Origin of the sequence: Nocardioides guangzhouensis (genome assembly GCF_004519545.1) — a bacterium.
GTDB lineage: Bacteria > Actinomycetota > Actinomycetes > Propionibacteriales > Nocardioidaceae > Nocardioides > Nocardioides guangzhouensis.
Window position 1 is genome coordinate 1 of sequence record NZ_SDKM01000037.1, and the last position, 46331, is coordinate 46331.

Genomic DNA, 46331 nt, shown 5'->3' on the forward strand with positions numbered 1-46331 from the left:
GAGGTGCCCGGTCTGGATGGTCGAGGTGCCCCGTCTTGTCGGCCGGACTGCCGAGACGTCACACGAGCTGGTCGCCGGGGCAACAGTCGCCCCGGCAACCGGATCGTATGACGTTGCGCGGGACGTCATACGTCCTGGTCGTCCAGGCGTCCGAGCGGTCACAACGGATGACGTTGTCGTGATCGACGTACGCCGGCGCGTGCGACGTGGGACGCTGCGGCGATGGACCCCAGACCTCGGGTGGCGCTGTTGATCGACGCGGATAACGCTCCGGCGTCAAAGCTCGACCTCATCTTGAGTGAACTGTCGACTTTCGGCGAGACCAACGTCCGACGCGCCTACGGCAACTGGACGTCTGGCCACCTCAAGCAATGGTCCGAGCAACTTCACGAGCACGCGATCAAGCCGATGCAGCAGTACGACTACTCGAAGGGCAAGAACGCGAGCGACATGGCGATGGTGGTGGACGCGATGGCGCTCCTCTACACCGATCACCCGGATGCCTTCGCGATTGCGTCGAGCGATGCCGACTTCACACCACTGGTCATGCACCTCCGTGAGAAGGGTGCGGCCGTTTACGGGTTCGGGGAGCAGAAGACACCAGCACCGTTTGTGAGTGCCTGCTCGCGGTTCCTCTATCTCGATCAACTGGACGAGCCGGATGACCCATCGGCCGGAGTGCCCGCTGGCTCCCTGCAAGCGTCGACTGCGGAGCTCAAGGGCGACACCACGTTGGTGAGATTGCTGCGAGGGGCGGTCCAGGCGTCAGCCGACGAGAGTGGTTGGGCGCGGGTCAGTGCCGTCGGCCAACACATTGCAAACCAGTCGTCGTTCGACGCGCGCAATCGCGGGTATGCGAGTCTCAGCCGCCTCATCAAGGCGACGGACTTGTTCGAGCTGAAGGATGAGGCCACGACCGGCGTCGCAGTCCGGGACAAGCGGTGGGGGAAGCCGAAGAAGAGCTGACGCGATGCCGTAAGGCCGCAATTGCAGCCGCACGACAGAGAAATCGGCTGCGAACCTGTCATCCGGCTGCAATTGCGCGGTTGTGACGCTGGCCGGCGAAGACCGCTGTGTCATGCGGCTGCAATTGCAGCCTTGTGACAGTCGGCCGTCAGGCCTCCAGCAACGACTCGAGGTACTCCACCAACGTGGCGACCCCGAAGCCGGTGCCGCCGGTCGGCGTGTAGCCGTGCTCCTTGCCCGGGTTGAAGCCGGGGCCGGCGATGTCGATGTGGCCCCACGGGATGCCGTCGACGAACTCGCGGAGGAACGCGGCGGCGAAGAGGCCGCCGCCCCAGCGGACCCAGTCGTGCTGGGAGATGTCGGCGACCTTGGAGCTCTTGATCCGCTCGTTCATCTCCTCCGGGATCGGCATCGGCCAGACCGACTCGCCGGCGTCGGCGGCGGCCGCGACGAGGGCGTCGCGGATCTCGTCGGTGCCCATGATCGCGGCGACCCGCTCGCCGAGCGCGACCACCATGTGGCCGGTCAGGGTGGCGATGTCGAGGATGACGTCGGGCTTCTCCTCGGCGGCCATCACGAGCGCGTCGGCCATGATCAGCCGACCCTCGGCGTCCGTGTTGGTCATCTCGACGGTGGTGCCGCCGCGGATCGTGAGTACGTCGCCCGGGCGCATGGCCGCGCCGGAGATCATGTTCTCCGCCAGAGGGGCGTACGCCGTGAGCTTGATCGGGAGCCCGAGCTGCGCGACGAGGAAGAGCGTCTGCACGGCCGCCGCGGCGCCGGCCATGTCCTCCTTCATGTGCAGCATCGAGGCGGGCGGCTTGATGGTGTAGCCGCCGGAGTCGTAGGTGATGCCCTTGCCGATGACGGCGACGTGCTTCGTCGCGCCCTCGGGCGACCAGGTCAGCTTCACCATCCGGGGCGGCGTCGCCGAGCTGCCGCCGACCGCGAGGATGCCGCCACAGCCGTCGTCAGCGAGCTGCTTCTCGTCCCACACCTGCACGTCGATCTTCGGGGCGACCCGGCCCTTGGTGACCTCCTTGTGCTGCGCCACGATCGCGTCCGCCATCGACGGCGGGTTGAGGTCGTTGGCCGGCAGGTTCACCCACTGCCGGGCGCGGTTGACCGCGGTCGCGAGCTGCTGCGCACGCTCGAACGCCGCGGTGGCCTCGCCCTGCCGGGCGATGCCGCTGAGCACCACCACGTCGCCGGGCTGCTTGCTCTCCGGACGGGTGTCCTTCTTGTAGGTGTCGAAGGTGTAGGCGCCCAGCACCAGCCCCTCCGTGACCGCGCGCACCAGCTCGGGGGAGTCGGCGGGCAGCGCCACCGCGAGCGACGCCGCGTTCGTGACGGTCCTCGCGACGACCCCGGCCGCGCGGCGTACGGCGGTCGCGTCGACCTTCGCTGCGTCGCCCAGGCCGACCAGCACGAGCAGCGGCGAGGCGATGGTGCCGGAGGTCGGGATCTTCGCGGTCTCGCCGGCCTTGCCGGTGAAGCCGAGGGTCTGCAGCAGCGGCCGGAGCCTGCGGCCGTAGGCCACCGCCACGTCCTGCGCCGCCTCCACCACAGCCGGCCCCTTCGAGGAGGTCGTGACACCGACGACGACGGCGTCGGCACGGGTCTTGGCAGGGCTGGCGCTGCGGAGGGTGTACGTGGTCACGCAGCGCACTCTAGACGGTAGGTTCACGCTCATGACCGATGCACAGCTGCTCACCTCACCGCTGCACGACCGGCACGTCGCCCTGGGTGCGAAGTTCGCCGAGTTCGGGGGCTGGTCGATGCCGCTGGAGTACGCCACCGGGGTGGTCAAGGAGCACACCGCGGTCCGCGAGTCCGTCGGCATCTTCGACGTCAGCCACCTCGGCAAGGCGATGGTCACCGGGCCGGGCGCGGCGGCGTACGTCAACGCCACGCTGAGCAACGACCTCGGCCGGATCCGGCCGGGCAAGGCGCAGTACACCCTGTGCTGCGACGACGCGACCGGCGGGATCGTCGACGACCTGATCGCCTACCTCCAGGACGACGAGCACGTCCTGCTGGTGCCCAACGCCGCCAACACCGCCGAGGTCGTACGCCGGCTCCGCGCCGAGGCACCCGAGGGTGTCGAGATCACCGACCACCACACGACGTACGCCGTCCTGGCGGTGCAGGGCACCAAGTCGGACGAGGTGCTCGACAGGGTCGGCCTGCCGACCGGCCACGAGTACATGTCGTTCGAGGAGGCCCAGTTCGGCGGCACCGGCGTGGTGGTCTGCCGCACCGGCTACACGGGCGAGCGGGGCTACGAGCTGATCGCCCGCAACGACGTCGCCGGCGAGCTGTGGGACGCGCTGGTCGCGGCCGGCGAGGAGTTCGGCCTGCTCGCGTGCGGACTCGGCGCCCGCGACACCCTGCGCACCGAGATGGGCTACCCGCTGCACGGGCAGGACATCTCCCTCGACGTCACCCCCAACCAGGGCCGGGTCGGCTGGGCGGTCGGCTGGAAGAAGGACCGGTTCTGGGGTCGCGAGGTGTTGCTCGCCGAGCGCGAGCAGGGGCCGGAGCGGCTGCTGCGCGGGCTGCTGGCCACCGGCCGTGGCATCCCGCGTCCGGGCATGAGCGTGACCCTGGCTGCCGACGTACCTCTGTGCGACGTCACCTCCGGCACCTTCTCGCCGACGCTGAAGAAGGGCATCGGCCTGGCGCTGCTGCCGTCCTTCGTCGAGGAGGGCGCCGAGGTCGGCGTCGACGTCCGCGGCCGGCGCGAGATCTTCACGGTCGTGAAGCCGCCGTTCGTGGACACCTCGGTCCGCGAGTCCTGACCCCGCGCGCGGCGACCGATGGTTGAGGAGGGCGTTCTGCGCCCGTCTCGAAACCAGCCCTGCAAGCCCGGGCACCTCGGCCATCAAGACCGGGCACCTCGGCCATCAAGACCGGGCACCTCGGCGGGGACGGGTCAGGGGAGCAGGAGGGCGGGGACCAGCAGCATGGTGGTGAAGGCGACCTCGACGCCGGCGCCGTAGGTGTCGCCGGTGAGGCCGCCGAACCGGGCGGCGCAGCGACGGGCGAGGAGCAGGGCCGCTGCGACGGCGACGGCGGCCGCGATCGGCACTGCCAGCGCGACCGCCGGCCACTCGCCGCTGCCGGCGAACCAGAAGTACCCGGTGCTGCGGGGCAGCGGGCCCTGGTACTGCATGTCGGTCAGCAGGGCGGCCAGGGCAAGCCCGACCACCACGGCGACGAGCGCCGAGCCGGCGGCCGCAACGGTCGGTACGACGCCCGCGAACGACACCCCGAGCCCGTCGCGGCGCGCGGGAGGGAACGCCGCGGTGCACAGCAGCGGCAGCACGCCGCGGCTCACCAGGAGCGCGGCGAGGAGAACCCCGGGCCCGGTGCCGGTCGCGACCAGCACCGCCAGCGACGCGACCTGGACCAGCAGCACCAGCGCCAGCGTCACGACGCCGAACGGCCCGACGTCCGAGCGGCGCATCACCGCGAGCGCGTGGTCACCCGTGCGACCGGACCCGAGCCCGTCGGCGGTGTCGGCCAGGCCGTCGAGGTGGAGGCCGCGGGTCAGCAGCGCGAGCGCGGCCACGGCCAGCGCGGCCAGCAGCAGCGGTGGCACGTCGAGGAGCAGCAGCAGGACGAGGGGTACGGCGAGCAGCAGCCCGGCCAGGGGTGCGAGCAGCATCGCGCGCGCCGCCGTACGGCGGTCGACGGACGTGGGAGCCGGCACCCGCAGCGCGGTCAGGGTCCCGAGGCAGAGGCGGAGGGCGTCGCTCACAGGCGGACAGTACGGCCGGCGATGCACCACAGCACGTCGCCACACGCGTCGGCCGCGCGGAGGTTGAGCACGCCCATCTCGTCGCGGAACCGACGGCCGGACGCCGTCGCCGGCACCACGCCCTGCCCGACCTCGTTGGTGACCAGCACGACGTCCCGCGGGGTCACGGCGACCGCCGCCACGAGCGCGTCCACCTCGTCGTGGACCGCGTCCTCGGCCGTCTCCGCCCAGGTGTCGTCGTCCCAGCCGCCGTGCCGGTCGATCACCCGGGTCAGCCACAGCGTCAGGCAGTCCACCAGCAGCGGGCCGCCGTCCTCGGTGAGCAGCGCGGCCAGGTCGAGGGTCTCGACCGTCGACCAGGTTGCGGGCCGCCGGGCCCGGTGCGCGACCACGCGCGTGGTCCACTCGGGGTCGTGGTCGGCGGGGTAGGCGGTCGCCACGTAGGTCACCCCGGCGGTGTCGGCGAGCAGCGCCTCGGCCGCCCGGGACTTGCCGGACCGGGCGCCGCCGATCACCAGCGTCCTCATCGAGGCTCCGCGACGGCGTCGGGGGAGGCGTGCGGGACGAATGCCGGCGACGCGTCGAACGCCGCCCGCCGTGACACCCGGCGCAGGGCGCGCAGCAACGGCGCCCCGGCCAGCAGCAGGAGCAGGAACGTGAAGATCCCGCGCGACACGTCCCAGATCGCGGAGGTGATCACGTAGTAGCGGGCGTAGTTCGCCAGGTTCACCGCGGCCGCCGCACCGGGCTCGAAGCTCTGCCCGTCGCCGTAGAGCCCGAACGGCCAGAACCACAGGTTCATCAGCGCGCCGTAGACCAGGCCGAGAACGAAACCGACGCCGGCGAGCATGAGGATCTCGGAGCGCCCGCGCACCCGCGGCAGCGAGCCGGACAGGAACCCGATCCAGCCCGCGGCCATCATCTGGAACGGCAGCCACGGCCCGACCCCGCCGGTGAGCAGGGCCCCGACGAACAGCGTCAGGCAGCCCTGGACGAAGCCGAACCCACGGCCGAACACCCGACCGCCGAGCATGATCACCGCGAACGACGGCTCGAGCCCGGCGACCCCGGGGGACAGGGCGCGCAGCGCGCCGCCGACCGAGGCGAGCATGCCGAGCAGTGCGATCGCCTTCGCGTCGATGCCGCCGGCGTTCAGCTCGGCCAGCACGATCACCGCGAGCAGCGGGAGCACCAGCACGAACACCCACGGCGCGTCGGAGCCGTGCGCCCCGGCCTCGCTGCCACCGGAGGGGTCGAGCACGAACGGCCACCCGAACGCCGCCAGCGTCACCACCGACGCGATGACCAGGGCCAGGGTGGCGCCGGTGTGGAAGCGCACCGCGCGGACGTCGCTCATGCTCTGGCCTCCGCCAGGGCGCCGGCGACGTCGGCCGCGGTGAGCCACGCCTGCGGCGCCATGATCTTGGCGACCTGCGGCGCGAACGCGGGGGAGGAGACCACCACGTCCGGGGCGGCGCCGTCCGCGACCACCTCGCCGTCGGCCAGCACCACCACCCGGGTGGCGACCTCGGCGACCAGCTCCACGTCGTGGGTCGCGAGCACCACCCCGTGCCCGGTGCCGGCGAGGTCGCGCAGCACCTCGACCAGCCGGCGCTTCGCGAGGTAGTCCAGCCCCCGGGTCGGCTCGTCGAGCAGCACCAGCCGGGGCGCCGCGACGAGCACGATCGCCAGCGCCAGCGAGAGCTTCTGCCCCTCGGACAGGTCCCGCGGGTGGTGGTCGCCGTCGATCCCCGGCGAGAGCCGGTCGAGCAGGGCGCGGGTGCTGCCGCCGGGCACCTTGGCGTCACGGTCAGCGGTGGCGCACTCGGCCCGCACGGAGGCGGCGTACAGCAGGTCGGAGGGGACCTGCGGCACCAGCCCGACCTCTCCCGCGGTGACCTTGCCGGACGACGGCTTGTGCAGCCCGACCAGCGACCGGAGCAGGGTCGACTTGCCGGCGCCGTTGCGTCCCATCACCGCCACGATCTCGCCGGAGCGCACGCCGAGCGTGATCCCGTTCAGCACCGGCCGCCGGGGGTAGCCGGCGACCAGGTCCTTCGTCGCGGCGACCTCGCCGTTGACGGCGTGCGCCCGGTGCTCGGGCGGCCGTACGGCGGTCAGCCGCCCGCGCAGGTCGACCGAGCGGCGGCGGGCGTCGCGGACGGTGAGCGGCAGCGGCGACCAGCCGGCGGCGAGGCCGAGCTCGACCACCGGCGGCGCGATCGGCGTCGTGGCGAGCACGTCGGCCGGGGCGCCGTCCTCGACCGGCAGCGCGCCGCCCGGCACGTGCACGATGCGGTCCACGAACTGCACCACCCGCTCGAGCCGGTGCTCGGCGAGGACCACGGTGAGCCCGAGGTCGTGCACCAGCCGCTGCAGTGTGGCCAGCACCTCCTCGGCGGCGAGCGGGTCGAGCGCCGAGGTCGGCTCGTCCAGCACCAGGACCCGCGGATGCGTGGTCAGCACCGCGCCGATCGCGACCCGCTGCTGCTGCCCGCCGGAGAGCTGGGCGAGCGGCTGGTGGCGCAGGCCGGCCAGGCCGAGCAGGTCGAGGGTCTCCTCGACCCGCTTGCGCATGACGTCGGGGGCGATGCCCAGCGACTCCATGCCGTAGGCCAGCTCGTCCTCCACGTTGTCGGTGACGAACCCGGCCATCGGGTCCTGCCCGACGAACCCGACCACGTCGGCGAGGTCGCGCGGGCGGTGGGTGGCGGTGTCGCGGCCGTCGACGACGACGCGGCCGGCCAGGGTGCCGCCGGAGAAGTGCGGCACCAGCCCGTTGAGCGCCCGCAGCAGTGTCGACTTGCCGCTGCCGGTGCGGCCCATGACCAGCACCATCTCGCCCTCGGGGATCCGCAGGTCGACGTCGGAGAGCACGGCGGTGGCGGCGCCGGCGTAGGTCACGCTGACCCGGTCCAGCTCGATCACACGGCCACCTCCTCGGGGACGGGTCCGGGCAGCCCCTCGTGGGTGGGCAGCGGCAACGGCGGCGCGAGCACCGCCGGCAGCAGCGCGACCAGGATGCCGAGGCAGGCCAGCGGCGGCACCGGCGGTACGTCGAGCGGCGAGGCCAGCACCAGCGTCGTGGCGTCGACCCGGACCTGCCAGAACGTCATCACCGCGGCGGTGGCTCCCGAGGCGACCACCAGCCACTCGGGCAGCGCCCACGGGTCGGGGCGGTAGCGGGTGCGGCCGGTGCGTCGCCCGCCGAGCACCAGCGCGACCGCGACCAGGCCGAGCCCGACCACCAGCGCGGGCAGCCCGATCCAGCTGCCGGCCTCGCCGCCGAGCAGGCCGTAGAGGCCGAGGCACACACCGAGCATCCCGGCGACCACGAGGGCGGAGGTGACCCGGCGGGCGCGAGGGTCCGCGACCGTCGTACGGCCGTAGCCGCGGGAGTCCATCGCCGCCGCGAGGTCGACCGAGCGCTCGAGGGCACCCTCGACGATCGGCATCGCCAGCCGCCCGAAGCGGCGGAACCGGCCGATGTCGCCGCCGCGCAGCCGGGCCGCCTCACGCACCCGCTTCGCGTCGACGACCAGCTGCGGCGCGAAGGTCAGCGCGATCACGCAGGCGATGCCGATCTCGTAGAGCGCCGCCGGCACGTACCGCAGCAGCTGTCGGGCGCTGCCCAGCGCGTTCGCCGCGCCGATGCAGCAGAAGATCGTGGCCAGCTGGAGCGACACGTAGAACGCGCTCAGCAGCGCCTCGAGCGTGACCTCGCCGCCGATCTTGATCCCGGCCGCCTCCGGCAGCGCGATCTCCGGGAGCGTGAACAGCACGGTCAGCCCCTGCGCGTGCCCGGAGAACAGCACCTGGAAGACCAGGTGCACCGCGATCACGATCAGCGACAGCCGGAAGAACAGGCCGTACGACGCGGCCCACGGCGAGGTGGACTTGCGGGCACTAACCACGAACCAGGTGACGGCGATGATCAGCGCCAGCGGCACCGGGTTGAGGGTGCGGCTGGCCGCGGCGGCCAGCCCGAGCGCCCACAGCCACCACGCCCCCGGGTGCAGGGCCCGGGGGTGGGTGATCAGGTGCTGGGGGCGCATCGGGCCGGTCCGTCCGCCGGTCAGCTGGCCCGGGCGCGACGCTGGAGGACGAAGCCGCCGGCGCCGATCGCGAGCACGAGGACCGCGAGGCCGATCAGCAACGGCGTGTTGCTGTCGTCGTCCTCGTCGGAGGTGGAGGCGGCGGAGGTGTCGGAGGAGCCGTCGGCGGCCGGGCTCTCGTCACCGATCCCGGTGAACGCGACCGGCGCGCCGTCGGCCGGGGTGCCCTGGTCGGCCTTCTCGTCCGCGCAGCCGGTGGCCGGGTAGCCGCTGATGCCGCACAGCAGCGGTCCGAACGACGACTTCTGGGTCCGGACGTCCGGGGCGACCGCCTGGAGGGTCTGCAGCCCGTTGGCCTTGGCCGGCACGACCGCGCACAGCGCCTCGGGCTCCGGCGGGGTGCTGCCGGTCGGGGCGTCCTGCTCGACCCCGTAGTCGATCAGCACCGCGACCCGCTTCTCGTCGGCGGCCGCGGTCTTGTCGCCGCAGACGGCGTCGAAGGTGACCTCGGTGAGGTCGGCGCGGGGGAGGTTGGGCTTGTCGTAGTTCGCCGGGGCGGCCCAACGGTAGCCCTCGATGTCGCCGTCCTTCGGGGTGGCGCCGGCGGGACCGGTCTGCTGGGCGACGAAGGCGCCGTCCTTGACCGTGAAGTACGCCCAGTAGCGGTAGACGTCGGCGGCCTGGGCGGTCGACGAGGTGCCGACCGTGACGAAGCCCGCCAGCAGCAGGCTGAGCAGGGGGAGCAGCGCCGTACGAACGGCGCGTCGGGAGGGGTGACGCGATGGCATGGGGCGGATGCCCTTCTGTTGTGCGGTACACAGACGGGGACCGGACCGTAGATGCGTCAGCCCGGCTCCGTTCCGCAGACCTCGACGGTGGTGTGGAGCCGCATTCCCCTCCGGTGTTCCGGCTCACCCCTGGTCGGGGCCTACGGTTGCGGGTCAGCGCCGGCTTCGGACCGGCTTCCCCGGAGTGGGATGTGGTGGTACGTCGCGAAATCTGCCACCGCGTCTTCGGTTTCGTCAAAGGCCCGCGACGTTAGTCTCGACACATGGCAAAGCTTCCCGACGAGCCTCCGACCTTCCGTCCGTCGAGCGCGGTCCCGCGCGCGTGGCGGTGGCGGCTGCAGGACGCCTCCGGCGAGGAGGTCGCGATCACCGGCGAGCTGGCCGGGCAGAGCTTCTCCAGCCAGGCGGACGCGGAGTCGTGGGTGGGGGAGTTCTACACCGACCTGGCCGAGCAGGGCGTGGACACGGTGACCCTGGTCGAGGCCGACCGGGTGGTCTACGGGCCGATGAGCCTGCACCCCTGACCCGGCTGCGGGATCAGGCCGGGTGCGGGATCAGGCCGGGTGCGGGATCAGGCCGGGTGCGGCCCTTGGCTCAATCTGTTGTAAGTGAGTAAACTTTGGGGGCATGACGACGAGGTCAGCACGTCGACCGCCCGACTTCTTCCTGATCGGCGCGCCCAAGGCCGGCACCAGCGCCCTGCACGCGGCGCTGGCCCAGCACCCGGGTCTGTTCCTGTCCCCGGTCAAGGAGCCGAAGTACTACATGTGCGGCGACAGCCCGCCGCCGGCGTACAAGGGACCGGGTGACGCGCACTCCAACCAGGAGTGGATCTGGCAGCGCGAGCGCTACCTCGACCTCTTCGCCGACGCGCCGCAGAGCGCGCTGCGCGGCGAGAGCACGCCGTTCTACCTCTACAACCGCGACGCCCGCCGCCGGATCGCTGCCGACGCCCCGCACGCCCGGCTGATCGCGGTCCTGCGCGACCCGGTCGACCGCGCGTACTCGAACTGGATGCACCTCTGGATGGACGGCCTCGAACCGCGCGCCGACATCGTCGAGGCGGTACGTCGCGAGCCCGAACGCATCGACAACGGCTGGGCGCCCTTCTGGCACTACCAGGGTCTCGGGATGTACGGCCGCCAGGTGGCCGACCTCCTCGACCACGTGCCGCGCGAGCAGGTGCTGCTGCTGCGCTACCGCGAGCTGGTCTCGGACCCGTCGGCGACGCTGGACCGGGTCTTCGGGTTCCTGGGTGTCGACTCGGCGCAGGTGAGCACGATCCCGTCCGACAACTCGCGCTCGTTCGTCCAGGACGGTCCGCGGACCCGCACCATCGGCCCGGTGATCCGGGCCGGCGCCGCCGTCGGGCAGTTCCTCCCGCCGGAGGTCTGGCGTCGGGTCAGCAAGCCGCTGGTCGCCCAGCTGCACCGCAACGGCGACTCCCACCGGCCCAAGCTCACCCCCGAGCAGCGCACGGCGCTGGTCGAGCCGCACCTACCCGACATCGAGCTGCTCGAGCGGGTCACCGGGGAGTCGTTCGAGGACTGGAAGGGCTACCGCGACGGCGGCTCCTTCGAGAGCCGGCGGTCCGCCGCCCGGGCCTGAGGCCCCGGCCGGGGTCATCCGCTGACGCTGGTGACCAGGTCGTGCGCGCCGTCGGGCCTGGCGACCTCGAAGTAGAAGCGCGTGCGGCCGTCGTCGAGTCGGACCGCGGTCGCGTAGCGAAGCGCCCCGTCCGAGTGCGGCGACCGGGCCACCGGCCCGGCCGGGTCCGCCACCAGCAGGCCGGTCCCGTTGCCCCGGGCCAGTCCCGTGACCTCGTGCCAGTTGTCCTCGGCGCGGGCGCGACCGTCGTACAGGACGATCAGCGGGCTGAGGTCGAGCACCGCGGTGACCCGGGCACCCCGGGCGTCCCACGCGCCTTCGCGGGGGAGCAGGGCGGTGCCCCGGCGGGTCCAGGCCAGGCCGTCGGCGGAGGTGGAGTACGCCGTCCGCATGCGGTCCTCGTGGCCGACCTCGGTGAGCGGGTGCTCGGTGGTCCACAGGTGCCACTGGCCGTCCTCGACCACGATCACCGGGTCCTTGACCGCCACCTCGTCGTCCCCGGCGACGACCACCGTGCGAGTGCCGTCAGGCAGGCCCTCGGGGGTGTCCGCGTCCAGCGCCTCGATCCACCAGTGCTTCGACCCGGGGGTCGCGCAGCTGAGGTAGAGCCGCCAGCCGCCGTCGGGCCGGCGCAGCACCACCGGACGCTCGAACGACTCGGCGCCGAAGTCGTCCCGCCAGACCTCGGTGACGGTCTCGAAGCGGACGCCGTCGGCGCTGCGTGCGACCACGGTCGAGACGCCGCGGCCCTCGGCGATCGGGCGGCGGACCCGGTAGGCCAGCCAGACGTCGCCGTCGACGAGCACGGCGCTCGCGGCGCCGGCCCAGTTCCCGGGCCCGGGGGCCGGGGCGGGCACCACCACCTCGGCGCGGTCGAGGTCGGGGAGCGGGAGGGTGGCGATCGTCATGGGCTCAAGTCTACAGAACGACTCGACTTTCGAGCGTGAGCAGCGCGTCGAGGGTGGCCCGGCCGTGCTCGGCGTCCGCCTCCGGGGTGCCGCCGCGGGGGAAGCCCGGCCGGTCGGGAGCGGGCTGCTCGCCTGGCAGGACCACGCGGTGGCCGGCCCGGGGATGGACGACGTACGTCGTGTCCAGGCCGGCGGCCCGGCGCCGGGCGACGATCCGCTCGGCGAAGTCGGTCGCCTGCCAGACCCGGTCGTCGCCGCCGGCGGCCACCAGCACCCGGGCCGCGATCCGCTCGACCGGGATCTCGTACGCCGCCGGGTCGGGGCAGGCGGCCAGGCTCGCCTCGTGGACCGACCGGGCGTCGGGGAAGTCGCCGCCCGCGGTCTGGTCGACGTACGCCATGCCCGGGAGCGGCTCGCCGTGCCAGGTCCACTTGGCGTCGCGCACGGGGTGGTCGGCGTCGGAGAGGTCGGCAGTCTCCCAGACGTACGCCGTCGGGGCCAGCGCCGCGACCACGTCGACGCGGCGATCGCGGACGGCCAGCAGCAGCGCCGCCTCGGCGCCGAAGGACGTGCCGAGCACCCCGATCCGGGGGGCGATCGAGGCCAACCGGTCCAGACAGGAGAGGAGCGCGTCCAGCGGCACCCGGCGCGGGGTCGGTGGCAGTCCGGGGGCGCCGAACCACGGCACCGCCCAGGCAGCGATCCCGTGCCGGGAGAGGGCCCGCGCCCGCTCGTGCTCCACCCGGCCGGAGGATCCGGAGAGCACCAGAAGGGCCATGCCCGGTGTCCGGTCGGACGGGATCTGCGGGCCGTCGTCCGGAATGTCGGCGTTTCGCACTGCGTCATGCAACCACGGCCCTACCTTCGGACTCGTGAGCACCACAGTGGTATCGGGTCCACGGGTCCGCGTCACGGCGGCTGTGCTGGTCGTGGCGTGGATGGTCGTCGCCGTCGTCGAGGTCTCCCGACTTCCCACGTTCGGCTCGTTCACACTGCTCGATCTCGTCGTCCGCGGCGCCCTGTGGGCCGGCGTCGGGTTCGCGACGATCAACGTCGCCTGGCGCGAGGGCTGGCGCCGTGGCGCACCGACGGCGGGCCTGGTCGTGCTGGCCGTGCTCGTCGGCTACAACTGGTCGGTGCTGGCCCCGCGGGCCTACTTCGAGACGCACAAGCCGCTCTACGACCAGGCAATGGGTGTCTCGATCGGTCGGGCCTACTACGGCAGCTCGCTGGGGTGGTACCGCCCGCTGACCACCAACGGCAAGGCGTCCCGCACGCCCACCGGCATGTTCTTCCCGCAGTGGATCGGCACCCCGGACGACGCCGGCGGCTACCTGTGGTCGCCGCTGGAGTCACCCAGGGGCGTGGACCTGTACGGCGCGCGCTGCCTCCACCCGGTCGACCTCGGGGACGGCTGGTGGATGTGCGGGATGGACTGAGCCGGGCCGTGTCCGCATCGGCACGGCGGCCCGGTCCGGGCTGGCCCGCGACGTAGGCTGCACAGCGTGCAGGCCTACCTCGATCTCCTCCAGCGGGTCCTCGACGACGGCGTCGAGAAGGGCGACCGCACCGGCACCGGGACCCGGTCCGTGTTCGGTCACCAGATGCGCTTCGACCTGGCCGCCGGGTTCCCGCTGGTGACCACCAAGAAGATCCACACCCGCAGCGTGTTCGGCGAGCTGCTGTGGTTCCTCCGCGGCGACACCAACGTCAAGTGGCTCCAGGACCGCGGCATCACGATCTGGGACGAGTGGGCCGACGAGGACGGCGACCTCGGGCCGGTCTACGGCTACCAGTGGCGGTCGTGGCCGGCCCCGGACGGCCGACACATCGACCAGATCGGGCAGCTCGTCGAACAGATCCGCCGTGACCCCGACAGCCGTCGCCACATCGTCAGCGCGTGGAACGTCGCCGACATCCCGCAGATGGCGCTCGCGCCCTGCCACGCGCTGTTCCAGTTCTACGTCGCCCCGTCGGACGACGGGCCGGGGACGCTGTCCTGCCAGCTCTACCAGCGCAGCGCCGACGTGTTCCTCGGCGTCCCGTTCAACATCGCGTCGTACGCCCTGCTCACGCACATGGTCGCCCAGGTGACCGGGCTCGGTGTCGGCGACTTCGTGCACACCCTCGGCGACGCCCACCTCTACACCAACCACCTCGAGCAGGCCCGGCTCCAGCTGACCCGCGAGCCGCGGCCGCTGCCGACGCTCCGGCTCGACCCGTCGGTGACCGAGCTCGACGCGTTCGACCTCGAGCACATCTCGGTCGAGGGCTACGACCCGCACCCCGGCATCAAGGCGCCGATCGCCGTATGACTCCCGCGTCCAAGCGCGTCGTCCTGGTGGCGGCGGTGGCCGAGAACGGCGTCATCGGTCTCGACGGAGACATCCCGTGGAGCATCCCCGAGGACCTCAAGCACTTCCGCGCGGTCACCCGCGACAACACGGTGGTGATGGGCCGGCGCACCTTCGAGTCGATCGGGCACCCGCTGCCGTTCCGCACCAACGTCGTGGTCACCCGCGACCGGACCTGGTCGTACGACGGGGTGTTCGTCGCCCACGACGTCGACGAGGCGATCGCGCTGGCCCAGGACTTCCCCGGAGACGTGATGGTGATCGGCGGCGCACAGATCTACGCCGCCGCCATGCCTCGGGCGACGCACCAGGTGCTGACCGAGGTACGGCAGCGGCCCGACGGGGACACGACGTACCCCGTCTGGGACCGTGCCGCGTGGGTGGAGACGAAGCGCGAGCCCCACGAGGGCTTCGACTTCGTGTGGTGGGAGCGGGGCTAGGGCCTCACTGGACGGAGGCCAGGAACGCCACGGCCTCGGTGTCGATCGCGGCAGTGTCCGCGATCTCGAGCACCGGGTGGACGGCGAAGTCGAACCATGCGGTGAACGGGGCGGTGTCCTTCGCAATCAGTCGCGGGTCGTCGGTCTCGACCACCGCGAACCCGCCCTGGCCGTCGATCCGGCCGAGGAACTCCTTGAAGTCAGCGCCTTGCGACGGCGACCACTTTCCGAATACCTGGAGGCTGCGGGCGACGCTCTCTTCCGTGAGGCTCGCTCGTGGGGTCCAGCTGATGACGTACTTCATCGCAACCCTCCTCGGGCTGTTGGTGTGGGGGAACGCCTTCGACGCTAGACCCGGGCCGGATCGACGGCCATGGCGTCTTCGAGCCAACTTCGTTCACAGGAGCAGACCAGCCAGCTCCCGCTCGGCGATGCCGTCGCGGGGCACCGGCGCGGCCACGTCCCTGCCGCGACCGACCGCCCGATCCTCTGAATTGTCCGGTCACCCACCGTCGGCGCCGGGCGCCGAGGAGTCCGTGGGGGCGAGCTGGGAGTCGATCTCGACCTGGTCCCGGTCCGCAGCGCTGGATCGCCGGTCCTGCTCCGAGGAGCTCCGGTCCTCGGCGGCCGCTGCGCGATCGGTCCTGGCGGCGGAGCGGTCCCGTTCGGTCTCTCGCCGGTCGTGCTCCGCCTGTCGCCGCTGTCCGCGCGAGTCGTCGAGAAACCCCCGGAGCTCCTGTCGCACCCAGTCGGCCTCCGACCGGGCGACCTCGAGGTCGATCAACGCCTGCTGGTAGACGGACTGGCTGCGGGCCCGCCGCCGCGTGGCGCGCTTGCGCACCTCGTCCGACGAGGCCGACACCTCCTCGGCCCACAGCCGGTCTCGCACCGCCTGCTCACGCTGTCGGGCTCTCGTGTCGCGCTCCCGGGCCCGGGCGTCGCGGTTCGTGGCCTCCTCGTCGCGCAGGCTGCTCCGGGTGTCCCTGGCCTCGGCCCGCCGGTCCCGCTCGACGCCGCGCTCGTCGCGCTCGTCGCCGGAGGAACGCTCGGTCATGTGCCCAAGGTACGCCCCAAACCGGGACCGGCGAATCCGTCCGCTCGGGCCGACGGGACGGCCGGTTCACTTCCAGCCCGCCGGCGGATGAGCACGCAGCGGGACGACCACCCACAGCAGCAGGTAGCCGAGGAAGGCGGCGGCCGAGGCGACGACCCCGGCGGTGCGGCCGAGGGTGAGGTCGAAGGCGAGGAAGACCACGCCGCACATCGTGAGCGCGGCCAGCACCAGTCCGGTGCGCGCGATCCGGTTGGCGGTCTCGACCAGCCACGGCCGTCGGCCGCGGCGGAACAGGATCCGGTGGTAGGCGATCGGGGCCAGCACCGCCATCGTGGCGCTGACCGCGCAGCCCAGCACGACCAGGTACGCCGTCCGCTCGACGTCGTCGAGGGTGTCGAACTTGTCGGTGAACGGCACCGCGAGCAGGAAGCCGGTGAGCACCTGCACACCGGTCTGAGTCGACCGCAGCTCCTGGACCAGCTCGGTCCAGTTGCGGTTGATCGTCTGCTCGGGGATGCCGTCGGTCGGCGGCTCCGGTTCGGATGTGGCCACACGGGCACGCTAGCCGGGGCGGACGGTCCCGGGGATCGCCCGTTTCAGCCGAGGACCTGCACGTCGGTCCAGTCCGGCCGGAACCCGCGGCACACCCACACGGGCGCGCCCTGCTCGTCGTTGTCGACGTCCTCGACGTTCTCGAGGCGGCGGGCAAGAGTGGCCTCGTCGCACCAGCGCCCGGCGGTGGCCGGGTCGACGCCCACCAGCACCAGCACGTCGCGCCGATCCGGACCGCCGAGGTACCAGAAGCCGTTGTGCCCGCTGGACACGTCGAGCGAGGGCGCGTAGCGGACCAGGGCGCCCGCCTCACCGTAGTTCGAGGTCACCACCGAGTCGGTGCCCGCAGCCTCGGCGACCGCGCGCACCTGGGCGACGTACATCGGCCAGCCGACCTGCTCGCCCATGTCGTAGTTGACGTCCACCACGAACGCCGGAGGCGGGTCCGGGTGCCAGGGGACGAACAGCAGCACGGAGACCGCGGCCGTGGCCACGAAGACGATCCCGCCCACGACGCGTCGCCAAGCCGCCCGCCTCAGCCAGGCCAGCAGCGGCACCGACCCGGCGGCGACCAGGACCGGGTAGAGCCCGGCCAGGTAGTAGGCCTTGGCGCCGGTGACGGTGAACCAGAAGCCCAGCACGACGTACGCGACGGCGAACGCCCGGAACCGGCGTACGGCGGGGTCCCGGAACAGGCGGACCAGTCCCGGGATCCAGGCGGCGGCCCCGGCGGGACCCATGATCCCGAGCTGGGTCGGCCAGAATGCTGCGCGCTCGGTGCTGGTGCCCGAGCCGCCCTCGGCGATCGCCCGGGCCAGGTCGAGCTGCGGCCAGCCGTGCGCGGCCTGCCAGCCCAGGAACGGCGCGGCCAGCGCGAGCGAGATCGCGGCCGACAGCAGGGCCCACCAGGTCGCCAGCACGTCGCGGGCCGTGAGCAGCACGCCCACCAGCAGGCCGACGAGGAGGAAGACCACCAGCACCTTGATCTCGAGCGCCACCCCGGCGGTGACGCCCAGCACCACCCAGCTCCGCGGCGACGGGTCGCGGAGGTGGCGGAGCACGAGCAGCGTGATCACGGTCCACGCGAGCACGTCGAACGTCGTGGTGGAGAACAGGTGCCCGGTCGCGAAGGTGAGCGAGCCGACCGCCACCAGGGCCGCGGCGAGCCCCTGCGCCCGGCGATCGGCACCGAGCTCGCGGGCGAGCACCCCGGTCAGGATGACCACCGCCGCCATCGCCAGCGCCGGCAGCACGCGGAGGGCGACCAGCGACTCGCCGGTCGACCACGAGATCGCGTGCGCGAGCAGCGGCACCGGGGCCGGCTGGTCCGGGGCCCCCAGATGCGGATGGGCGCCGATCGCGAGGAAGTAGAGCTCGTCACGGTGGTAGCCGTAGCTGCCGGCCGACGCCAGCAGCACGAGGAACGCCCCGACCGCCCACGGCAGGGCGGGGGAGCGGAGCCACCGGGCAGCGCTCCCGTGCCCAGAGGTCATGCCCCGATTCTCCCGTCAGTCCTCGCCAGCACGGACCTGCCGCGCCGCGTCCTCGGCCCAGGCGAGCATCGTGCGTTCGTGGGCGATGCCCGCGGACAGCGCGAGCTGGTCGAAGGCGTGGGCGCGGCCGTCGGTCCCGGAGTCGGGCGCCGGCTCGTCCCGGACCCGGGACTCGTACTCCGCGAGCCGCCCGCGGAACTCCGTGGCCAGGTCGTCGAGGTACGCCGCCGCGGCGTCGTCGTCGAGCAGCCACAGGCTGAAGACCCGCAGGATCAGGTCGTCGCGCGCGTGGCGCACGGCCGGGGTGCGCAGCCACTCGCGGAGCGCGTCCTGCCCGGCGTCGCTGATCGCGAAGCTCTGGCGCCCGCGGGGCCCGGTCTCGTGCGGCTCGACGAAGCCGTCGGCCTGGAGCTTGCCGAGCTCGGTGTAGACGGCGCCGTGGCTGGCCCACCAGACGAAGTTGAGGGTCTTGTCGAAGCGCTTGACCAGGTCGTAGCCCGACGCGGGCTGCACGGCGAGGGACCCGAGGATGGCGAACCGGAGCGACATGCGGGGCGCTCCCCTTCCGTCTTCATCGAAATGTGACCGTGGTGGCCGTTTCGTGACCGTCCCGTCACCGTGTCGTCGTTGACCGTATAGTACTGACGTGTCATAGCCTGAACCTCAGTCGGACAGGTTCGTGGGGGACACGATGACACCACCGCTCACCGGTGCACGCCTCTCGGTGTCGCTCGCCGAGATCGCGGCGTTCATCGCGCTCGTCGAGCACGGCGGCTTCACGGTGGCAGCGCGTGAGCTCCACCTGTCCCAGCCCGGGTTCAGCGGCCGGATCTCGCGTCTCGAACGAGCGCTCGGCGTACGCCTGGTCGACCGCGGCGTACGCCGCCTCACGCTGACCGCCGAGGGGCGGGCGTTCCTGCCCCGGGCCCGCCAGATCATCGAGTCGTACGCCGCCGGCGCCAGCGTGGCGAACGGCTGAGCCCCGACGGGCGCTAGCCTGACCCCATGACCTCCGCAGCACCCTTCGGCCGCGTCCTCACCGCGATGGCAACCGCCTTCGACGACGACGGCGCGGTCGACCTCGACGCCACCGCCCGGATCGCGGCGCACCTCGTCGACCACGGCCACGACGGCGTGGTCGTCTCCGGCACGACCGGCGAGTCGCCGACCACCTCGGTCGCCGAGGACGGCGAGATCCTCCGGGCGGTCAAGGACGCGGTCGGCGACCGGGCCAGCGTGGTCGCCGGCGTCGGCACCAACTCCACGGCGCACTCGGTGGAGCTCGCGCGGCAGGCGGAGAAGCTCGGCGCGGACGGGCTGCTGCTGGTCACGCCGTACTACAACAAGCCCGGCCAGGCCGGTGTGCTCCACCACTTCGACCAGGTCGTGCACTCCTCGGGCGTCCCGGTGATGCTCTACGACGTGCCCGGCCGCACCGCCACCCCGATCGCGCTGGAGACCTACGAGGCCGCGAGGCGCTGGGACACGGTCGTGGCAGTCAAGAACGCCTCCGGCGACCTGCCCGGCACCGCCCGGCTCGTCGACCTCGGCTACGCCGTCTACTCCGGTGACGACGCCGCCACCCTCGGCTACCTCGCGTACGGCGGCTGCGGGCTGGTCAGCGTCGTCGGCCACGCTGCCGGCACCCAGCTGCGCGCGATGATCGACGCGTTCCTGGCCGGTGACCTGGCCGAGGCGCTGCGGCTGCACACCGCGCTGCTCCCCGCGTTCGATGCCATGATGGGCGTCCCCAACTACGGAGCCACCACCGCCAAGGCGGCGCTGCAGCTGCTCGGCGTGCTCGACAACCGCAACGTGCGCGGACCGCTCGTCCCGCTGGACGACGACGAGCTGGCCGCGCTGCGCGCCGGCCTCGTCGCCTCCGGCCTCCTCTGACAACCAGGAGTCACCCTCACGTGAGCCACCCCCACCCCGAACTCACCACGCCCGGCCCGCTCCCGCAGGGAGCCCTGCGCATCATCCCCCTCGGGGGACTCGGCGAGGTCGGGCGCAACATGACCGTCTTCGAGTACGACGGCAGGCTGCTGATCGTCGACTGCGGCGTCCTGTTCCCGGAGGAGAACCACCCCGGCGTCGACCTGATCCTCCCCGACTTCGACGCCATCCGGGGCCGGCTCGACGCCGTCGAGGCGCTGGTCCTGACCCACGGGCACGAGGACCACATCGGCGCCACGCCGTACCTCCTGCGCGAGCGCGAGGACATCCCGCTGGTCGGCTCCGAGCTGACCCTGGCCCTGCTGTCCAGCAAGCTCCGCGAGCACCGGCTCAAGGAGACCGCCCAGCACGTCGTGCGCGAGGGCGACCGGATCGCCTTCGGCCCGTTCGACCTCGAGTTCGTCGCGGTCAACCACTCCATCCCCGACGCCCTCGCGGTCGCGATCCGCACCGGCGCCGGGCTGGTGCTGCACACCGGCGACTTCAAGATGGACCAGCTCCCGATGGACGGCCGGATCACCGACCTGCGGGCGTTCGCGCGGCTCGGCGAGGAGGGGGTGGACCTCTTCATGACCGACTCGACCAACGCCGAGGTGCCCGGCTTCACCACCGCGGAGAAGAACATCGCGCCCGTGCTCGACCGGGTCTTCCACCAGAGCAACCAGCGGCTCATCGTGGCCTGCTTCGCCTCCCACGTGCACCGCGTGCAGCAGGTCCTGGACGCCGCGGTCAGCCACGGCCGCAAGGTCGCGTACGTCGGCCGGTCGATGGTGCGCAACATGGCGATCGCCAAGGAGCTCGGCTACCTCCACGTGCCGGCCGGCGTGCTGGTCGACGCCAAGGAGCTGGCCGAGCTGCCGCCCGAGCAGCAGGTGCTGATCTCGACCGGTTCCCAGGGCGAGCCCCTGAGCGCGCTCAGCCGGATCGCGCAGCGCAACCACAACTTCGTGCACATCGAGGAGGGCGACACCGTCGTCCTCGCCAGCTCGCTGATCCCGGGCAACGAGAACGCCGTCTACCGGGTGATCAACGGCCTGTCGCGCTGGGGCGCGACCGTGGTGCACAAGGGCAACGCGCTGGTGCACGTCAGCGGCCACGCCAGCGCAGGCGAGCTGCTCTACTGCTACAACATCGTCCGGCCCCGCAACGTGCTGCCGGTGCACGGCGAGATCCGGCACATGCGGGCGAACGCCGAGCTGGCCCGCGAGACCGGGGTCCCGGCCGAGCACGTGGTCATCGCCGAGGACGGCTTCGTCGTCGACCTGGTCGACGGCAAGGCGCAGGTCGCCGGCAAGGTCCCCTGCGGCTACGTCTTCGTCGACGGCTCCTCGGTCGGCGACATCACCGAGTCCGACCTCAAGGACCGCCGGATCCTCGGCGAGGAGGGCTTCATCTCGGTCATCGTGGTGGTGGACTCCCAGACCGGCAAGGTGGTCGGCGGTCCCGAGATCCATGCCCGCGGCTTCGCCGAGGACGACTCGGTCTTCGACGAGATCAAGCCCGACATCATCGCCGCGCTCGACCGGCTGCTCGGCGAGCGGGTCGACGACAACCACCAGCTGCAGCAGGCCGTACGCCGCGTGATCGGGCGCTGGGTGTCCAACACCCACCGCCGCCGCCCGATGATCATCCCGGTGGTCATCGAGGCCTGACCCTGCCGCGCGGCCCCGCGCGTTTCGCACGTCCTGGCCGCCTGGAGGGCCGGCGAGCCCACCCTGTGCGAAACGCCCGGGCGTGGATCGCTCACCCGGCCGTAGCCGCGGCGTCGGCGGGGTCGCCCAGGACGAGCACGTCGTCGACGAGGTCGAGCCCGACCCGGCCGTGGGTGATCCAGAGGACCGTGCGGCCGCGGTCGGCTCCGAGCACCTCGGCGGCGACCGCGCGTGCGGTGGCGGTGTCGAGGTGGGCGGTCGGCTCGTCGAGGACCACCACGTCGTGGTCCGCCAGCAGCGCGCGGGCGATCGCCAGCCGGGCCCGCTCGCCACCGGACACGTCCGCATGACCCTCGCCGACGAACGTGTCCGTGCCGTCGGGCAGCGAGGCGACCCAGGCACCGAGGCCGGCGTCGGTGAGGGCGCGCCGTACGTCGTCGTCGGAGGCGTCGGGGCGCGCCAGGCGCACGTTCTCCAGGACCGTCGAGGCGAAGACGTGCGGGTCGTCGTCGACCAGGGTGACCTCGCCGCGGAGGTCGTACGTGGCGAGCTCGCGCAGGTCGCGAGGGCCGAGGGCGACACGGCCGGCGACCGGGTCGAGGAACCGGACCAGCAGGGCGGCGACGGTCGACTTGCCGGAGCCGGACGGCCCGACCAGGCCGAGCCGGCGACCCGGTCGCAGGTCGAGGTCGAGCCCGCGGAGCACCGGCGTGGTGTCCCAGGCGGCGTCCACCGACCGCACGGTGAGCGGCGCCGGCAGGTCGGGGAGGGCCGCCGGGTCGGTGGGCTCGGTCACCGCGGGCGTGGCGGCGAGCAGCGCGTCCACCCGCTCGCGGGCGGCACGCGTCCGGACCGCGTTAGCGCCGGCGTCGGGCAGGGGGAGCAGCGCGTCGGAGAGCGCGAGGGGGAGCAGCAGGAGCAGCGCGAGGAGCGCCGGAGAGACCGTCCCCGGCGGGACCACGGCCGCCACGGCGACCACGCCGAGGCCACAGGCCGTCCGGACCAGCAGGCGGGACCCGGCGACCGCCCGCACCGAGCGGGTGCCGGCGGAGGCAAGTCGCTGCCCGGTCGCGTCGATGCGGGCGAGCGCGTCGGGCACCCGCTGCCACAGGACGAGCGACCGGATGCCCGCCGCGAACGCCTCGACCTCGCCGGCCAGCTCGGACCGGGCGGCGACGAAGGCCGGCGCCGCCGCCCGTACGCCGAGGCGCGCGAGCAGCCCCGCGGCCCCGCCCACCAGGCACACCGCGAGCACGACGGCCGCGGCCTCGGGCGAGAGCAGCACGGCCACCACGACGGCGGCGCCGCCGACCAGGACCCCGGTCCACGCCGGCTGCCGGACCCGGAGCTGCTCGTCGACCAGCGCGTCCACGTCGTCCACGACCGACCCGAGGACGTCGCCGCGGCGGCGGCCGAGCCGGCCGGGGACCAGCGGCACCAACGCGTCGTACACCGCGGCCCGGCGCTCGGCCAGCAGCCGCAGCGCGGCGTCGTGGGAGACCAGTCGCTCGGCGTACCGGAGGGCCGGGCGGGCCAGGCCGAAGAGCCGGACGCCGACGATCGCGACCATGAGGTAGAGCACCGGCGGGTGCTCGGAGGCACGGGTGATCAGCCAGGCCGCGGTCGCGGTGAGCGCCACCCCGGACGCGACCGAGAGAGCGCCGAGCAGCGTGCCGGTACGCAGGCCCCAGCGCGACGGCCGGTCCGCGGCCTCCGTGGACGACTCGGTCGGCCGCGGTCGGGCGGTGGCGCAGACGGCGGCGTGCACGGGCACGGCGACCGGTGCCGGGGTGGGCAGCCGGACCTCGTGGTCGGCGGCGGCCACCACCGCGTCCCGGTGCGCGACCACGACGACGGTGGCGCGTCGGGCCAGCCGGCGCAGGGTCGCGAGCAGCACCGACTCGGTCTCGCTGTCGAGGTGCGCGGTGGGCTCGTCGAGCAGCACGAACGGGCGGTCGGCGAGGACCACGCGGGACAGCACCAGCCGGGCCCGCTGCCCGGCCGACCAGTCCGACCCGTCCTCGCCCAGCGCGGTGTCGATGCCGTCCGGCGAGGCCGCGACCAGCTCGCCGAGCCCCACCTGCTCCAGCGCCGCCCACACGTCGGCGTCGTCGGCGTCGGGCCGCCCGACCCGCACGTTGTCGGCCACGGTGCCGTCGACCAGCCAGGGCCGCTGGGGGAGCCAGGCGACCTGGCGCTGCCACGAGGCCGGGTCGGCGGTGAGCAGGTCGGCGTCGCCGACCCGGATGCTGCCCCCGCTCACGGCGCCGTTGGAGCGGCCCAGCTCGCCGAGCAGCGTGGCCAGCAGGGTGGACTTCCCGCAGCCCGACGGTCCCGTGACCGCGGTCAGACCGGGCGCGGGGAAGTCCGCATCGACCGCGTCCAGCGCCGGGACGTCGCGGTCCGGCCAGGAGACCGTGAGCCCGCGCACGGACAGCGGGCGGGGGCCGGTCGCCGGGAGCGCCGGCCGGTCCGGGACGGGAGGCGCGTCGAGCAGGTCGGTGGCCGCCTCGAACGCGGCGGTGCCCTCGGCGGCGGCGTGGAACTCCGCGCCCACGCGGCGTAGCGGCCAGTAGGCCTCGGGCGCCAGCAGCAGCACCACCATGGCGGTGCGGAAGTCGATGCCGTCCGAGGCCAGCCGCAGGCCGACGCACACCGCCACCAGCGCCACCGACAGCGTTGCGACCAGCTCGAGCACCGCCGACGAGGCGAACGCGAGGCGCAGCGTGTCGAGGGTGGCCCGGCGGTAGCGGCCGGTGACCCGCCGGATCGTGCCCGACTGTGCGGTCGCCCGCCGATGCACCACCAGCGTGGGCAGCCCGCGGACCACGTCGACGAAGTGTCCGGCGAGCGCGGAGAGCCGTCGCCACTGGCGCTCGGCCCGGTCCCGGGTGCCGACGCCGACCAGCACGGCGAACACCGGGACCAGGGGCAGCGTCAGTGCCACGATCAGCCCGCTCAGGGGGTCGAGCCAGACGATCGCGACCAGCGCGGCCACCGGCAGCACCGTGGCCAGCACCAGCGCCGGCAGGTAGCGGGTGAGGTACGGCTCCACCGCGGCCAGGCCGCGGGTCGCCAGCAGCGTCAGCTCACCGGTACGCCGGCGCGACAGGGTCAGCGGGTCGGTCGCGGCGGTGGCGGCGAGCAGGCGGTGCCGCAGGTCCGTCGAGACCGCGCCGGCCGCTCGGGCGGTGGCCGCGTCGACGACGTACGACGCGGCCGCGCCGGCCACGACGATCCCGGCCAGCCACCCGGCCGGGACGTGCCAGCCGTTGCCGCCCGGGTCGGTGGCCACCTCGACCACGAGGGTGCCGAGCGCGAACGCCTGGGCGACCGTGAGCAGTCCCGAGACGGCGCCCGCCACCAGGGCGACGACGAGCGGGGTGCGGGCCGGGCGGAGGTGGGGGAGCAGTCGTGGGTCGAGCGGCCTCATCGGCCGGCGAGCTCTTCGGTGGGGATGTGGTGGGTCCCGATCCGCTTGCGGAAGACCCAGTAGGTCCATGCCTGGTAGCCGAGCACGATCGGCGTGAAGATCACCGCCACCCAGGTCATCACCGTGAGCGTGTAGTGGGTCGCCGAGGCGTTGGTCGTCGTGAGCGAGACACCGTTGTCGAGGGTGGTCGGCATGACGTCGGGGAAGAGCGCGACGAACAGGCCGGCCACGGCGAGGCCGATGGTGGCGAAGGTGCCGACGAATCCCCAGCCCTCGCGGCCGAGGTGGGCGAGCCAGGTCCCGGCGACCAGGGCGACCGCGGCGAGCACGAACAGGATCGCCGAGCCGACGGTGCCGGTGTCGACCTGCGCCCACACCAGGAAGACCACCGCGACCGCGGCGGCGACCACCCCGAGCCGGACCGAGAGGGCCCGGGCCCGCTCCCGGATGTCGCCGTCGGTCTTGAGCGCCACGAACATCGCGCCGTGGGTGAGGAACAGGGTCAGCGTGACCAGGCCGCCGAGCAGCCCGAACGGGTTGAGCAGGGTGAACAGGTTGCCGGTGAACTCCTTGTCGGCGTCGATCGGGACGCCGTGCACGATGTTCGCGAACGCCACGCCCCACAGGAAGGCGGGCACGAACGAGCCGATGATCAGGGCGAGGTCCCAGCGGGCCTTCCAGTGCTCCTCGTCGCGCTTGTGGCGGTACTCGAATGCCAGACCACGGACGATCAGGCCGACCAGGATCAGGAGCAGCGGCAGGTAGAAGCCGCTGAACAACGTGGCGTACCACTCCGGGAACGCCGCGAACGTCGCGCCGCCGGCGACCAGCACCCACACCTCGTTGCCGTCCCAGACCGGCCCGATGGTGTTGATCATGACCCGGCGCTCGGTGTCGTTGCGCGCGAGGAACGGCAGCAGCATGCCGACGCCGAAGTCGAAGCCCTCGAGGGTGAAGTACCCGATCCAGAGGACCGCGATCAGGATGAACCAGACGGTGGTGAGCTCCATGGCGGTCTCCTCAGTAGGCGAAGGTCAGCGGCTGGTCGTCGTCCTGCGGCCCCTTGAGGCTGGGGTCCGGGGGCTCGACGAACGGGTCCGCTCCCTTGCGGATGTACTTGACGAGGAGCCCGAGCTCGATGACCGCCAGGATGGCGTACAGCAGCGTGAGCACGATCAGCGACGTGGCCGCCTCGAACGTGCTCACGCTCGGTGAGACGCCGTTCTCGGTCGTCATCAGGCTGAACACCACCCAGGGCTGGCGGCCCATCTCGGTGAAGATCCAGCCGAACGAGCTGGCGAAGACCGCGAGGAACGGCAGCGTCAGCGCCATCACCCCGAACCACCGGCCGGTCGGCGTACGGCCCTTGCGGGTCAGCCACAGGATCAGCGCCGCACCGGCGGCGACCACGACCCCGAGGCCGATCATGAAGCGGAACGTCCAGTAGGTCACCGGGATGATCGGCACGTAGTCGCCGGCCGTGTAGTACGCCGCGCCCGGGTCCTGGCCGTACTCCTGCTGGTACTGCTCGCGCAGGTCGTTGATGCCCTCGACCTTGCCGTCCCACGTGCCGGTGGCCAGGAACGACAGGAGGTTCGGGATCTTGATCGCGAACTTCTCGCTGGTGCCGTCGGGGGTGCCGATGGTGAAGATCGAGAAGTCCGCGGGCTGCTCGGTGTCGTAGAGCGCCTCGGCGGCCGCCATCTTCATCGGCTGCACCTCGGTCATGATCTTGCCCTGCACGTCACCGGTGATCGCGACGCCGAGGCCCGCGACCAGCGCGACGACCGCACCGATCCGGATCGCCTTGAGGTACAGCGGCTGGTCGTCGACGTGCTCCTTGCGCGTGTAGAGCCACGCCGCGACGCCGAGGACGAAGGCCCCGGCGGTCATGTACGCCGCGAACACCACGTGCGGGAACGTCACCAGCTGCACCTTGTTGAACATCACCGCCCAGAAGTCGGTCAGCTCGGCCCGACCGGTGTCGGGGTTGAACCGGTAGCCGACCGGGTGCTGCATCCACGAGTTCGCGGCCAGGATGAACCACGACGAGAACAAGGTGCCGAGGTGGACCAGCCACATCGTGCCGGCGTGCAGCCCGCGCGGGAGCTTGTCCCAGCCGAAGATCCACAGGCCGAGGAAGGTCGACTCGAGGAAGAACGCGAGCAGGCCCTCGACCGCCAGCGGAGCGCCGAAGATGTCGCCCACGAAGCGGGAGTAGTCCGACCAGTTCATGCCGAACTGGAACTCCTGCACGATGCCGGTCACCACGCCGATGGCGAAGTTGATCAGGAACAGCTTGCCGAAGAACTTCGTCAGCCGGAGGTACTCCTGCTTCCCGGTGCGCACCCACGCGGTCTCCATGCCGGCGATCACCGCGGACAGGCCGATCGTGATCGGGACGAAGAGGAAGTGGTAGACGGTGATGATGCCGAACTGCCAGCGTGCGATGTCGAGAACGTCCACCGGGGCTCCTGCGCGGTCGAGGGCGATACAACAGGCACCGGCGACGACAGCCCCGTCACCGGCAGGTCAACGCTAGGCAGCAGCGTACGCCGTGGAGAGGGCCGCAGGTCATCGCCGCGAGGACGTTGGTCCCGAAGGGGACAACCCGGACGGAGGGGGGAGACCCGCCGTAGGGACGGGTCAGCGGGCCACGCGCGGCGTCGCCTTCGACGTCCTGGCCGCAGTCTTGTAGCCGGCCTTCGAGCCGGTGACCCGCACCGTGAGGCGCTTGCCGGCCTGGGCCCGCGAGGGCGTGAACGTCCGTGCGGTGGCGCCCTTCACCGCGGTCCCGTTGGCGAACCAGCGGTACGCGAACCGGGTTGCGGTGGTCCACGACCCGGGCTTCGCGGTGAGCGTGCGGCCGACCTTGACCGTCCCGCTGATCCGTGGCACGGAGGTGGTCAGGGTGCCCGCACCGACCGGCGCGGAGTTGCCCGACCAGACGTCCGTGTACCTGTCGTTCCACGTGCCGCGCACCGCGACGTACACCTGCTTGCGGTAGGTCGACGCGGGGAGCCGGAGGGAGCCGGTGGTCGTGGAGCGGATGTAGGTGTCGCCCTCGACCAGGTACCAGTCGAAGGCGAAGGTGGTGCCGACCGGCCAGGTGCCGAGCTGCGCGGTGACCACGTTCCCGACCTTGGCGGTGCCGGTGAGGACCGGTGACGGTGCACCCGGGACCGGGAGCATGCCGTCCTCGTGGGCGATCGGTCCGACCGGGAGCGACTCCCGGCGGGTCACCGTGTGGTCGGCCAGCCGGGCGGTGACGACGGCGGTGACGGTCTTGCCGGCGTCCCAGTAGTCGAGTGGGTACGTCGTGCTCTCGTAGCGCCCGTCCGCGGTCAGCACGACCTGCCCGTCGACGTACCACGTGACGGTCGTCGTCGTCGGCGCCGGCGACCAGCCGCCGGTGGCCGCGGTCAGCGTCTGCCCGACGCGGGGGGTGCCGGTCACGACGGGGGCGGGGGCGCTGGTGAACGCCTGGCCGGGGTCGGTGACCTCCACCTCGACCTGGGCGGCGTTGCCGGTGACCGAGGTGACGTGGACCTTCACGCCCACGCCGCTGAACGTGTCGCCCTCCTGGTAGCCGCCGCTGGCCGGGACGCTGCCGCCGTCCACCTGCAGCGTGGTCTGGTTGCCGGCGCCGGGCAGGGTGGTGACGGTGACCCCGGCGCCGAAGGTGAGCCCGAGGTCGAACGGGTCGCCGGTCAGCAGCGGGTACGCCGCGTCGGCGTCGAGGCCGCCTCCGTCACGGAAGTCGACGTAGTAGGTGTCGTCGCTGCGCGGGTCGGGCACCGCGAGGCCGCGCAGGCCGGCGGACGACCCGCGGGGCTGGAGCGTGAAGGTCTGGGTGCCGGCCGCGGTCGTGTCGACGGTCTCCATCTCGCCGGCCCTGGTCCACCCGCGCACGGCCTTGTGCGCGGTGGACAGCGCGGGTGACCCCTTGCCGCCGATGCCCATGCCCATAGGGCTGTGCAGGTCGAGGTACTCGCAGTCCGGGCCGGTCCCGAACGAGCAGCTGGTCGTGTTGGCGTGGCCGAGCCCCAGCTCGTGCCCGAGCTCGTGCGTGAGGGTCGGCCCCGCGTCCCCGTCTCCGACCGCGAGGACCAGCCCGCCGCCGCCGAGGCCGACGGTGCCCTGGGTGTTGCAGGCCGGCGGGAGGAGGACCACCAGGTGCCGGGTCATGTCGGTGTCGAGCGGCACGCCCGGGAAGAGCCGGGACGCCTCGTCGAACATCGGGAAGTACGAGGTTCCCGGCGTGAGCAGCCCGCATCCGCTCGCCACGCTGGGTGTGGCCGTGGACGCGTACCGCTTGATCGCGTAGCCGGGGTCGCGGGCCATCCCGGACACCGCCCCCGGGGCGTCGGAGATCCAGTCCTGCGCCATCTCGGAGACCTCTGCGTCCGCCTCGGCGCTGGTCATGGCGGTGCCGCGGTTGGTGACCACGGCGACGTACAGCCGATGGGCGGTCGGCGGCATGGAGGCCGCAGCCGCCGGCGACACGTCGGCCGAGACGACGGTCAACGGTGCGTCGGCTGCGGCGCCCGCGAGAGTGCGACCCGCGGGCACGGCGACGGTGCCCTCGAAGTGGCCGGAGGTGGGGAGCTCGTCGCCGGGTGCGGGGCGCACGGCCACCCGACCGGCGTCGGTCTCCACCCAGTACAGGGTGCGCGCGGTGTGGTCGTCGAAGTCGTCGGCGTACGCCGTCACGAGGTCGCCGCTCACGTGGACCCGGGTGCCGGGCGCCGCCGTGGGGGAGGAGACGGCGGGGGCAGCAGTGGCCGCCAGGCCGGTGGCGGTCACGGCCAGGGCGGCTAGCGCCGCGGCGCGCAGACGACGGCGGGTCATGGCCGGAGGGTAGGTGCGGTCACGGTTCCCGCGTGGGCGATTCGCGAAGGTCGACCCGATCGGTCGGTGTCGACCGGACCCTCCGCAGGCTCAGCGGGCGATGGGACGGGTCTGGGCCGACGTGAGCGCCAGCGTCCGGTAGCCGGTCTGCCGGCCGGTCACCTTGACCGAGATCCGCCGGCCGGCGTGCCCGGCCTTCGGGGTGAACGTCCGGGCGGTGGCGCCCTTGATCGCGTGCCCGTTGGCGTACCAGCGGTAGGCGAACGTGGTGCCAGCGGTCCAGGTGCCGCGCACGGCGGTCAGCTTCCGACCGACCTTGCGGATGCCCGAGATGGTGGGTCTGGTTCCGGTGAGCGTGCCGATCGCGACGGTGGGTGAGGCGTCGGAGACCTGGGACCGGGTCTCCTTGCTGTAGTCGAGCGTCGCGACCGACTGGACCGCGATCTCCCGGCCGTACGTGTCCCCGGGGAGCTTGAGCTTCGGGCCGGCCGTGGTGGCCATCAGGACGAGCCCGGTGCCCGACTCGACGTACCAGCGGTACTGCTCGACCGTCGCCCCCGCGGGCCAGCCATCGGGCGAGGCGGTCACGGTCTTGCCGACGGTGAAGTCGCCGGTCGGAACGGCGGCCTTCGGCGGGTTCGGGATCGGTCCGGTGTCGTAGCTGGCCGGATGGACGGGGATCGTCGGTGCGGAGGCGACCGTCTGCGCCGGGCTGCACCCGGAACGGGTCCCCGTCACCTTGATCACGACGGTCTTCCCGGCGTCGGACGCCTCGGGGGAGTACGTGAGGCCGTGGTACGGCTCGCCGCCGTCGTCGGGGTTGCCCTCCACGATGACTCCGCCGACGTACCAGGTGACCACCAGGCTGCTCGGCGCGGGGGCCCACGTCCCGCGATGGGCCGTCAGGTCGTCGCCCACCCGGACCAGCCCGGTGATGGTCGGCGCCGGGTCCACGGTGAAGCAGTCGGCGGCGGAGGCAGGTGCGGTGGTCGCGGCGAGGGACGCGGCGACCACCGAGATGGCCGTCGCTGCCCCGATCCGCAGGCGGCGGCTGTTCATCTTCGAGACGCTACGCGGGGTGGGCGTTCCCTGCCTGCCCCGGACTTCCAAGACCGCCCGGACGGTGGGTCCGGTGATGGCCCGGACGTGCCCCGGGAAGGCCCGAGGCCCCCACCGGACGGGTCCGGCGGGGGCCTCGGGTGGAGCTGGGTCAGGCGTCAGCGGCGGCGGACCGTCACCTTCACCTTGTCGGACCCGGCGAGGTAGGTCGCGTTCCCGACGTACCTCACGGTGAACACGCGGCTTCCGACGGCCAGCTTCTTCGACAGCGTGAAGGTCGCCTTCCCGCGGACGAGCCGGGCCGTGTCGATGGCGTGGCCCTGCGCGTTGATGAGCCGGACGGTGCCCGCGACGGTGCCGGTCGCCGCCGGCTTCACGGTGACCTTGACCTTCGACGCCGTGCCGTAGCGGGACGGCTGGGGTGCGTGGATCGCCTCCACGGTCGTCCTGATCTTGCAGATCGTGACGGCGACGTTGTCGATGTACCAGCCGTCGATGCCACCGCAGCCGTCGCGGCCGATGTCGAAGCGGAACTCGATCTCGTCACCGCCGGCGACGCCGAGCATCGACAGGTCGACCTGGGACTGCGCCCACGAGCCCGCGACCTCGCCGCCGTCGGTGCCGGTGAAGCCCGGCTGCCCGGCGAGCGGGTTGGTGCTGCCCTCGGCCTCGGTCGAGAGCGTGCGGGGGCCGTTGTTGGTGTACGCCGCCGCCGGGATCACCTTGAAGGCGCCACCGTTGATGCGGTACTTGACGTTGCCGCCGTCGAAGCCGAGCTCGGTCGCCACGTAGTGGTCGAAGCTCAGCTTGGGTGCCTTCAGCTTCTGGTCCGGCAGCTGGATGATCTTGGAGATCAGCCCGTCCCGGCTCGAGAAGTCGTTGGCGGTGCCGTCGCACTGGCCCTGGTCGGGCGCGGGTCCGTAGGCGACACCACCGGGGTGGGCCGGACCGTTGCCGGTCGGAGCGTCCGTGGTGGCCACCCAGGGCGAGCCCGTGGCGCCGGCGTAGACGGTCTCCTGGTCGGCGTCCCAGTCAGCCGGGATGCCCTTCTCGAAGGCCTGCTTGTAGACGGTGTAGACGCCACGGCCCTTGCCGTCGCAGAGCGCCGGCCGGTTCTGGTTGTGCATCGGCTGGTAGTTGCACTGCGTCGGCGCCTTCCGGAATTCGACCGCGTTGCTGACCGCGGCGATGGTCGCGCAGTCGGTCGTCTCGATCGTCCCGGCGTTGGCCGGCGCGGCGTTCGGCTCGACCGTGAGCTTCTTGACCGGCTGGCCGATGAGCGCGGTGCAGGCCGCGTCCAGCGCGTTGGCGTGGTCCTCGAAGTCGGTGGTCGGCGTCTGGTACTCGGTCATCGCCTTGTAGTAGACCGCCGCCGCCTTCTCCAGGCCGATGCCCGGGACGGTCACGCCGTTGTAGGTGCCGCCGTCGACCGCGAGCGCGTAGGCGTGGTTGGACACGCCGGAGTTGCTGTGCACGCCGCCGCCGTCCTCGGTGCCGCAGAAGTACTCCGCGTCCGAGACCTTGCCCGGGTCGCCGTAGCAGGTCGGGGTCCACATGTCGCGGATCGCGCCGCCGAAGGCGTGCGACTTCTCGCCCATGAGCCAGCGGTAGCTGTCGGCCTTGGGGTCGGTGTCGGAGTCCTTGACGGTCATGTTGACGGTCGAGGTCGCGGCCTTGATCTTGTCGCCGTCGCCCTTGGTGACCATGAGGCCGTAGATGTCGGCGTCGCCGGACATCGAGATCGGTGCACGGCCGGCGACGCTGTCACCGACGACGATGCCGGACGCGCCGGCGTCCTCGGCGTTGGCCACCTTCGTTGCGAAGGTGCAGGTGCCGCGGTCGACGTAGGCGAACGTGCCGGCCAGGGCGCCGGCGTTCGTGAACGGGCTGCAGCCGTCCGTGGTGCTCGGGCCGTCGGGGTTCGCCGCGTCTTGGCCGACGACGACGTCGGAGGTCACGCCGGTCTTGTCGAACACCGGGCCGAAGGACGCCGCAGCGGCGGCGGCGCAGGGGCCCGCGATCGCGGCGGGGCTGTTGATGGTCGCCGAGATGCCGCCCCGGGTGTACTTCGAGCACTGGCCGTCGGGACGCTTGGCGCTGAGGTCACCCTCGCCCTCGTCCAGGCGACCGTTGATGAGGTCGATCGTCTCGCCCCAGATGTCGGAGTAGGACTCGTTCAGGGCACCGGGCTGGTACTGGTAGATCAGGCCGTGGGTGTACTCGGTGTACGCGTGGCCCCACTCGTGGGAGACCACGTCGTCGGAGGTCACACCGTTGCAGTAGTTCGTGGTCTGGCCGTTCCAGTTCGCGTTCGGGCACGCGATGGCGGGGTCGTTGTTGATCGTGCGCATCGTCGCCCCGTTGGCGTCGTACGAGTCGCGACCGAAGACGTCCTTGAAGAACCAGTAGGACTCACCGGTGCCGTTGACCAGGTTCTGCTGCTCCTGGTTGAGGGTTCCCGGGAACGGGTCACCCTCCTTCCAGACGCGGGTCAGGTTGCGCTCGCTGTCGGCCTCGTAGAGCTCGCGGTCGAGGGCGTCGTGCACCATGGAGTACCGGTTGACGATCTTGTCGGCGTCCGCGTCGACGAAGACCATGTCGCGGATGTTCTTGCCGTTGGTGACCTCGACGACGTAGACGAGCTTGTCCGTGCCGTTCGCCTGGCCGGCGGTCGAGCCCGTGCGGTAGACGACGAGGTCGTTGGTGCCGGCCTTGATGCCGGCGGTGTCACCGGCCACGCCGTCGTGGCCGGGAGGCGCGGCCTTCACCACGGCGATCGCGCGCTGCGCGGCCTCCGTGGCCGAGAGGCGCGGGGTGACGGAGAGGTCGAGCCCGGGGACTGCGAAGCCGTTGACCGAGGTGAGGTCGCCGTCCTTGTCGACGTGCGCGCGGAGCATCGAGCCGAAGACCGGGACGCCCTTGTACTCCTGCGTGTAGGTGACGGTGCTGCCACCGTTCGCCCGGAGAACCTTGTCCTCGCGCTTGAGCTGGCCCGGCGTCGCGCCGAACGCGGCGGCGAACCTGTCGAGGTAGGCATCGGCCTTGGAGACCGCGGTCCCGCCGGTGTCCGCGAGCAGGTCGCCGTTGGTGCCGGCTCGCACGAAGCCGACCTTGCCGGTCGCGTCCTCCTTGCTGAAAGTGACGGACCCGGTGGCCTCGTCCTTCATCTGCTGCACCAGCGACCGGCTGTCGACGGTCGGTGCAGGGGGTGCTGCTTGTGCAGCGAGTCCCGGGGTCGCGGCCAGACCCGCGCCCAGGACGGTCAGGGCGATGCCCTGCCTGAGGAACTTCACGGTGGTGCCCTCCAGTATTTTCCCGTGCTCACGCCGGGGTAGGTGGCGTGAGTCGTGCGTCACAGTAAGTGGTGCTTTCCGTACCGGTCTAGCGCGGCGGAGCACTTTCTTGTTACAAGTTCGCGCCATTCACCCGTGGGGGTGAGATATCCGCGGATCCGCCGCCGGACCGGCGCGCGGAACCCGGCTCCGACACGCACCGTGTGATCCCTGTGACGGGTGGGACGATCACCTAGAGTCCTGAGCATGGCGACCCGTACGTCTTCCCCGCCGGGGTCGCGGAGCAAGAGCACGTCCAGGAGCACCTCCTCCCGGTCTGGTTCGAGCACCCGATCCCGGAGTACCGGCAGCCAGGCCCGACGGAAGCCGACGTCGAAGCGCAAGCCCGCCACGGGTTCGCGCCCGGCGCCTCGAGCGGTCCGGAGCGGTACTGGTCCCGTTGCGCGCGTCTTCCTTGCCCTGGGCAGGGGGATCGCGGCGATCTGGCTGGGCATCGCCCACGCCCTCGGCGCGACCGCACGCTCGATCGGGCACACCGCACGCGACCTCGACCCCGAGCACCGCCGCGACGGCGCCGGCCTGTTCCTGTTCGGCCTGGCCGTGGTCGCCGCGGCCGCGGTCTGGTGGCAGCTGCCCGGGTCGGTCATGGACGCCACCCGCACGGTGGTCGCGGGCTCGGTGGGCAAGGTGGGCTGGTTCGTCCCGTTGCTCCTGGTGTACGTCGGGTGGCGCAACCTGCGCGACCCCGAGCACAACGGCCCGGCCGGCCGCCAGGTGATCGGCTGGGCGGCCCTGGCGTTCGGGGTGCTCGGCATCGTGCACATCGCCAACGGCAGCCCGCGCCCGGCGCTCGACGACCCCGAGGCGCTGCAGCAGGCCGGCGGCGCGATCGGGTTCGTGGTGTCGAGCCTGCTGCTCGACCTGCTGCGCACGCCGTACGTCGTCGTGCCACTGCTGTCGCTGCTCGCGATCTTCGGTGTCCTGGTGATCACCGCCACGCCCGTCTACCAGGTCCCGGCCCGGCTGCGGGAGGGCCGCGACCGGCTGCTCGGCCGGCACCACGACGACACCGCGGACGAGCCGACCCAGCCGGTGCGCTCGCGCCGCCGCCGGGACGACGACGTCGACCCCGAGATGGGGGACCCGGCGTACGACTCGCCCGTGCTCGAGGACCGCGAGGTCTCGAAGCGGCGCCGCAAGAAGGACGCGATCGACGTCGCCCTCGAGGGCGACGCCGAGGCGCCCGCGGAGAAGGCCGAGCTCGAGCCGCCGCCGCACACCCCGCTGCCGCAGCGAGTCGAGCAGCTCGCGCTCTCCGGCGACATCACCTACACGTTGCCGAAGAATGACGTGCTCAAGCCCGGCTCGCCGCACAAGGCGCGGTCGAAGGCGAGCGACGAGGTGGTCGACCGGCTGACCCAGGTGCTCGAGGAGTTCGGCATCGACGCGCAGGTCACCGGCTACACCCGGGGCCCGACCGTGACCCGTTACGAGGTCGAGCTCGGGGCCGGCGTGAAGGTCGAGAAGATCACCGGCATCCAGAAGAACATCGCGTACGCCGTGGCCTCGGCCGACGTGCGGATCCTCAGCCCGATCCCCGGCAAGTCCGCGGTCGGCGTCGAGATCCCCAACGTGGACAAGGAGATCGTGTCGCTCGGCGACGTGCTGCGCAGCAACACCGCGCGCTCCGACCACCACCCGATGGTCGCCGGCCTCGGCAAGGACGTGGAAGGCGGCTTCGTGGTCGCCAACCTCGCGAAGATGCCGCACCTGCTGGTCGCCGGTGCCACCGGCTCCGGCAAGTCGTCGTTCATCAACTCGATGATCACCTCGATCCTGATGCGCGCGACGCCGGACGAGGTGCGGATGATCATGGTCGACCCGAAGCGGGTCGAGCTGAACGCCTACGAGGGCGTGCCGCACCTGATCACGCCGATCATCACCAACCCCAAGAAGGCCGCCGAGGCGCTCGCCTGGGTCGTGCGCGAGATGGACCTGCGCTACGACGACCTGGCCAACTTCGGCTTCCGCCACGTCGACGACTTCAACAAGGCCGTACGGGCCGGGAAGGTCGAGCTGCCGCCGGGCAGCGAGCGCCAGCTCGCGCCGTACCCCTACCTGCTGGTGATCGTCGACGAGCTCGCGGACCTGATGATGGTCGCCCCGCGCGACGTCGAGGACGCGGTCGTGCGGATCACCCAGCTGGCGCGGGCCGCCGGCATCCACCTGGTGCTGGCGACGCAGCGCCCGTCCGTCGACGTGGTCACCGGACTGATCAAGGCCAACGTGCCGTCGCGGCTGGCGTTCGCCACGTCCTCGCTCGCGGACAGCCGGGTCATCCTCGACCAACCGGGTGCCGAGAAGCTGGTCGGCCAGGGTGACGGCCTGTTCCTGCCGATGGGCGCCAGCAAGCCGGTGCGCGTGCAGGGCTCGTGGGTCACCGAGGCCGAGATCCACCAGGTGGTGGGTCATGTGAAGACGCAGCTGGAGCCGACGTACCGGGAGGACGTCACCGCCCCGGCGCAGAGCAAGCGTGAGCTGGACGACGACATCGGCGACGACATGGACCTGGTGATCCAGGCCGTCGAGCTGGTGGTGTCCACGCAGTTCGGGTCGACGTCGATGCTGCAGCGCAAGCTGCGGGTCGGATTCGCCAAGGCCGGTCGCCTCATGGACATCCTGGAGAGCCGGGGAGTGGTCGGGCCCAGCGAGGGCTCGAAGGCTCGGGATGTCCTGGTCAAGCCGGACGAGATCGACGGTGTCATCGCGACCTTGCAGGGGGAGATGTGAGCGCAGCAGAACGTTTCGAGGACGAGTCGTCCCGCGACGAGTCCGGGGAGGGCGCCGGCAGCGTCCTGCGGGCCGCGCCGGACGTCGTCGAGGTACGCCGCAACGCCGGGGTCGCCGCCCTGGTCGGCGTGGTCGCCTCGGCGGTGGCGATCGCCTACCTCGCCCGGGCCGCCTCCACCGGCGCGGTCCTGGACTGGGTGCTGGCGCTGGTCGTCGGCGGGATCGGCGCGGCGTACCTCCATGCGTTCCTCGACGCCCGCACCCCGCTGCTGCTGGCGGACGGCCAGGGCGTCCGGATCCGGCTCGGCCGGGCCTGGCGCGGGTTGCCGTGGGGCGCGCTGGCGAGCGTCGAGCACACTCCCCGGCGAGGCCTGCTCCGGGACGGCCGACTGGTGATGGTCCCGCACAACACCGACCGGGTGCTGGCCGAGCTCGACGCCGCGGGTCGCCGCCAGAGCCGCCTCAGCGAGCGGCTGTACGGCGCGCCGTTCGCGATGCCGCTCGGCCTCTCGACGCACGTGGTCGGCTCCGAGGACGACCTGACCGCGGCGCTGCGCCAGCTGGCCGGAGACAGCACGCGGGTCCACGAGCCGGAGCCGACCGTCGAGGCGCCCCGCGAGGAAGCCGTGGCCGTCGAGGAGCCCGCCGACGAGGTGGTCGAGGAGCCGGTCGCCCCGCACGGGCACGACGAGCGCGACGAGCACGCGCCGTTGATCCACGACCCCAGGCCGGGGCTGGCCGCGGTGATCGGGCGGCTGGCGGCGCCGCTCTCCCGCCGCACGTCCGGCGAGCCCGAGGACCTCCACGCCGACGAGGCCGACGCCCCTGACACCGAGCCGACGCAGCCGATCGTGGCCAGCGCCACGCCGGCGCCGCTGCGCGAGACGCGGGGCGGCCGGCGGGCCGAGGTGCAGGCCGAGGTCCCGGTCGCCGACGACGAGCCGCACGGCCGCGAGCTGCGCCGTCCCGGCAGCGTGAACCTCGTCGAGGACACCCAGGTGTGGAGCGACCGGGTCCGCCCGATCGCGCAGCCGGGCGACGCCGTCGACCCGCTGGTGATCGACGACTTCGAGGTCGAGCCCGCCGCGGACCCGGTGATCGGACCCGATCTCTCCGCGGCCCGGACCCGTCTCGGCCTGACCGTCGACCAGCTCGCCGAGCGGACCCGGATCCGGCCGCACGTCATCGAGTCGATCGAGGTCGACGACTTCGCGCCGTGCGGGGGCGACTTCTACGCCCGCGGCCACCTGCGCACCCTGACCCGGGTGCTGGGGGTCGACGCCGCTCCGCTGCTGCGCGCCTACGACGACCGGTACGCAGACGCCCCGATCAACCCGCGCCGGGTGTTCGAGGCGGAGCTCGCGACGAGTGCCACCGGTGGGATCCGCGGCACCCGCGGCGGCCCGAACTGGTCGATCCTGATCGCCGCGATCATGGTGCTGGTCCTCTGCTGGTCGATCGCCCGGCTGGTCATGGACACCCCGGCGCTGGTGCAGCAGCCGTCCCCGACCCTCCTGGACGGCTCCGACGGCCCGAACCGGTCGACGCCCCCGGCGCCGGCCCGGCTGACGCTGAAGACCACCACCGACGCCGCCACCCACCTCAAGGTGGTCGGCGGCAACGGGAAGGTCGTCTTCGACGCCGACGTCGAGTTCGGCGAGGTGCACCGCTTCGACGTCCGGTCCCCGGTCGTGGTCACCGCCTCCGACGGTGGTGCGGTCGCGGTCGAGGTCAACGGCAACAAGCGCGGCACGCTGGGGGACGACGGCGCGAAGGCCAGTCGCACGTTCCGTCTCGGGTGAGTCCGGTCACCACCGCCACGGCCGCGATGCTGCGCCCGTGGCCGGAGGCGGCATACTCGGACCCGACATGACGACCACCCGGAACCACCCCGCCGACGCCCCCCTCTCGGTCGCCCTGGTGACCCTGGGCTGCGCCCGCAACGAGGTCGACTCCGAGGAGCTCGCCGGCCGCCTCGAGGCCGACGGCTTCCGCCTCGTCGACGACGCCGCCGAGGCCGACACCGTCGTGGTCAACACCTGCGGCTTCGTCGAGGCCGCCAAGAAGGACTCGGTGGACACCCTCCTCGAGGCCGCCGACCTCAAGACGACCGGGCGCACGCAGGCGGTGGTCGCGGTCGGCTGCCTGGCCGAGCGGTACGGCAAGGACCTCGCCGGCTCGCTGCCCGAGGCCGACGCCGTGCTCGGGTTCGACGACTACCCCGACATCGCTGCCCGGCTGCGCTCGATCGTCGCGGGGGAGGCGCACCACCCGCACACGCCGCAGGACCGGCGCCGGCTGCTCCCGATCTCCCCGGTCGACCGCGACGCATCCGCGATCAGCGTCCCCGGGCACGCCGCCGGCACCGACGACATCGGCACCGACTTCATCGGCGCCGGTGCTCCCGCGACCGGCCCGCGCGCCGTACGCCGGCGGCTCGACGGCGGCCCGATGGCCCCGCTCAAGCTGGCCAGTGGCTGCGACCGGCGCTGCTCGTTCTGCGCCATCCCCAGCTTCCGCGGCTCGTTCGTCAGCCGTCGACCCGGCGACGTCCTCCACGAGGCGCAGTGGCTGGCCACCCAGGGCGTGCGCGAGCTCTTCCTGGTCAGCGAGAACTCCACGTCGTACGGCAAGGACCTCGGCGACCTACGCCTGCTCGAGACGCTGCTGCCCGAGCTGAGCGCGATCGACGGCATCGACTGGGTCCGGGTCTCCTACCTCCAGCCGGCCGAGACCCGCCCCGGCCTGATCGAGGCGATCGCGACCACGCCGGGCGTGGTGCCCTACTTCGACCTGTCCTTCCAGCACGCGTCGGCGTCGGTGCTGCGCCGGATGCGCCGGTTCGGCGACCCCGAGAGCTTCCTGGGGCTGCTCGACCGGATCCGCGACCTGGCCCCGCTCGCCGGCGTCCGGTCGAACGTGATCGTCGGGTTCCCGGGCGAGACCGAGGCCGACCTGCAGACGCTGTGCGACTTCCTGGAGGCCGCCCGGCTCGACGTGACCGGGGTGTTCGGCTACTCCGACGAGGACGGCACCGAGGCCGCGACGTACGACGGCAAGCTCGACGAGGACGACGTCCGCGAGCGCACCGAGCACGTCACCGCCCTGGTCGAGGAGCTCACCGCGCAGCGGGCCGAGGAGCGGATCGGCGAGAGCGTCGAGGTGCTCGTGGAGTCCCAGGTCGGCGACACCGCCGAGGGGCGCGCAGCGCACCAGGGCCCGGAGGTCGACGGCACCACCCGGCTCATGCACGTGCCGGGGGGCATCACGGTCGGTGACGTCGTCCGGGCGACCGTCACCGGCACCGACGGGGTGGACCTGATCGCGACCACGGAAGGCGCCCGATGACCGACGACCAGGCCGCGAGCCAGCCGGCGAAGCAGAGCAACTGGAACATCCCCAACGCGCTCACCACGCTGCGCATCCTGATGGTGCCGTTCTACGGCTACGCACTCCTGCAGGACGGCGGGGACTCGATCGGGTGGCGGGTCACCGCGTTCGTGATCTTCGTGGCCGCGATGATCACGGACAAGATCGACGGAGACATCGCGCGCAGCCGCAACCTGATCACCGACTTCGGCAAGATCGCCGACCCGATCGCGGACAAGGCGATCACCGGCATGGCGTTCATCGGCCTCTCGATCGTCGGCGACATCTGGTGGTGGGTCACGATCCTGGTGCTGGCCCGCGAGTGGAGCGTGACCCTGCTCCGGCTGTCGATCCTCAAGCAGGTCGTCGTGGCCGCCTCGCAGAGCGGGAAGATCAAGACCACGTTCCAGGCGATCGCGCTCGCCGCGCTATCCCTGCCGCTGCGGCAGGTCGACGGATCGCTGGACCTGGTCGGCGAGATCCTCTTCTACCTCAGCCAGGTCATGCTCGCCCTCGCGGTGGCGATGACCCTCTGGTCGGGGTACGAGTTCTACCGCGACGTGTGGCGTCAGCGACGGGCCGCCCGGACCGCCTGATGTCCGGCAGGTGACGCACCGGAGATTTTTCGGGTTCCGGGGCCGACAGGACTGTCTTTTCCCGGCCGCCTGATGCAGGATGCTGCCGCTGACCACCGGCGATCCCGTCGGCTTTCCCTGGTCGCGGCCATCTGCACGTTCTCTGGGAGTCCCATGTTTCGCGACCTGCGAGTGCGCTCGCGCGCGCTGATTGCAGCAACCTCACTCGGCGTCATCGCCGCCCCCATGTCCCTCCTGAGCCAGCCGGCCAGTGCCGCCCCGGCCGACCACCTTGTCATCAGCGAGGTGTACGGCGGCGGCGGGAACACAGGCGCAACCCTCAAGAGTGACTTCATCGAGCTGTACAACCCGACCGGCTCCGACATCTCGGTCGACGGTCTCTCCGTCCAGTGGCGCAGCGCCACCGGGACGACCGCCGCGACGGGCGTGACGCCGCTGAGCGGCAGCGTTCCGGCCGGCAGGTACTACCTGGTGCAGGAGGCCGACGGCGCCGGCGGCTCGGTCGACCTGCCCACACCGGAGGCGACCGGCACCATCGCCATGGGTGCGGCCGGTGGCACGGCGATCCTGGCTCGAGGCACCGTCGCCATCAACCCCGGGACGGGCCCCTTCGCCGGGAACGCGAACGTGATCGATCTCGTCGGGGTCTCCAGCAACGTCTTCGAGACCGCTGCCGCGTCGGGCATGTCCAACACCACGTCGGCCGCACGCAAGGTCGCCGGCGAGGACTCGGACAACAACTCGGCCGACTTCGCCTCGGGTGCGCCCGCGCCCCAGAACACCGGCTGGACGGCGCCGCCGGCGGACTTCACCGGCTCCATCGCCGAGATCCAGGGCACCGGCGCCACCACCCCGAAGTCCGGCGCCAAGGTCACCACCACCGGCGTCGTCACGGCGGCGTACCCGACCGGCGGCTTCAACGGCTTCTGGATGCAGACCCCGGGCGCCGACACGCCGAACGCCTCTGACGCGATCTTCGTGTTCGCGGGCAGCGGCGGCACCTTCACGATGCCCGCCATCGGCGACCACGTGCAGGTCGTCGGCACCGCGGGCGAGTTCGCGGGCGTCACCCAGATCACCCCCGGCTCCGCCGGCTCCGTGTCCCAGCTGCCTCCGGCCTCCGGGACCGTCGCCGCCAAGGACACGCTGCCCGGAGCGGGCTGCGCCCAGGGTTCCTGCCCCGGCGCGTCCGAGCTCGACGCGCTGCGTGAGGCGAGCGAGGGCGAGGTCTTCGACCTGGCCGGCCCCTACACCGTCAGCAACGCCTACAGCCTGACCAACGGAGCCAACGGCTTCATGGAGATCGGCCTGGCCGCCGACACCAAGCCGCTGGTCGCGCCGACCGAGGACATCGTCTGGACGAACACGGCCGCGGTGGCCGCCCGCACGGCGTACAACAACGCCCACGGGATCGTCCTCGACGACGCCAGCAGCAAGAACTACACGCTGGGCGACAGCGGCGACCCGATGCCGTGGATCAACAAGACGCACACCGTGCGGGTCGGCGCCGCGGCCCACTTCACCGGCAACGTGGTGCTCGACTTCCGCAACAGCATCTGGAAGATCCAGCCGACCTCGCAGGTCACCGACCTCGGCGAGGACACCGCGACCTTCGCACAGACCCGTCCCGCGGGCGGCCCGCGGGAGGTGGGTGGCGACCTGAAGCTCGGCACCTTCAACGTGCTGAACTACTTCCCGACCACGGGTGTCGAGTACGAGGCCACCACCCCGAACCGCACCTGCCGGTACTTCGCCGACCGTGCGGAGAACGACGTCACGGTCCGCGACTGCGACGACACCACGACGGGCACGGCCAACGACGCCAACGGCCCGCGCGGTGCCGCCGAGCAGGAGGACCTCGAGCGCCAGCAGGCCAAGATCGTCACCGCCATCAACACGATGGACGCCGACGTCGTCTCGCTGGAGGAGATCGAGAACTCCGTGCAGTTCGGCAAGGACCGCGACGACGCCGTCCAGAAGCTGGTCACGGCGCTGAACACCGCGGCGGGCTCGACCCGCTGGGCGTTCGCCCCCTCCCCGGCCGCGGCCGACCTCCCGGACCTGGCCGAGCAGGACGTGATCCGGACCGCGTTCATCTACGACCCGGCCACGGTCGACCTGGTCGGTACTTCCAAGGTGCTGGTCGGCTCCGCGGCGTTCGGCAACGCCCGCGAGCCGCTCGCCCAGGCCTTCAAGGCCGAGGGGGCCGCGGACTCCGACGCGTTCGGTGTGATCGTGAACCACTTCAAGTCCAAGGGCTCCGGTGCCGACGACGGCACCGGCCAGGGCAACGCGAACCCGGACCGGGTCGCGCAAGCCCAGGCGCTGGTCACGTTCGCGGACCAGTTCAAGACCGATCGGGGCATCTCCAAGATGTTCCTGACCGGTGACTTCAACGCCTACACCAAGGAGCAGCCGGTCAAGGTCCTCGAGGACGCCGGCTACACCAACGTCAAGTCCGAGGACGCGGGCGAGTGGAGCTACTCGTTCGGCGGCATGTCCGGCTCGCTCGACCACGTGTTCGCCAACGGTGCCGCGCTCGACGACGTCACCGGCGCGGACCTGTGGAACATCAACGCCGAGGAACCGATCGCCTACCAGTACAGCCGCTACAACTACAACGCCACCGACTTCTTCGACGGTGGCGCTCCGTTCGGCGCCTCGGACCACAACCCTGAGATCGTCGGTATCGACGTGGCGGACAGCAACGCGCCGGTCGACGTGCAGATCCTCGGCACGAACGACTTCCACGGTCGTCTGCTGAACAGCTCGAACAACGAGGCGGGGGCCGCGGTCCTCTCCGGGGCGGTCAAGCAGCTGCGTTCGCAGAAGCCGAACACCGTGTTCGCCGCGGCCGGTGACCTCATCGGCGCCTCGACGTTCGAGTCGTTCATCCAGAAGGACAAGCCGACGCTGGACGCGCTGAACGAGGCCGGGCTCGAGGTGTCGGCCGCCGGCAACCACGAGTTCGACGCCGGGTACGACGACCTGGTCAACCGGGTCATGAAGCCGTACGACGCCGAGACCAACCCGTACGGCGGCGCCGACTGGGAGTACCTCGCGGCGAACGTCCGGAAGAAGAGCGACCACTCGCACGCGCTGCCCGAGTCCTGGATCAAGGACTTCGGCAACGTCCAGGTCGGCTTCGTGGGTGCGGTCACCGAGGACCTGCCGTCCCTGGTCAGCCCCGACGGCATCGCCGACATCGAGGTCACCGACATCGTCGACGAGTCCAACGCCGCTGCCGACCAGCTCAAGGCCGACGGTGCCGACATCGTGGTCCTGCTGGTCCACGAAGGTGCCCCGGACACGTCGAAGGCCTCGGCGACCAGCAACGCCAACGCGTTCGGCCAGATCGTCAACGGCGTCGACGGTGACATCGACGCGATCGTGTCCGGCCACACGCACCTGGCGTACAACCACAGCGTCGAGGTGCCCGAGTGGGTTGCCGAGGGACGCACGGTCACCGAGCGCCCGGTGGTGTCGGCCGGCCAGTACGGCTCGTTCCTCAACAAGCTGGTCTTCACCTGGGACCCGGTTGCCGGGAAGGTGACGGCGAAGTCGCAGGACGTCGTCCCGCTGGAGACCTGCACCGCCAACTGCTCCTCGTCGAGCCCGACCTGGACGGCCAACTTCCCGGCCGACCCGGCGGTCACCTCGATCGTCGACGCCGCCGTGGCCAAGGCGAACGAGCTGGGCGCCCAGGTGCTCGGCAAGATCGGCGGACCGTTCAACCGGGCCAAGCTGGCCAACGGCACCACCGAGAACCGCGGTGGCGAGTCGACCCTCGGCAACCTCGTGGCCGAGGTCCAGCGGTGGGCGACCGAGTCGGAGACCGCGGGTTCGGCGCAGATCGCGTTCATGAACCCGGGCGGCCTTCGCCAGGACATGGTGGGGGTGGGCACGGGATCCTTCCCCCGCGACCTGACCTACCGGCAGGCCGCCGAGGTGCAGCCGTTCGCGAACACGCTGGTCAACCTCACGATGACGGGCGCGCAGATCAAGGGCGTCCTGGAGCAGCAGTGGCAGCCCGCGGGCGCGTCGCGGCCGTTCCTGCGGCTCGGCACGTCGAAGGGCTTCACGTCGACGTACGACCCGTCCCGTCCGCAGGGCAACCGGATCACGGGCATGTGGCTCGACGGGGCGCCGATCGTGATGGGGCAGACCTACTCGGTGACCGCCAACAGCTTCCTGGCGGCCGGCGGTGACAACTTCACCACGTTCGGTGAGGTGACCGCCAAGCGCGACACCGGCAAGTCCGACCTCACGGCCATGGTCGACTACATGGCGGCGTTCACGGGGAGCGGTACGCCGCTGCCGGTGGACTACCACCAGCACCAGGTCGGGGTCGCCTTCCCGGCGGACGCACCCGCCAGCTACGTCCCCGGCGGCCACGTGAAGTTCAACCTCTCGTCGCTGGCCTACTCGACCGCGGCGGACGCCAAGGACGGCCAGGTCACCGTCAAGCTGGGTGAGCTCGTCCTGGGCTCGTTCCCGGTGGACAACACGATCGGCACGGCGGTCTTCGACGAGTACGGCACCGCGGCAGTGGACGTCGTCCTGCCGGAGTCCATGCCGACCGGTCCCGCAACCCTGACGGTCGTGGGCGACACCACGGGCTCGACCGTGACCGTCCCGATCACCGTCGACAAGCGGTCGACGTCGGTCTCGGCGACGGCGGAGGACATGGCCTACGGCACCGGCGGCTCGGTGGAGGTCGCCGTCTCGCCGGCCAGCGCCACCGGACAGGTGACGCTGCTGGACGGGACCCGGGAGATCGCTGTGGCGACGCTCGCCGACGGCTCGGCGACGATCCCGGTTCCGGGCGATGCCCTGGAGCCCGGGGCGCACACGCTGACCGTGCAGTACGCCGGTGACGCGGCGCACGCAGCGTCGTCGACGACGGTGGACGTCACCGTTGCGAAGGCTGCTGCGGCGGTGACGGCGTCGGCGAACCCGTCGGCCATCAAGAAGAAGAAGGGCACCTCCACCGTGACCGTGCGGGTCTCGGCCTCCGGGGTCACCCCGACCGGGCAGGTCCGGGCGCTCATCGGCGGGACGCAGGTGGCCGCGGGCGCCCTCGACGCCGACGGGGTGGTCCGGCTGGTCGTCGGTCCGTTCGAGGGGGCGGGTGTCCGCACCATCGAGCTCGTGTACGGCGGTGACGCCCACACGGGATCGGGCCGGACGACCACGACGGTGACCGTCACCAACGGCAACCCGTAACGGGTCGCGAGCAGCAACGACAGGCGGCGCCCGGGGAGCGATCCCCGGGCGCCGCCCGTCGTCATGACAGGCAGTTCCTGCACTTGTCGGCCGAAATTCTGCCTGTCATGTGCAGGATTCCCCGG

Annotated in this window: 35 protein-coding genes and 1 riboswitch; of the genes, 15 read left to right on the forward strand and 20 right to left on the reverse strand. The window is 72.1% G+C overall.

The genetic code is table 11. From position 1 onward, the window contains the following. The first annotated feature begins 240 nt into the window (after positions 1 to 240). Positions 241 to 966 carry an NYN domain-containing protein gene (locus tag EKO23_RS19915; protein WP_246051205.1) on the forward strand — a complete coding sequence of 242 codons (726 nt, stop codon included), beginning with the start codon at positions 241 to 243 and terminating at the stop codon, positions 964 to 966. A 148-nt stretch (positions 967 to 1114) separates the two neighbouring features. Here EKO23_RS19915 and EKO23_RS19920 read toward each other — a convergent pair whose 3' ends face one another. Next, positions 1115 to 2626: a leucyl aminopeptidase gene (locus EKO23_RS19920; protein WP_134719970.1), complete on the reverse strand. Its 1512-nt coding sequence runs from the start codon at positions 2624 to 2626 to the stop codon at positions 1115 to 1117. 31 nt (positions 2627 to 2657) lie between these two features. Between EKO23_RS19920 and gcvT the strand changes: the two genes are divergently transcribed. Then, entirely contained in the window at positions 2658 to 3767 is a 1110-nt protein-coding gene (gene gcvT, locus EKO23_RS19925; protein ID WP_134719972.1) for a glycine cleavage system aminomethyltransferase GcvT, read from the forward strand. A gap of 134 nt (positions 3768 to 3901) precedes the next feature. Here the strand turns inward: gcvT and EKO23_RS19930 are convergent, their stop codons facing one another. From EKO23_RS19930 to EKO23_RS19955, 6 genes are read right to left on the reverse strand one after another with little or no spacing between them, the layout of a single operon-like run. Then, the gene (locus EKO23_RS19930; RefSeq protein WP_134719974.1) at positions 3902 to 4729 is read right to left on the reverse strand and encodes an adenosylcobinamide-GDP ribazoletransferase; all 828 of its coding nucleotides are present in this window, start codon (positions 4727 to 4729) and stop codon (positions 3902 to 3904) included. Then, positions 4726 to 5256 carry a bifunctional adenosylcobinamide kinase/adenosylcobinamide-phosphate guanylyltransferase gene (locus EKO23_RS19935; RefSeq protein WP_134719976.1) on the reverse strand — a complete coding sequence of 177 codons (531 nt, stop codon included), beginning with the start codon at positions 5254 to 5256 and terminating at the stop codon, positions 4726 to 4728. The genes EKO23_RS19930 and EKO23_RS19935 overlap by 4 nt, the downstream gene beginning before the upstream one ends. Then, positions 5253 to 6086, reverse strand: a complete 834-nt coding sequence (locus tag EKO23_RS19940) for an ECF transporter S component (RefSeq protein ID WP_134719978.1) — start codon at positions 6084 to 6086, stop codon at positions 5253 to 5255. The genes EKO23_RS19935 and EKO23_RS19940 overlap by 4 nt, the downstream gene beginning before the upstream one ends. Then, a complete protein-coding gene (locus tag EKO23_RS19945; RefSeq protein WP_134719980.1) occupies positions 6083 to 7657 on the reverse strand; it encodes an ABC transporter ATP-binding protein in 1575 nt (524 codons plus the stop codon). The genes EKO23_RS19940 and EKO23_RS19945 overlap by 4 nt, the downstream gene beginning before the upstream one ends. Then, on the reverse strand, positions 7654 to 8784 hold the full coding sequence (locus tag EKO23_RS19950; RefSeq protein ID WP_134719982.1) for an energy-coupling factor transporter transmembrane component T: 1131 nt from the start codon (positions 8782 to 8784) through the stop codon (positions 7654 to 7656). The genes EKO23_RS19945 and EKO23_RS19950 overlap by 4 nt, the downstream gene beginning before the upstream one ends. Before the next feature lie 20 nt (positions 8785 to 8804). Beyond that, complete coding sequence (locus EKO23_RS19955; protein ID WP_134719984.1) at positions 8805 to 9572, reverse strand: SCO2322 family protein; 768 nt, start codon at positions 9570 to 9572, stop codon at positions 8805 to 8807. Between the two features lie 112 nt (positions 9573 to 9684). Then, positions 9685 to 9752, reverse strand: a riboswitch (cobalamin riboswitch). A gap of 83 nt (positions 9753 to 9835) precedes the next feature. Here EKO23_RS19955 and EKO23_RS19960 point away from each other — a divergent pair. Both EKO23_RS19960 and EKO23_RS19965 read left to right on the forward strand, forming a co-directional pair. Then, positions 9836 to 10096 carry a hypothetical protein gene (locus EKO23_RS19960; RefSeq protein ID WP_134719986.1) on the forward strand — a complete coding sequence of 87 codons (261 nt, stop codon included), beginning with the start codon at positions 9836 to 9838 and terminating at the stop codon, positions 10094 to 10096. Between the two features lie 103 nt (positions 10097 to 10199). Continuing rightward, the gene (locus EKO23_RS19965) at positions 10200 to 11180 is read left to right on the forward strand and encodes a sulfotransferase family protein (RefSeq protein WP_134719988.1); all 981 of its coding nucleotides are present in this window, start codon (positions 10200 to 10202) and stop codon (positions 11178 to 11180) included. 14 nt (positions 11181 to 11194) lie between these two features. On the opposite strand, the gene EKO23_RS19970 is transcribed toward EKO23_RS19965, so the two are convergent. Together EKO23_RS19970 and EKO23_RS19975 are read right to left on the reverse strand one after the other, a co-directional pair. Next, positions 11195 to 12088 (reverse strand): glycoside hydrolase family protein, encoded by an 894-nt coding sequence (locus EKO23_RS19970; RefSeq protein ID WP_134719990.1) that lies wholly within the window; start codon positions 12086 to 12088, stop codon positions 11195 to 11197. Between the two features lie 10 nt (positions 12089 to 12098). After that, positions 12099 to 12926, reverse strand: coding sequence for an acyl-CoA thioester hydrolase/BAAT C-terminal domain-containing protein (locus tag EKO23_RS19975; RefSeq protein WP_134719992.1), 828 nt, complete (start codon positions 12924 to 12926; stop codon positions 12099 to 12101). A gap of 34 nt (positions 12927 to 12960) precedes the next feature. Between EKO23_RS19975 and EKO23_RS19980 the strand changes: the two genes are divergently transcribed. The 3 genes from EKO23_RS19980 to EKO23_RS19990 all read left to right on the forward strand — a co-directional run bounded on the left by EKO23_RS19980 (position 12961) and on the right by EKO23_RS19990 (position 14882). Further along, the gene (locus tag EKO23_RS19980; RefSeq protein ID WP_134719994.1) at positions 12961 to 13527 is read left to right on the forward strand and encodes a hypothetical protein; all 567 of its coding nucleotides are present in this window, start codon (positions 12961 to 12963) and stop codon (positions 13525 to 13527) included. Positions 13528 to 13593: 66 nt separating this feature from the next. Then, positions 13594 to 14403: a thymidylate synthase gene (locus EKO23_RS19985; protein ID WP_134719996.1), complete on the forward strand. Its 810-nt coding sequence runs from the start codon at positions 13594 to 13596 to the stop codon at positions 14401 to 14403. Further along, positions 14400 to 14882: a dihydrofolate reductase gene (locus EKO23_RS19990; RefSeq protein ID WP_134719998.1), complete on the forward strand. Its 483-nt coding sequence runs from the start codon at positions 14400 to 14402 to the stop codon at positions 14880 to 14882. The genes EKO23_RS19985 and EKO23_RS19990 overlap by 4 nt, the downstream gene beginning before the upstream one ends. 4 nt (positions 14883 to 14886) lie before the next feature. Here the strand turns inward: EKO23_RS19990 and EKO23_RS19995 are convergent, their stop codons facing one another. The 5 genes from EKO23_RS19995 to EKO23_RS20015 all read right to left on the reverse strand — a co-directional run bounded on the left by EKO23_RS19995 (position 14887) and on the right by EKO23_RS20015 (position 18530). Beyond that, entirely contained in the window at positions 14887 to 15186 is a 300-nt protein-coding gene (locus tag EKO23_RS19995; protein ID WP_134720000.1) for a DUF3303 domain-containing protein, read from the reverse strand. 198 nt (positions 15187 to 15384) lie between these two features. After that, on the reverse strand, positions 15385 to 15936 hold the full coding sequence (locus tag EKO23_RS20000; RefSeq protein WP_134720002.1) for a hypothetical protein: 552 nt from the start codon (positions 15934 to 15936) through the stop codon (positions 15385 to 15387). A 66-nt stretch (positions 15937 to 16002) separates the two neighbouring features. Continuing rightward, positions 16003 to 16488 carry a DUF6328 family protein gene (locus EKO23_RS20005; RefSeq protein WP_134720004.1) on the reverse strand — a complete coding sequence of 162 codons (486 nt, stop codon included), beginning with the start codon at positions 16486 to 16488 and terminating at the stop codon, positions 16003 to 16005. 44 nt (positions 16489 to 16532) lie between these two features. Continuing rightward, on the reverse strand, positions 16533 to 17981 hold the full coding sequence (locus EKO23_RS20010) for an ArnT family glycosyltransferase (protein WP_134720006.1): 1449 nt from the start codon (positions 17979 to 17981) through the stop codon (positions 16533 to 16535). Between the two features lie 15 nt (positions 17982 to 17996). Continuing rightward, entirely contained in the window at positions 17997 to 18530 is a 534-nt protein-coding gene (locus tag EKO23_RS20015; protein ID WP_134720008.1) for a PadR family transcriptional regulator, read from the reverse strand. A gap of 142 nt (positions 18531 to 18672) precedes the next feature. Here EKO23_RS20015 and EKO23_RS20020 point away from each other — a divergent pair, with 142 nt between their 5' ends. From EKO23_RS20020 to EKO23_RS20030, 3 genes are read left to right on the forward strand one after another with little or no spacing between them, the layout of a single operon-like run. Further along, the gene (locus EKO23_RS20020; protein WP_134720010.1) at positions 18673 to 18960 is read left to right on the forward strand and encodes a LysR family transcriptional regulator; all 288 of its coding nucleotides are present in this window, start codon (positions 18673 to 18675) and stop codon (positions 18958 to 18960) included. A 26-nt stretch (positions 18961 to 18986) separates the two neighbouring features. Continuing rightward, positions 18987 to 19877, forward strand: coding sequence for a 4-hydroxy-tetrahydrodipicolinate synthase (gene dapA, locus EKO23_RS20025; RefSeq protein WP_134720012.1), 891 nt, complete (start codon positions 18987 to 18989; stop codon positions 19875 to 19877). Positions 19878 to 19897: 20 nt separating this feature from the next. Next, the gene (locus EKO23_RS20030; protein ID WP_134720014.1) at positions 19898 to 21589 is read left to right on the forward strand and encodes a ribonuclease J; all 1692 of its coding nucleotides are present in this window, start codon (positions 19898 to 19900) and stop codon (positions 21587 to 21589) included. Between the two features lie 91 nt (positions 21590 to 21680). Here the strand turns inward: EKO23_RS20030 and cydD are convergent, their stop codons facing one another. From cydD to EKO23_RS20060, 6 genes are all read right to left on the reverse strand, one after another. Then, positions 21681 to 25022, reverse strand: a complete 3342-nt coding sequence (gene cydD / locus EKO23_RS20035; RefSeq protein WP_134720015.1) for a thiol reductant ABC exporter subunit CydD — start codon at positions 25020 to 25022, stop codon at positions 21681 to 21683. Continuing rightward, positions 25019 to 26032 carry a cytochrome d ubiquinol oxidase subunit II gene (gene cydB, locus EKO23_RS20040; RefSeq protein ID WP_134720017.1) on the reverse strand — a complete coding sequence of 338 codons (1014 nt, stop codon included), beginning with the start codon at positions 26030 to 26032 and terminating at the stop codon, positions 25019 to 25021. The genes cydD and cydB overlap by 4 nt, the downstream gene beginning before the upstream one ends. Before the next feature lie 10 nt (positions 26033 to 26042). Further along, complete coding sequence (locus tag EKO23_RS20045; protein WP_134720019.1) at positions 26043 to 27488, reverse strand: cytochrome ubiquinol oxidase subunit I; 1446 nt, start codon at positions 27486 to 27488, stop codon at positions 26043 to 26045. A gap of 180 nt (positions 27489 to 27668) precedes the next feature. Then, positions 27669 to 29873, reverse strand: coding sequence for a hypothetical protein (locus EKO23_RS20050; protein WP_134720021.1), 2205 nt, complete (start codon positions 29871 to 29873; stop codon positions 27669 to 27671). Between the two features lie 90 nt (positions 29874 to 29963). Next, positions 29964 to 30932, reverse strand: a complete 969-nt coding sequence (locus EKO23_RS20055; RefSeq protein ID WP_134720023.1) for a hypothetical protein — start codon at positions 30930 to 30932, stop codon at positions 29964 to 29966. A 158-nt stretch (positions 30933 to 31090) separates the two neighbouring features. Further along, on the reverse strand, positions 31091 to 34225 hold the full coding sequence (locus EKO23_RS20060) for a M4 family metallopeptidase (RefSeq protein ID WP_167880568.1): 3135 nt from the start codon (positions 34223 to 34225) through the stop codon (positions 31091 to 31093). Positions 34226 to 34471: 246 nt separating this feature from the next. Here EKO23_RS20060 and EKO23_RS20065 point away from each other — a divergent pair, with 246 nt between their 5' ends. The 5 genes from EKO23_RS20065 to EKO23_RS20085 all read left to right on the forward strand — a co-directional run bounded on the left by EKO23_RS20065 (position 34472) and on the right by EKO23_RS20085 (position 46206). Next, on the forward strand, positions 34472 to 37015 hold the full coding sequence (locus EKO23_RS20065) for an FtsK/SpoIIIE family DNA translocase (protein WP_175582725.1): 2544 nt from the start codon (positions 34472 to 34474) through the stop codon (positions 37013 to 37015). Then, positions 37012 to 38817, forward strand: a complete 1806-nt coding sequence (locus tag EKO23_RS20070) for a helix-turn-helix domain-containing protein (protein ID WP_134720027.1) — start codon at positions 37012 to 37014, stop codon at positions 38815 to 38817. Before EKO23_RS20065 ends, EKO23_RS20070 begins: the two co-directional genes overlap by 4 nt. 67 nt (positions 38818 to 38884) lie before the next feature. Next, positions 38885 to 40363, forward strand: coding sequence for a 30S ribosomal protein S12 methylthiotransferase RimO (rimO, locus tag EKO23_RS20075; protein ID WP_134720029.1), 1479 nt, complete (start codon positions 38885 to 38887; stop codon positions 40361 to 40363). Beyond that, positions 40360 to 40980, forward strand: coding sequence for a CDP-diacylglycerol--glycerol-3-phosphate 3-phosphatidyltransferase (pgsA, locus tag EKO23_RS20080; protein WP_134720031.1), 621 nt, complete (start codon positions 40360 to 40362; stop codon positions 40978 to 40980). Before rimO ends, pgsA begins: the two co-directional genes overlap by 4 nt. 225 nt (positions 40981 to 41205) lie before the next feature. Next, positions 41206 to 46206 carry an ExeM/NucH family extracellular endonuclease gene (locus EKO23_RS20085; protein WP_167880569.1) on the forward strand — a complete coding sequence of 1667 codons (5001 nt, stop codon included), beginning with the start codon at positions 41206 to 41208 and terminating at the stop codon, positions 46204 to 46206. The last annotated feature ends 125 nt before the right edge of the window (positions 46207 to 46331 follow it).

Excerpts from the sequence above, each read along its gene's own strand:
- EKO23_RS19970 (WP_134719990.1), bottom strand. The coding sequence starts at position 12,088 with ATGACGATCGCCACCCTCCCGCTCCCCGACCTCGACCGCGCCGAGGTG.
- gcvT (WP_134719972.1), top strand. The coding sequence starts at position 2,658 with ATGACCGATGCACAGCTGCTCACCTCACCGCTGCACGACCGGCACGTC.
- EKO23_RS20050 (WP_134720021.1), bottom strand. The coding sequence starts at position 29,873 with ATGACCCGCCGTCGTCTGCGCGCCGCGGCGCTAGCCGCCCTGGCCGTG.
- EKO23_RS19995 (WP_134720000.1), bottom strand. The coding sequence starts at position 15,186 with ATGAAGTACGTCATCAGCTGGACCCCACGAGCGAGCCTCACGGAAGAG.
- EKO23_RS20020 (WP_134720010.1), top strand. The coding sequence starts at position 18,673 with ATGACACCACCGCTCACCGGTGCACGCCTCTCGGTGTCGCTCGCCGAG.
- EKO23_RS19950 (WP_134719982.1), bottom strand. The coding sequence starts at position 8,784 with ATGCGCCCCCAGCACCTGATCACCCACCCCCGGGCCCTGCACCCGGGG.
- EKO23_RS20015 (WP_134720008.1), bottom strand. The coding sequence starts at position 18,530 with ATGTCGCTCCGGTTCGCCATCCTCGGGTCCCTCGCCGTGCAGCCCGCG.
- EKO23_RS20055 (WP_134720023.1), bottom strand. The coding sequence starts at position 30,932 with ATGAACAGCCGCCGCCTGCGGATCGGGGCAGCGACGGCCATCTCGGTG.
- cydB (WP_134720017.1), bottom strand. The coding sequence starts at position 26,032 with ATGGAGCTCACCACCGTCTGGTTCATCCTGATCGCGGTCCTCTGGATC.
- EKO23_RS19990 (WP_134719998.1), top strand. The coding sequence starts at position 14,400 with ATGACTCCCGCGTCCAAGCGCGTCGTCCTGGTGGCGGCGGTGGCCGAG.
- EKO23_RS19940 (WP_134719978.1), bottom strand. The coding sequence starts at position 6,086 with ATGAGCGACGTCCGCGCGGTGCGCTTCCACACCGGCGCCACCCTGGCC.
- EKO23_RS19955 (WP_134719984.1), bottom strand. The coding sequence starts at position 9,572 with ATGCCATCGCGTCACCCCTCCCGACGCGCCGTTCGTACGGCGCTGCTC.
- EKO23_RS19960 (WP_134719986.1), top strand. The coding sequence starts at position 9,836 with ATGGCAAAGCTTCCCGACGAGCCTCCGACCTTCCGTCCGTCGAGCGCG.
- EKO23_RS20085 (WP_167880569.1), top strand. The coding sequence starts at position 41,206 with ATGTCCCTCCTGAGCCAGCCGGCCAGTGCCGCCCCGGCCGACCACCTT.
- rimO (WP_134720029.1), top strand. The coding sequence starts at position 38,885 with ATGACGACCACCCGGAACCACCCCGCCGACGCCCCCCTCTCGGTCGCC.
- EKO23_RS20000 (WP_134720002.1), bottom strand. The coding sequence starts at position 15,936 with ATGACCGAGCGTTCCTCCGGCGACGAGCGCGACGAGCGCGGCGTCGAG.
- cydD (WP_134720015.1), bottom strand. The coding sequence starts at position 25,022 with ATGAGGCCGCTCGACCCACGACTGCTCCCCCACCTCCGCCCGGCCCGC.
- dapA (WP_134720012.1), top strand. The coding sequence starts at position 18,987 with ATGACCTCCGCAGCACCCTTCGGCCGCGTCCTCACCGCGATGGCAACC.
- EKO23_RS20010 (WP_134720006.1), bottom strand. The coding sequence starts at position 17,981 with ATGACCTCTGGGCACGGGAGCGCTGCCCGGTGGCTCCGCTCCCCCGCC.
- EKO23_RS19965 (WP_134719988.1), top strand. The coding sequence starts at position 10,200 with ATGACGACGAGGTCAGCACGTCGACCGCCCGACTTCTTCCTGATCGGC.
- EKO23_RS19935 (WP_134719976.1), bottom strand. The coding sequence starts at position 5,256 with ATGAGGACGCTGGTGATCGGCGGCGCCCGGTCCGGCAAGTCCCGGGCG.
- pgsA (WP_134720031.1), top strand. The coding sequence starts at position 40,360 with ATGACCGACGACCAGGCCGCGAGCCAGCCGGCGAAGCAGAGCAACTGG.
- EKO23_RS20065 (WP_175582725.1), top strand. The coding sequence starts at position 34,472 with ATGGCGACCCGTACGTCTTCCCCGCCGGGGTCGCGGAGCAAGAGCACG.